The 57671-nt window shown below is 71.9% G+C and carries 49 protein-coding genes (1 of these 49 running past the window's edge); 30 read left to right on the forward strand and 19 right to left on the reverse strand.

What is annotated here, in order from left to right; translation table 11 throughout:
* The first annotated feature begins 201 nt into the window (after positions 1–201).
* The 7 genes from ACFP1K_RS17910 (at position 202) to ACFP1K_RS17940 (ending at position 8785) form a co-directional block, all read left to right on the forward strand.
* The gene (locus tag ACFP1K_RS17910) at positions 202–1713 is read left to right on the forward strand and encodes a sugar ABC transporter ATP-binding protein (RefSeq protein ID WP_380754335.1); all 1512 of its coding nucleotides are present in this window, start codon (positions 202–204) and stop codon (positions 1711–1713) included.
* Positions 1710–2795 carry an ABC transporter permease gene (locus ACFP1K_RS17915; RefSeq protein ID WP_380754338.1) on the forward strand — a complete coding sequence of 362 codons (1086 nt, stop codon included), beginning with the start codon at positions 1710–1712 and terminating at the stop codon, positions 2793–2795. Before ACFP1K_RS17910 ends, ACFP1K_RS17915 begins: the two co-directional genes overlap by 4 nt.
* Positions 2792–3778: a galactofuranose ABC transporter, permease protein YjfF gene (yjfF, locus tag ACFP1K_RS17920; protein WP_380754341.1), complete on the forward strand. Its 987-nt coding sequence runs from the start codon at positions 2792–2794 to the stop codon at positions 3776–3778. The genes ACFP1K_RS17915 and yjfF overlap by 4 nt, the downstream gene beginning before the upstream one ends.
* A 48-nt stretch (positions 3779–3826) precedes the next feature.
* A complete protein-coding gene (gene araB / locus ACFP1K_RS17925) occupies positions 3827–5476 on the forward strand; it encodes a ribulokinase (protein ID WP_380754344.1) in 1650 nt (549 codons plus the stop codon).
* Positions 5473–6132: an L-ribulose-5-phosphate 4-epimerase gene (locus ACFP1K_RS17930; protein WP_380754347.1), complete on the forward strand. Its 660-nt coding sequence runs from the start codon at positions 5473–5475 to the stop codon at positions 6130–6132. The genes araB and ACFP1K_RS17930 overlap by 4 nt, the downstream gene beginning before the upstream one ends.
* Positions 6129–7610 carry an L-arabinose isomerase gene (gene araA / locus ACFP1K_RS17935; RefSeq protein ID WP_380754350.1) on the forward strand — a complete coding sequence of 494 codons (1482 nt, stop codon included), beginning with the start codon at positions 6129–6131 and terminating at the stop codon, positions 7608–7610. The genes ACFP1K_RS17930 and araA overlap by 4 nt, the downstream gene beginning before the upstream one ends.
* A 188-nt stretch (positions 7611–7798) precedes the next feature.
* Complete coding sequence (locus ACFP1K_RS17940) at positions 7799–8785, forward strand: LacI family DNA-binding transcriptional regulator (RefSeq protein WP_380754560.1); 987 nt, start codon at positions 7799–7801, stop codon at positions 8783–8785.
* A gap of 68 nt (positions 8786–8853) precedes the next feature.
* On the opposite strand, the gene ACFP1K_RS17945 is transcribed toward ACFP1K_RS17940, so the two are convergent.
* On the reverse strand, positions 8854–9864 hold the full coding sequence (locus ACFP1K_RS17945) for an arabinan endo-1,5-alpha-L-arabinosidase (protein ID WP_380754353.1): 1011 nt from the start codon (positions 9862–9864) through the stop codon (positions 8854–8856).
* A 928-nt stretch (positions 9865–10792) separates the two neighbouring features.
* On the opposite strand from ACFP1K_RS17945, the gene ACFP1K_RS17950 reads away from it, so the two are divergent.
* The 3 genes from ACFP1K_RS17950 (at position 10793) to ACFP1K_RS17960 (ending at position 13844) form a co-directional block, all read left to right on the forward strand.
* Positions 10793–11659 (forward strand): oxidoreductase, encoded by an 867-nt coding sequence (locus ACFP1K_RS17950; protein WP_380754356.1) that lies wholly within the window; start codon positions 10793–10795, stop codon positions 11657–11659.
* Between the two features lie 244 nt (positions 11660–11903).
* The gene (locus tag ACFP1K_RS17955; protein ID WP_380754359.1) at positions 11904–12926 is read left to right on the forward strand and encodes a maleylpyruvate isomerase N-terminal domain-containing protein; all 1023 of its coding nucleotides are present in this window, start codon (positions 11904–11906) and stop codon (positions 12924–12926) included.
* Between the two features lie 171 nt (positions 12927–13097).
* Positions 13098–13844 (forward strand): class I SAM-dependent methyltransferase, encoded by a 747-nt coding sequence (locus tag ACFP1K_RS17960; protein WP_380754362.1) that lies wholly within the window; start codon positions 13098–13100, stop codon positions 13842–13844.
* Positions 13845–14119: 275 nt separating this feature from the next.
* Here the strand turns inward: ACFP1K_RS17960 and ACFP1K_RS17965 are convergent, their stop codons facing one another.
* Both ACFP1K_RS17965 and ACFP1K_RS17970 read right to left on the reverse strand, forming a co-directional pair.
* Entirely contained in the window at positions 14120–14302 is a 183-nt protein-coding gene (locus ACFP1K_RS17965) for a DUF397 domain-containing protein (RefSeq protein ID WP_380754365.1), read from the reverse strand.
* Positions 14293–15120 carry a helix-turn-helix domain-containing protein gene (locus ACFP1K_RS17970; RefSeq protein ID WP_380754368.1) on the reverse strand — a complete coding sequence of 276 codons (828 nt, stop codon included), beginning with the start codon at positions 15118–15120 and terminating at the stop codon, positions 14293–14295. Before ACFP1K_RS17970 ends, ACFP1K_RS17965 begins: the two co-directional genes overlap by 10 nt.
* Before the next feature lie 188 nt (positions 15121–15308).
* Between ACFP1K_RS17970 and ACFP1K_RS17975 the strand changes: the two genes are divergently transcribed.
* Positions 15309–15695: an ATP-binding protein gene (locus tag ACFP1K_RS17975; RefSeq protein WP_380754371.1), complete on the forward strand. Its 387-nt coding sequence runs from the start codon at positions 15309–15311 to the stop codon at positions 15693–15695.
* Between the two features lie 132 nt (positions 15696–15827).
* Here the strand turns inward: ACFP1K_RS17975 and ACFP1K_RS17980 are convergent, their stop codons facing one another.
* From ACFP1K_RS17980 to ACFP1K_RS18000, 5 genes are all read right to left on the reverse strand, one after another.
* Entirely contained in the window at positions 15828–16628 is an 801-nt protein-coding gene (locus tag ACFP1K_RS17980) for a hypothetical protein (RefSeq protein WP_380754374.1), read from the reverse strand.
* Positions 16629–16725: 97 nt separating this feature from the next.
* Complete coding sequence (locus tag ACFP1K_RS17985) at positions 16726–18084, reverse strand: pyridoxal phosphate-dependent decarboxylase family protein (protein WP_380754377.1); 1359 nt, start codon at positions 18082–18084, stop codon at positions 16726–16728.
* A gap of 56 nt (positions 18085–18140) precedes the next feature.
* Complete coding sequence (locus ACFP1K_RS17990) at positions 18141–18314, reverse strand: hypothetical protein (protein WP_380754380.1); 174 nt, start codon at positions 18312–18314, stop codon at positions 18141–18143.
* A 75-nt stretch (positions 18315–18389) separates the two neighbouring features.
* The gene (locus ACFP1K_RS17995; protein WP_380754383.1) at positions 18390–19046 is read right to left on the reverse strand and encodes a maleylpyruvate isomerase N-terminal domain-containing protein; all 657 of its coding nucleotides are present in this window, start codon (positions 19044–19046) and stop codon (positions 18390–18392) included.
* A gap of 71 nt (positions 19047–19117) precedes the next feature.
* On the reverse strand, positions 19118–19633 hold the full coding sequence (locus tag ACFP1K_RS18000; RefSeq protein ID WP_380754386.1) for an RICIN domain-containing protein: 516 nt from the start codon (positions 19631–19633) through the stop codon (positions 19118–19120).
* Positions 19634–19801: 168 nt separating this feature from the next.
* On the opposite strand from ACFP1K_RS18000, the gene ACFP1K_RS18005 reads away from it, so the two are divergent.
* From ACFP1K_RS18005 to ACFP1K_RS18015, 3 genes are read left to right on the forward strand one after another with little or no spacing between them, the layout of a single operon-like run.
* Entirely contained in the window at positions 19802–20425 is a 624-nt protein-coding gene (locus ACFP1K_RS18005; protein ID WP_380754389.1) for a TetR/AcrR family transcriptional regulator, read from the forward strand.
* The gene (locus tag ACFP1K_RS18010; RefSeq protein WP_380754392.1) at positions 20422–20613 is read left to right on the forward strand and encodes a ferredoxin; all 192 of its coding nucleotides are present in this window, start codon (positions 20422–20424) and stop codon (positions 20611–20613) included. Before ACFP1K_RS18005 ends, ACFP1K_RS18010 begins: the two co-directional genes overlap by 4 nt.
* Before the next feature lie 12 nt (positions 20614–20625).
* On the forward strand, positions 20626–21894 hold the full coding sequence (locus ACFP1K_RS18015) for a cytochrome P450 (protein ID WP_380754395.1): 1269 nt from the start codon (positions 20626–20628) through the stop codon (positions 21892–21894).
* Between the two features lie 145 nt (positions 21895–22039).
* Here the strand turns inward: ACFP1K_RS18015 and ACFP1K_RS18020 are convergent, their stop codons facing one another.
* Positions 22040–22699 carry a formylglycine-generating enzyme family protein gene (locus tag ACFP1K_RS18020; protein WP_380754398.1) on the reverse strand — a complete coding sequence of 220 codons (660 nt, stop codon included), beginning with the start codon at positions 22697–22699 and terminating at the stop codon, positions 22040–22042.
* A 38-nt stretch (positions 22700–22737) separates the two neighbouring features.
* Here ACFP1K_RS18020 and ACFP1K_RS18025 point away from each other — a divergent pair, with 38 nt between their 5' ends.
* The 9 genes from ACFP1K_RS18025 (at position 22738) to ACFP1K_RS18065 (ending at position 31115) form a co-directional block, all read left to right on the forward strand.
* Complete coding sequence (locus tag ACFP1K_RS18025; RefSeq protein ID WP_380754401.1) at positions 22738–23826, forward strand: DNA glycosylase AlkZ-like family protein; 1089 nt, start codon at positions 22738–22740, stop codon at positions 23824–23826.
* Between the two features lie 257 nt (positions 23827–24083).
* The gene (mdcA, locus tag ACFP1K_RS18030) at positions 24084–25730 is read left to right on the forward strand and encodes a malonate decarboxylase subunit alpha (RefSeq protein ID WP_380754403.1); all 1647 of its coding nucleotides are present in this window, start codon (positions 24084–24086) and stop codon (positions 25728–25730) included.
* A 7-nt stretch (positions 25731–25737) separates the two neighbouring features.
* Positions 25738–26637 carry a triphosphoribosyl-dephospho-CoA synthase gene (locus tag ACFP1K_RS18035; protein WP_380754406.1) on the forward strand — a complete coding sequence of 300 codons (900 nt, stop codon included), beginning with the start codon at positions 25738–25740 and terminating at the stop codon, positions 26635–26637.
* Positions 26625–26915 (forward strand): malonate decarboxylase subunit delta, encoded by a 291-nt coding sequence (locus ACFP1K_RS18040; protein ID WP_380754409.1) that lies wholly within the window; start codon positions 26625–26627, stop codon positions 26913–26915. The genes ACFP1K_RS18035 and ACFP1K_RS18040 overlap by 13 nt, the downstream gene beginning before the upstream one ends.
* Positions 26912–27796, forward strand: coding sequence for a biotin-independent malonate decarboxylase subunit beta (locus ACFP1K_RS18045; RefSeq protein WP_380754411.1), 885 nt, complete (start codon positions 26912–26914; stop codon positions 27794–27796). The genes ACFP1K_RS18040 and ACFP1K_RS18045 overlap by 4 nt, the downstream gene beginning before the upstream one ends.
* Positions 27793–28602: a biotin-independent malonate decarboxylase subunit gamma gene (gene mdcE / locus ACFP1K_RS18050; protein ID WP_380754414.1), complete on the forward strand. Its 810-nt coding sequence runs from the start codon at positions 27793–27795 to the stop codon at positions 28600–28602. Before ACFP1K_RS18045 ends, mdcE begins: the two co-directional genes overlap by 4 nt.
* Positions 28593–29207, forward strand: coding sequence for a malonate decarboxylase holo-ACP synthase (locus ACFP1K_RS18055; RefSeq protein ID WP_380754416.1), 615 nt, complete (start codon positions 28593–28595; stop codon positions 29205–29207). The genes mdcE and ACFP1K_RS18055 overlap by 10 nt, the downstream gene beginning before the upstream one ends.
* Positions 29204–30175: an acyltransferase domain-containing protein gene (locus tag ACFP1K_RS18060; RefSeq protein ID WP_380754418.1), complete on the forward strand. Its 972-nt coding sequence runs from the start codon at positions 29204–29206 to the stop codon at positions 30173–30175. Before ACFP1K_RS18055 ends, ACFP1K_RS18060 begins: the two co-directional genes overlap by 4 nt.
* A gap of 55 nt (positions 30176–30230) precedes the next feature.
* The gene (locus ACFP1K_RS18065; protein ID WP_380754421.1) at positions 30231–31115 is read left to right on the forward strand and encodes an alpha/beta hydrolase; all 885 of its coding nucleotides are present in this window, start codon (positions 30231–30233) and stop codon (positions 31113–31115) included.
* Positions 31116–31137: 22 nt separating this feature from the next.
* Here ACFP1K_RS18065 and mmsB read toward each other — a convergent pair whose 3' ends face one another.
* The 3 genes from mmsB to chvE all read right to left on the reverse strand — a co-directional run bounded on the left by mmsB (position 31138) and on the right by chvE (position 35145).
* Positions 31138–32406, reverse strand: coding sequence for a multiple monosaccharide ABC transporter permease (gene mmsB / locus ACFP1K_RS18070; RefSeq protein WP_380754423.1), 1269 nt, complete (start codon positions 32404–32406; stop codon positions 31138–31140).
* 5 nt (positions 32407–32411) lie between these two features.
* On the reverse strand, positions 32412–33941 hold the full coding sequence (mmsA, locus tag ACFP1K_RS18075; RefSeq protein WP_380754426.1) for a multiple monosaccharide ABC transporter ATP-binding protein: 1530 nt from the start codon (positions 33939–33941) through the stop codon (positions 32412–32414).
* A gap of 67 nt (positions 33942–34008) precedes the next feature.
* Positions 34009–35145 carry a multiple monosaccharide ABC transporter substrate-binding protein gene (gene chvE, locus ACFP1K_RS18080; protein WP_380754428.1) on the reverse strand — a complete coding sequence of 379 codons (1137 nt, stop codon included), beginning with the start codon at positions 35143–35145 and terminating at the stop codon, positions 34009–34011.
* 483 nt (positions 35146–35628) lie between these two features.
* Here chvE and ACFP1K_RS18085 point away from each other — a divergent pair, with 483 nt between their 5' ends.
* From ACFP1K_RS18085 to ACFP1K_RS18100, 4 genes are all read left to right on the forward strand, one after another.
* A complete protein-coding gene (locus ACFP1K_RS18085) occupies positions 35629–36366 on the forward strand; it encodes a lytic polysaccharide monooxygenase (RefSeq protein ID WP_380754430.1) in 738 nt (245 codons plus the stop codon).
* A 320-nt stretch (positions 36367–36686) separates the two neighbouring features.
* Positions 36687–37283, forward strand: a complete 597-nt coding sequence (locus ACFP1K_RS18090; protein WP_380754432.1) for a DUF305 domain-containing protein — start codon at positions 36687–36689, stop codon at positions 37281–37283.
* Positions 37284–37394: 111 nt separating this feature from the next.
* Entirely contained in the window at positions 37395–37832 is a 438-nt protein-coding gene (locus ACFP1K_RS18095; protein ID WP_380754434.1) for an ATP-binding protein, read from the forward strand.
* 70 nt (positions 37833–37902) lie between these two features.
* Positions 37903–38355 carry an NUDIX domain-containing protein gene (locus ACFP1K_RS18100; RefSeq protein ID WP_380754436.1) on the forward strand — a complete coding sequence of 151 codons (453 nt, stop codon included), beginning with the start codon at positions 37903–37905 and terminating at the stop codon, positions 38353–38355.
* A 40-nt stretch (positions 38356–38395) separates the two neighbouring features.
* Here the strand turns inward: ACFP1K_RS18100 and ACFP1K_RS18105 are convergent, their stop codons facing one another.
* Both ACFP1K_RS18105 and ACFP1K_RS18110 read right to left on the reverse strand, forming a co-directional pair.
* Entirely contained in the window at positions 38396–39472 is a 1077-nt protein-coding gene (locus ACFP1K_RS18105; RefSeq protein WP_380754439.1) for a hypothetical protein, read from the reverse strand.
* Between the two features lie 1377 nt (positions 39473–40849).
* Positions 40850–42034: an erythromycin esterase family protein gene (locus ACFP1K_RS18110; protein WP_380754441.1), complete on the reverse strand. Its 1185-nt coding sequence runs from the start codon at positions 42032–42034 to the stop codon at positions 40850–40852.
* 76 nt (positions 42035–42110) lie between these two features.
* Here ACFP1K_RS18110 and ACFP1K_RS18115 point away from each other — a divergent pair, with 76 nt between their 5' ends.
* Positions 42111–42797 carry a MerR family transcriptional regulator gene (locus ACFP1K_RS18115; protein ID WP_380754444.1) on the forward strand — a complete coding sequence of 229 codons (687 nt, stop codon included), beginning with the start codon at positions 42111–42113 and terminating at the stop codon, positions 42795–42797.
* A gap of 428 nt (positions 42798–43225) precedes the next feature.
* Here the strand turns inward: ACFP1K_RS18115 and ACFP1K_RS18120 are convergent, their stop codons facing one another.
* Together ACFP1K_RS18120 and ACFP1K_RS18125 are read right to left on the reverse strand one after the other, a co-directional pair.
* A complete protein-coding gene (locus ACFP1K_RS18120) occupies positions 43226–43792 on the reverse strand; it encodes a hypothetical protein (protein ID WP_380754446.1) in 567 nt (188 codons plus the stop codon).
* A gap of 685 nt (positions 43793–44477) precedes the next feature.
* Complete coding sequence (locus tag ACFP1K_RS18125) at positions 44478–45821, reverse strand: lysine N(6)-hydroxylase/L-ornithine N(5)-oxygenase family protein (RefSeq protein ID WP_380754449.1); 1344 nt, start codon at positions 45819–45821, stop codon at positions 44478–44480.
* Positions 45822–45917: 96 nt separating this feature from the next.
* Here ACFP1K_RS18125 and ACFP1K_RS18130 point away from each other — a divergent pair, with 96 nt between their 5' ends.
* Positions 45918–46865: a methionyl-tRNA formyltransferase gene (locus tag ACFP1K_RS18130; RefSeq protein ID WP_380754452.1), complete on the forward strand. Its 948-nt coding sequence runs from the start codon at positions 45918–45920 to the stop codon at positions 46863–46865.
* A gap of 29 nt (positions 46866–46894) precedes the next feature.
* Here the strand turns inward: ACFP1K_RS18130 and ACFP1K_RS18135 are convergent, their stop codons facing one another.
* The 3 genes from ACFP1K_RS18135 to ACFP1K_RS18145 are packed head-to-tail and all read right to left on the reverse strand — an operon-like array spanning position 46895 to position 49870.
* Positions 46895–47758, reverse strand: a complete 864-nt coding sequence (locus ACFP1K_RS18135; RefSeq protein WP_380754455.1) for an ABC transporter ATP-binding protein — start codon at positions 47756–47758, stop codon at positions 46895–46897.
* Between the two features lie 4 nt (positions 47759–47762).
* Entirely contained in the window at positions 47763–48833 is a 1071-nt protein-coding gene (locus ACFP1K_RS18140) for a FecCD family ABC transporter permease (protein WP_380754458.1), read from the reverse strand.
* Between the two features lie 2 nt (positions 48834–48835).
* Positions 48836–49870, reverse strand: a complete 1035-nt coding sequence (locus tag ACFP1K_RS18145) for a FecCD family ABC transporter permease (protein ID WP_380754461.1) — start codon at positions 49868–49870, stop codon at positions 48836–48838.
* A 177-nt stretch (positions 49871–50047) separates the two neighbouring features.
* Between ACFP1K_RS18145 and ACFP1K_RS18150 the strand changes: the two genes are divergently transcribed.
* Positions 50048–57671 carry the 5' portion of a non-ribosomal peptide synthase/polyketide synthase gene (locus ACFP1K_RS18150; RefSeq protein WP_380754464.1) on the forward strand. The gene runs 14705 nt beyond the window's last position, so 7624 of the gene's 22329 nt are visible here — the first part of the coding sequence; its start codon is at positions 50048–50050; its stop codon lies beyond the right edge, outside the window.

The following is a 57671-nucleotide window of genomic DNA, read 5'->3' on the forward strand; positions in this document are numbered from 1 at the left end:
CGTCGGTGGCCAGGAGGTCCCGGCGCGCGTGGTCACCGAGGAGACCACCTTCACCCAGGACCAGGCCAAGGAAGCACTCCCCAACCGCCAGTACTGACCAGAGACCGACCTGACGGAGACCGCGCCACCGCGGGCCGCCCCCCGGGGCGGCCCGCGCCCGCCGGACACCGTCGCCGGCCGACGAGGAGGATAGGACGCCACATGGCCGAACCAGCGCCGATCCTGCGCATGCGGGGCATCGGCAAGTACTTCCCCGGCGTCACGGCCCTGGACGGGGTCGACTTCCGGTTGCTGCCGGGCGAGATCCACGCACTGATGGGAGAGAACGGCGCCGGCAAGTCGACGCTCATCAAGGTGCTGACCGGTGTGTACGGCATCGACGCCGGGGAGATCGAGCTGGCGGGCCGCCCGGTCGCCTTCTCCGGCCCGCTCGCCGCCCAGCAGGCCGGGATCAGCACCGTCTACCAGGAGCTCAACCTCTGCGCCAACCTGTCGGTGGCCGAGAACATCTTCATCGGCCGCGAGCCGCGCCGCCTCGGCCGCATCCAGTGGGGCCGCGTGCGCCGCGACGCCGCCGCGCTGCTGGCCCGCCTGGAGATCGACGTCGACGTCGCCGAGCCGCTGTCGTCGTACTCCCCGGCGATCCGCCAGATGGTCGCCATCGCCCGCGCGGTGGACATCGAGGCCCGGGTGCTGGTGCTCGACGAGCCCACCTCCAGCCTCGACGCCGGCGAGGTCGCCCAGCTGTTCCGGGTGATGCGCCGCCTCAAGGAACAGGGCATCGCCATCCTGTTCGTCACCCACTTCCTGGAGCAGGTCTACGAGGCCTCCGACCGGGTGACGGTGCTGCGCAACGGGCGGCTGGTGGGGGAGTACCGCACCGCCGAGCTGCCCCGGGTGGACCTGGTCGCCAAGATGATCGGCCATGAGCTGGCCGAGCTGGAACGGCTGGAGGGCAGGCCGCTGGCCCGCACCTCCGCCCCGCTGGTGGAGGCCACCGACCTCGGCCGCACGGGCAGCGTCGAGCCGTTCACGCTGACCATCCGCGAGGGCGAGGTGGTGGGCCTGGCCGGGCTGCTCGGCTCGGGCCGCACCGAGGTCGCCCGGCTGCTCGCCGGCGCCGACCACGCCACCAGCGGCTCGGTGCGCGTCGGCGGCGCCCCCGCCGCCCTGCGCACCCCCCGGGCCGCCGTGCGCCGCGGCATCGCGTTCTGCCCCGAGGACCGCCGCGGCCAGGGGCTCATCCCCGACCTCACCGTCCGGGAGAACCTCGTGCTGGCGCTCCAGGCGGCCCGCGGCTGGACCCGCCCCCTGTCCCGGCGCAGGCAGGAGGAGCTGGCCGGCAGGTACATCGCCGCGCTGAACATCCGCCCGGCCGACCCCGACCAGCAGATCAAGTACCTGAGCGGCGGCAACCAGCAGAAGGTCATGCTGGCCCGCTGGCTGATACTAGAACCGCGCCTGCTCATCCTGGACGAGCCCACCCGCGGCATCGACGTGGGGGCCAAGGCCGAGATCCAGCGCCTGGTCGCCGAGCTGTCCGACGGCGGCATGGCGGTGCTGTTCATCTCCGCCGAGCTGGAGGAGGTGCTGCGCCTCAGCCACAGGGTCGGTGTGCTGCGCGACCGCAGGCTCGTCGCCCAGCTCGACAACGACGAGGCCCTCACCACCGGAGCACTGATGGAGACGATCGCGAGCGGAGCCGGGGCATGAGCATGAACGCGCTCCTGCGCCACCGGCTGTTCTGGCCGGTGGCCGTGCTGGCCGCCCTGTTACTGGTCAACCTGCTGCTGACCCGCGGCTTCTACAACATCGAGATCAAGGACGGCCACCTCTACGGCAGCCTCATCGACATCCTCAGGTTCGGTGCCCCGCTGATCATGGTGTCGCTCGGCATGACGCTCGTCATCGCCACGGGCGGCATCGACCTGTCGGTCGGCTCGGTGGTCGCCATCAGCGGCGCGCTCGCCTGCCTGATGATCAGCGACCTCGGGAACCAGAACGACACCGGCGGGGTGCTCACCGCGGTGGCGGTCGCGCTCGTCCTCTGCCTGGTGCTCGGCGCGTGGAACGGCCTGCTGGTCGCGGGCTTCGGCATCCAGCCGATCGTGGCCACCCTGATCCTCATGGTCGCCGGGCGCGGGCTGGCGCAGCTCATCACCGACGGCCAGATCACCACGATCAACAGTTCGCCCTACAAGCTGATCGGCGGTGGCTACTGGCTCACCCTGCCGTTCGGCATCATCGTGGTGGCGGCGCTGCTGGGGCTCACCGCGTTCCTCACCCGGCGCCTCGCCCTCGGCCTGCTCATCGAGTCGGTCGGCGGCAACGCCGAGGCGGGCCGCCTGTCGGGCATCCGGTCACGCGGCCTCATGATCACGGTGTACGCGTTCTGCGGGTTGTGCGCGGGCATCGCCGGGCTGATGGTCAGCTCCAACGTGTCCAGCGCCGACGGCAACAACGCGGGCCTGTGGATCGAGCTGGACGCCATCCTCGCCGTCGTCATCGGCGGCACCCCGCTCACCGGCGGCCGGTTCTCCCTCAGCGGCACCGTGCTCGGCGCCCTCATCATCCAGACGCTGACCACCACCATCTACTCGGTCGGCGTGCCGCCTGAGACGACGCTGCTGGTCAAGGCCCTGGTGGTCACCATCGTGTGCCTGGTGCAGTCCCCGGCCTTCCGCGCCAAGGTGTTCGGCCGCCGCCGCATGCCCCATCGCGCGGCGCCACCCGGGCCGCCACAGGACGTGCGCGCCGAGACCGGCCTGGTGACCAGGGACGGGGTGGGCGCGTGACCACCACGACCCTTCCGTTCCGGCGCCCCCAGGTGCCGCGCAAGTACGTCCCGGTGCTGGTCACCGCGGTCCTGTTCGCGGCGATGTTCGTCGTGGGCGGCATCCGGTACGAGGGCTTCGGCACCGGCCAGGTCATCTTGAACGTCCTGGTGGACAACCCGTTCCTGCTGGTGATCGCGGTCGGCATGACGTTCGTGATCCTCGCCGGCGGGATCGACCTGTCGGTCGGCTCGGTGGCGGCGCTGTCCACCATGATCGCCGCGAGCCTGCTGTCCGGCCCCGGCTGGCCCGCGCCGCTGGTGATCGTGCTGGTGCTGGCCATCGGCACCGTGCTGGGGCTCGGCATGGGCGCGATCATCCACTACTTCGAGATCCAGCCGTTCATCGTGACCCTCGCCGGCATGTTCCTCGCGCGCGGCCTGTGCTACACGATCAGCACCGACTCCATCCCGATCACCGACCCGCTGTTCAAGTCGATCGCGGAGCCGCAGATCTACCTCACGTCCGAGCTGTGGATCACGCCCAGCGTGCTGATCGGGCTGGTCGTGGTGCTGATCGCGGCGTACGTCCTGCACTACACCCGGCTCGGCCGCAACGTCTACGCGGTGGGCGGCAGCGAGCAGTCGGCACTGCTGATGGGTCTCCCGGTGGCCCGCACCAAGATCGCGGTCTACACCATCAGTGGATTCTGCTCCGCTCTCGGCGGCCTGCTGTTCTCGCTCTACACCCTCTCCGGCTACGGCCTGCACGCCGTCGGCTGGGAGCTGGACGCCATCGCCGCGGTGGTGATCGGCGGCACGCTGCTCACCGGCGGCTCCGGATATCTGCTCGGCACCGTGCTCGGCGTGCTCATGCTCGGCCTCATCCAGACCATCATCAGCTTCGAGGGCACCCTCAGCTCGTGGTGGACCCGGATGTTCATCGGCTTGCTTCTCTTCGTCTTCATCCTCCTGCAACGCCTGCTCGCGGGGCGCAAGAGGTAGAGGCGATAGTCATATGTCCCGTATTTCAGTTGTCATCTGGAGTCTGCTGTGAGCGTTAACACCGATGCGTACGTCGTGGGCGTCGATTTCGGCACACTGTCGGGCCGTGCCGTCGTGGTGCGGGTCAGTGACGGTGCCGAGCTGGGGAGCGCCGTGCACGAGTACGCCCATCGGGTGATCGAGGACACGCTGCCGGGCACCGGCGTGCGCCTCGGGCCCGACTGGGCGTTGCAGTCCGCCGAGGACTGGCGCGACGTGCTGCGCAACGCCGTGCCGAAGGCCCTGGCCGTGGCAGGCGTGCAGGCGTCCCAGGTGATCGGGGTCGGCACCGACTTCACCGCGTGCACCGTGCTGCCCACCACCGCGGACGGCACCCCCCTGGCTGAGATCCACCCCGACCGGCCGCACGCCTGGCCCAAGCTGTGGAAGCACCACGCCGCCCAGCCGCACGCCGACCGCATCAACGCCCTGGCCGCCGAGCGCGGCGAGCCGTGGCTGCCCCGCTACGGCGGCAAGATCTCCTCCGAGTGGGAGTTCGCCAAGGGCCTGCAGGTCCTGGAGGAGGACCCCGAGATCTACCACCTCGCGGACCGCTGGATCGAGGCCGCCGACTGGATCATCTGGCAGCTCACCGGCGTCGAGACCCGCAACGTCTGCACCGCCGGGTACAAGGGCATCCACCAGGACGGCCACTACCCGACGGCGGAGTTCCTCGCCGCGCTCAACCCCGGCTTCGCGGACTTCACCGGCAAGCTCGGCCACGAGCTCGCCCCCCTCGGCGGCCTCGCCGGGCGGCTCACCGCACAGGCCGCCGAGTGGACCCGCCTGCCCGAGGGCACGCCGGTCGCCGTCGGCAACGTCGACGCCCACGTCACCGCCGCCGCGGCCGACGCCGTCCGCCCCGGCCAGATGGTCGCCATCATGGGCACGTCCACCTGCCACATCATGCCGTCCGGCGAGCTCGCCGAGGTCCCCGGCATGTGCGGCGTGGTCCGCGACGGCATCGTGCCGGGCCTTTGGGGCTACGAGGCCGGGCAGTCCGGCGTCGGCGACATCTTCGGCTGGTTCGTCGACACCTCCGTCCCGCCGGCCTACACCGAACGCGCCGCCGAGCTCGGCCTGGGCGTGCACGAGTACCTCACCTCCCTCGCCGAGCGGCAGCCGGTCGGCGCGCACGGCCTGGTCGCCCTGGACTGGCACAACGGCAACCGCTCGGTGCTCGTCGACCACAACCTGTCCGGCGTGATCGTCGGCCAGACCCTCGCCACCAAGCCCGAGGACGTCTACCGCGCCCTCATCGAGGCCACCGCGTTCGGCGCCCGCGTCATCGTCGAGGCGTTCGAGGGCTCCGGCGTGCCGGTCGAGGAGTTCGTCGTCGCGGGCGGCCTGCTGAAGAACCGCTTCCTCATGCAGGTGTACGCCGACGTGCTGCGCCGCCCGCTGTCCGCGATCGGCTCCGAGCAGGGCCCCGCCCTCGGCTCCGCCATCCACGCCGCGGTCGCCGCCGGCGCCTACCCCGACATCACCGCGGCCGCCGCCGCGATGGGCAAGCGCACCCCCGCCGTCTACCAGCCCGACCCGGGCCGGGCGGACGCCTACGACCGGCTGTACGCCGAGTACCGCCGGCTGCACGACCACTTCGCGGACGGCGGCATGCTCCACCGCCTCCGCGCCATCAGAAACGAGGCCACCAAATGATCGAGGAGACCCGGGAGACGGTCTGCCGCCTGCACGCCGAGCTGGTGCGCTACAACCTGGTCGCCTGGACGGCCGGGAACGTGTCCGCCCGCGTCCCCGGCGCCGACCTGTTCGTCATCAAGCCCAGCGGCGTCTCCTACGACGAGCTGACCCCGGCCTCCATGGTGGTGTGCGACCTGTCCGGCGACCTGGTGGAGGGCTCCCACGCCCCCTCCAGCGACACCGCGGCGCACGCCTACGTGTACCGGCACATGCCCGACGTGCACGGCGTGGTGCACACCCACTCCACCTACGCCTCGGCCTGGGCCGCACGCGGCGAGTCCATCCCGTGCGTGCTCACCGCCATGGCCGACGAGTTCGGCGGAGACATCCCCGTCGGCCCGTTCGCGCTGATCGGCGGGGACGACATCGGCAAGGGCATCGTGGAGACCCTGGCCGGGCACCGCTCGCCGGCCGTGCTCATGCAGAACCACGGGGTGTTCACCATCGGCGACTCGGCCAAGGCCGCCGTCAAGGCCGCCGTGATGTGCGAGGACGTCGCCCGCACCGTCCACGTCGCCCGGCAGCTCGGCACCCCGCTGCCCATCGAGCAGCACCACATCGACCACTTGTACGACCGCTACCAGAACGTCTACGGACAGAGGAGTCACCTGTGAAGCTCTGGTTTCTGACCGGCAGCCAAGGACTGTACGGGGAGGACACGCTGCGGCAGGTGGCCGAGCAGTCCCAGCGCATCGCCGCCAAGCTCGACGAGGCGCTGCCGTTCACCGTGGAGTGGCTCCCCGTGCTCACCGACGCCGCGGCGATCCGCCGCGTGTGCCTGGAGGCCACCGCGGACGACGACTGCGGCGGCGTGATCGCGTGGATGCACACGTTCTCGCCCGCGAAGATGTGGATCGCCGGGCTGGACGCGCTCGGCAAGCCGCTGCTCCACCTGCACACCCAGGCCAACCTGGAGCTGCCGTGGAGCACCATCGACATGGACTTCATGAACCTCAACCAGGCCGCGCACGGCGACCGCGAGTTCGGGTACGTCCAGTCCCGGCTTGGCGTGCCGCGCAAGACGGTGGCCGGGCACGTCAGCGACCCGGCGGTCGCCGAGAGGATCGGCGCCTGGGCCCGCGCCGCCGCCGGCCGCGCCGAGGTGCGCTCGCTGCGCCTCGCCAGGTTCGGCGACAACATGCGCGACGTCGCGGTGACCGAGGGCGACAAGGTCGAGGCGCAGCTGCGCTTCGGCGTCTCGGTGAACACCTACGGCGTCAACGACCTGGTCGAGGTGGTCGACGCCGCCGCCGACGCGGACGTCACCACGCTGGTGAAGGAGTACGAGGACTCCTACCGCGTGGCACCCGAGCTGCGCATCGGCGGCGACCGGCACGACTCGCTGCGGTACGCCGCCCGGATCGAGCTCGGGCTGCGCACCTTCCTGCGCGAGGGCGGCTTCGGCGCGTTCACCACCAACTTCGAGGACCTCGGCGGGCTGCGTCAGCTGCCCGGCCTCGCCGTGCAGCGCCTCATGGCCGACGGGTACGGCTTCGGCGGCGAGGGCGACTGGAAGACCTCGGTGCTGCTGCGCACGCTCAAGGTGATGGCCTCCGGGCAGCCCGGCGGCACCTCGTTCATGGAGGACTACACCTACGACTTCACCCCCGGCCAGGAGCTCATCCTCGGCGCGCACATGCTGGAGGTCTGCCCCTCCATCGCGTCGGGCACCCCGTCGTGCGAGATCCACCCGCTGAGCATCGGCGGGCGCGAGGACCCGGTGCGGCTGGTGTTCGACGCCGACCCCGGCCCCGCCGTCGTGGTGGGCCTGTCCGACATGGGGGAGCGGTTCCGCCTGGTCGCCAACGAGATCGACGTGGTCGCGCCGCCCGAGCCGCTGCCCCGCCTGCCCGTGGCCCGCGCCGTGTGGCGGCCCAAGCCCGACCTGCGCACCTCCGCCGAGTCGTGGCTCACCGCCGGGGCGCCGCACCACACCGTGCTGTCCAAGGCGGTCGGCGCCGAGGAACTGACCGACTTCGCCGACATGCTCGGCGTGGAGCTGCTGTTCATCGACGCCGGCACCACCTCGCGGGCGTTCGTCAAGGAGCTTCGGCTCAACCAGGCGTACTACCGTCTCGCGCAGGGATTCTGATCCGTCGCGGCCCTCTTCCGTATCCTTTGCGGGGGAGGGCCGAAACGTTTCTTCTCCCCGTTGAAACGCAATCGGCGGTCTGGCTGCGCACGAGGTCGTACCCCAGGTCAAAATAGAGCCGGTGGGTTCGACGCACGTTTTGCGAATGAGGTAGACACGTGGAGAAGAAGGTCGTACGCGGCCCGGCGATGACCGATGTCGCCCGACTGGCGGGGGTCTCCCACCAGACGGTGTCACGGGTGCTCAACGACCATCCGAACGTCCGCGAACAGACCCGGCTCCGGGTGCGGGCCGCGATCACCGAGCTCGGCTACCGCCCCAACCAGGCGGCCAGGGCCCTCGCCACCGGCCGTTCGCGGTTGCTCGGCGTGGTGACGCAGAACTCCACGCTGTACGGCCCCGCGTCCCTGCTCACCGCGTTCGGCCAGGCCGCGACCGACGCCGGCTTCGCGGTGAGCGTCGGCAGCGTCCGCACCCTGGACCGCCGCTCCATCGCCGAGGCCGTGGAACGTCACCTGGACCAGCGGGTCGCCGGCATCGTCGTCATCGCCCCCGTGGTGTCCGCCGGCGAGGCCCTGGAACACCTGCGCACCGACGTCCCCCTGGTCACCATCGACGGCGACCCCGCCCGCCGCGGCGCCCTGGTCACCGTCGACCAGCAGGAGGGCGCGGCCATCGCCACCCGCCACCTGCTGGACGCCGGCCACGCCACCGTCTGGCACGTCTCCGGGCCCGCCGAGTGGGTCGACAGCGCGGGCCGCATCGAGGGCTGGCAGCGCGCCCTGCGCGAGGCGGGCGCCGAGATCCCGCCGCTGGTCCCCGGCGACTGGACCGCCGCCGCGGGCTGCCGCACCGGCCAGATGCTCGCCCGTATGCCCGAGGTGACCGCCATCTTCGCCGCCAACGACCACCTGGCGCTCGGCATCCTGCACGCCATGCACCAGCGGGGCCGCCGCGTGCCCCAGGACGTGAGCGTGGTCGGCTTCGACGACGTGCCCGAGGCCGCGTTCCTCATCCCGCCGCTGACCACGGTGCGCCCCGACTTCGCCGCGGTGGCCCGCCGCAGCCTCGACGTCCTGCTCGACGAGATCGAGTCCGGCCGCCCCAGCACCGAGCGCCACACCATCGCGCCCACCCTGATCGAGCGCAAGAGCGTGGGACCGCCCCGCGGCTGAATCAAAGTGACCGTACGGCCGCCGCCCCGGAACGACGGCCGTACGGAGCTCATACCTTCGGGAGCCTGTCAGTAGACGTAGGGCCAGCCCGCGGAGTCGTAGGCGATGAGGTTGATGCCGAGCCGCGCCGAGCCGTTGTCGGCGTAGTAGTGGTAGACCAGCACGTCCGCGTCCGTGTCGGTGAACACCGCCTGGTGCCCCGGTCCGTGGATGCTCCCGTGCCCGGCCAGGATCTCCGTGCCGCCGCCCGAGGTCATCGCGACGCCGTTGCGGTCGGCGTACGGTCCCGTGATGTTCGACGACCGGCCGACCATCACGCGGTAGGTGCTGGACGCGCCCCGGCAGCACAGGTCGAACGAGACGTACTGGTAGTAGTACGAGCCGTGCCGCACGATGTACGGCGCCTCGATCGCGCCGCCGTTGCGTCCGGAGATGGAGTACAGCGTGGTTCCCGACCGCTTACCGGTGGACGCGTCCAGCGGGATCATCTTGATGCCCGACCAGAACGACCCGAAGCTCAGCCACCACCGGCCCTGGGCGTCCACGATCAGGTTGGGGTCGATGGCGTTGTAGTTGTCCGACGTCCTGGTCTCGATGACCAGCCCCTGGTTGGTCCAGCTCCCCGACGCGCCCGTGGTGCTGGTCGCCAGGAAGATCGCCGAGCGGTTGGAGCCGAAGGTGGACGCCGAGTAGTACAGGTAGTAGCGGCCGTTGCGGTAGGAGATGTCGGGAGCCCAGAGGTTGCGGCTCCCGCCGGTGTAGGCGGTGGTCCACGACGCGCCGTTCGGGAACACCGTGCCCGCGTTCCGGAAGGCGATCCGATCGGCCGACGTCTTGATGGAGATGTTGTCGCCCGTGTGCACCAGCAGGTAGGTCCCCGCGGGGGTCTTCACCACGGCGGGGTCGTGCACGTTGACGTCTCCGGTGACCCGCCCCGGGTTCGGGTAGGCGAGCGCGGTCATCGCTTTCGGCGGGGGAGCGGCGGCGTCGGCCGGGAGGGCCGCCGGTACGGCGGCCAGGAGGGTCATGGCGAACGCGGCGGCGGCCGTGCGGCACCGCTCAAGGCTTGGGGACGGCATGTCGTGGCTCCCTGGTGGAAGGTTGCGCGTACGGGCACGGATGAGCCGGATGCGCGCTCTCGGCGGGCCGGCCCCGGGCCGCCGCGCCTCGACGATCACCGTCCTGGCACACGCCGGGGGGTGACGTCATCGGCCCGCCGCAGGGTGCTCACGATGCCCCTGGGCCTTCGGCCGATCTTCATGACTAGGGTCGAGGTGGTGGCGAGAGTACGTCGCCCCCCGGACCCACGCAACGCCCGCCTCCATCCGGGAGCGGCCCTCCGCCCTCGTTTCTCCGCCTGACGATGGCCCGATGACCGGCCCGTTCGCCGCCCTTTCCCGGGCCGCCGCTTTGCCGAAGAGAGCTGAAACTTTCAACTTCCGGCGTGGCTGTGAGCGCCAACATTCATAGTTGTGAACAGCGCCCAATGGTCAGCGACACGCCGTCCATAAAATCGTTCCTCCACGTGTCGGCCAGCCCGGACGCCGCTATTGACACTCCACTCGCGGCCAGGTTACGAAGATGCCTCAACGGTATGACCGATGCGCGACATGGGGTCGAGTCTGTGTTAGCGCTCACACACCATCCGAACTTTTCCGTCGTAAAGGGGTATCCGCTTATGCGTCCCCGTCCCCCTCCGCTCCGGCCCGTCCAGACATGGGCGGTGTCGAACCGCTTCGACGGCCCTCCATAGCCGCTGGGCCGCCGTCCCGGCCTCCGCGTGAGCACCTCCAGGCCGGCCGGCCACGCCCCGGCGGCCGGCCGTCTCCTACCGCACGCGTAGCCTGTTCTTCCTGCTCACGGTGCGAGTGCGCCGGGTCGCCCAGGCTGGGACCGCCGGTCCCAGGACAAGGAGGGCGTCCCCGGCTCACCCGGCCATCGACGAGACTCGGACGGTGAGCCCGCCGGACCCGCGTCCGGTGGGCACGGATCCGACAGGGAGAACCGATGACCACGACCCACCCCGGCGGCACGCTGACCCTCGCCGACGACCTCACCCTGAGCCGCATGGGCTACGGCGCCATGCAACTCGCCGGCCCCGGCGTCTTCGGCCCCCCCAAGGACCGCGACCAGGCCATAGCCGTCCTTCGCGAGGCCGTCCGCCTGGGCGTCACCCACATCGACACCAGCGACTACTACGGCCCCGTCGTGGTCAACGAGCTGATCAAAGAGGCCCTCCACCCCTACCCCCACGACCTGCGCATCATCACCAAGGTAGGCGCCACCCGGGGCCCCGACGCCTCCTGGAACCCCGCCCTCTCCCGCCAGGACCTCATCACCGCCGTCCACGACAACCTCACCCACCTCGGCGTCGAAGCCCTGGACGTCGTCAACCTCCGCGTAGGCGGCCTCCTCGCCCCCACCGACGACTCCCTGGCCGAGCCCTTCGCCGTCCTGGCCGAACTCCGCCGGCAGGGCCTGATCCGCCACCTCGGCCTGAGCCACATAACCGGCACCCAGCTGACCGAAGCCCAGCAGATCGCCCCCGTGGTCACCGTCCAGAACTTCTACAACATCGCCAACCGCCAGGACGAGCCCCTCCTGACCCGCTGCGCCGATGAGGGAATCTCCTTCGCCCCCTTCTTCCCCCTGGGCGGCTTCACCCCCCTCCAGTCGGACACCCTCACCAAGGTGGCCCACAGCCTGAACGCCACCCCCCAGCAAACCGCCCTGGCCTGGCTCCTCCACCATTCCCCGGCAATCCTCCTGATCCCCGGCACCTCCACCTTGTCCCACCTTCGCGAAAACATCGCCGCCGCCGACCTGACCCTCCCCGCCGACGCGCTGGCGGAACTCGACGGCATCGCCGAATAACCGCGTAAAGAAGCAAGGAATGCAAGCCGCCTCGTAAACGGTGCCCTCGGCGCAGCCGTATTTCTGCGACCCTGGCCTCACATCCCGGCGTCCGCTGCGCCTGATCGGTGCCGGCGGGATTGAACGACTCGGGGTGACGTGCCACGTCGGCCAATTAACAGAGCCGCTCACGCGTGAGCTCCGCCCCGCCGATCGGCGGGGAAGGACTCCCTGAAGCCGAGGACGGCAGGCCACGGGCGGCGCCGTGATCGCCGGGCACTATCGTGGCAACACCTGTCAGGCCGAGTTCGCACACTCGTGGGGAGTCACCGATGGACGCATCAGCGAGCCGCACCCGTACACCGGCACCCCGCGCCGGCACGAGTCGCGCCGCCACGCCGTCCCCGCCCATGGTGACCGGCGGCCCCACGACCACCACCACCACGGCACGATGACGACGATCTTCGGTGACGTCGTCGACGTCCGTCCCCTCTTCCCCCGCGAGCGGCACGCTATGCTGGGCCTGCTCACCACGCTGACCCCGGACGACTGGTCGAAGCCGACCGTCTGCCCAGGCTGGGACGTTCACGACGTCGTCGCGCACGTGCTCAACGACTACACACGGCGCCTCTCGGGAACCCGCGACGGCTACGGCGGCGCCGTCTTCGCCGACGACGAGACCCTGCCCCGCTACCTGGCCCGCGTCAACGACCAGTTCGTCCAGGCGGCCCGCCAGATCGGCCCCAAGGTGATGATCGACCTGCTGGACCACCTCGGCCCGCAACTGGATGCCATGTGGGCGGCCCAGGATCTGGAGGCCCCCGCCCACCTAGACGTCTCCTGGGCCGCGACGAACGTCCCCAGCCCCACCTGGCTCGACATCGCCCGCGAGTACACCGAATTCTGGGTACACCAGCAGCAGATCCGCGACGCCGTCTCCACCCCCGGCGCCGACGACCCCACCCTCATCTCCCCCGTCCTGGACACCTTCGCCCGCGCCCTCCCGCACGCCCTCAGACACGAACACCCCCCAGAAGGCACAACGGTCACCCTGGAAGCCACCGGCCCCGCCGGCGGCACCTGGTCCGCCACCAGACACTCCACCCACTGGGCACTGTCCTCGCCGTCCGCCGCGACCCCCGCCGCCCACATCTCAATGAACCAGGACACCCTCTGGCGCCTCGCGACCAGAGGCATAACCGTCGCCGAGGCCCGCGCCCGCACCGAATCCACGGGCGACCACGCACTCACCGCAGCGGCGACCACATTGCTGGCGATCGTCGCGTAACTCTCGCGGGCCCTATTCCTCCATTAGACCTTGGTGTCGCGGGTCATCACCGCGGCGAAGCGGAGGTCGGCGCGGATGACGGTAAAGCTGTTGTCGCGGCCGTGCCGCACACGCTTGAATCAGCAGGCCACCACGGCCGACCGCGGATGAGCCGGAAGGAGGAGGCGCTTCATGAGTGAAGCGTTCTACTCGCACGCGAGGCTGTACGACCTCATGTTCCCGGGCGGCGGGCCCGCAGTCGACTTCTACCGGTCATACGCCAATCGGCAAGGCGGGCGCGTACTGGAACTCGGGTGCGGCACCGGGCACAAACTGATCCCCATCGCGTCCGACGGGCACCCGTGCGTCGGCATGGACCTCTCGCCAGAAATGCTGACTGAGGCCCGCCGTAAGGCGAACGAGCGCGGTGTGGCGGTGGAATGGCTGCGGGGCGACATGCGGGCCTTCGATCTGGACCGCACATTCGACTTCGTGTTCATCACCGCCAATTCCCTACTCCATCTGCATGACGCTGAGGATCTGGTGAGCTGCTTCCAGTCGGTCCGACGCCACCTGGCCCCTGGAGCACGTTTCGTCTTCGATGTGTTCAACCCGAGCGTGCGCATCCTCGCCAAAGCTGACGGCGTGCGCCGCACCCGAGAGTCGTTCATAGACCCTGACCGTGGCAACATCAGCGTCGACGTCACTGAGCTCTACGATGCGCCCGCACAAGTCACCCGCGGGACATGGCACCTCTCAACTGACTCCGAACCCGACTTCGTCGTCGCACCGCTCGAAATCAGAAGCATCTTCCCCCAGGAACTACCGCTCCTCGTCTCCCTCGGCGGCCTCCGCCTCATCGAACGCCTCGGCGACTGGTCCGGCCGGCCATTCGCCGTAGATACGCCACTCCAACTCTGCATCTGCGAGTCCACGTAACCGAAGGCGAACACAGTCCCGCTCAAGCAAAACCCACCCCAGCCAACGACACACATCCCACACCGCCGACAGGCACCCAGCCCCACATGTTGTGGCAGAGCCCCGACTCACCTCACCGAGCATCTAGACGAACAAGTCAAGCCCACGGGCCACCTCGGAAGAGGTGCCTTCGGCGCAGTCTTATTCCAGCGACCCTCGCCTCAGATCCCAACGCCCGATCCGCTCGATCGGCGTCAGCGTGCTGAATGGATTCGAACCGGCAACGCTCAGCCGAGTCACCGGGCGAACCTCAGAAATCGGCGCCAAGCCTCCGAACCAACCACCAGCACCGGCCCACCCGGATCCTTGCTGTCCCGCACCGCCACCACATCAGGCAGATTCACCGCCACTTCAACGCACTGCCCCCCACTCGACCCGGAACGGGAAGACTTCCGCCACTCGGCGCCGATCAAGTCCATCTCTCCATCGCCTCTTCCACCATCAGGAGCGAAACGTGTTTCGGGTGGGCGTCGGCGCGAATGGCGTCGTACCTGTTGGTGATCAACTCAACGATGCTCGGACTGCCCGAGATCTGCCCCAACGCCGAGGACTCCACGTGCACGATAGTCCTCGGCCCCGGGAGCTCCGCAACCGTGAAAGGGCTCATCAGTCCACAGGTCGAGTGTGCGCTGTAAGGCACGATCTGGATCTTTACGTGGGAGTGACGCGCCACATCGGCCAGGTAACAGAGTTGTTCACGCATGAGCTCCGAGTCGCCGATCGGCCGGTGAAGAACTCCTTCGTCGATCAGTGCCCATACCAACGGCGGTTTCTCTCGGGAGAGAACCCCCCGTCGCTGTGTACGGGCGGCCAGCCTTTGCTCGACCAACTCGGAGGTGGCCCCCGGTTCTCCTGAAAGAACGAGACGCGCGTACGCCTCGGTCTGGAGGATCCCCGGAATGAGGAGTGGATCCCAGCTGCGGAGCACAATCGCTTCCTGCTCTACCTGAAGCCATTCCCGAAACCACCACGGGGCCCACCGGCGTTCACGATCGACCATCGCCCACATCTCGGTGAGGACACCGTCGAGCCGTAGCACCTCATCACACCGCTCTGCGAAAGCTCTCTCTGGCTTGCGAGCCGCTCGCTCCACCATGCCGACCATGCTGGTCGAAAAATGGATCTTCCCCGCGAGCTGTGCCTGTGTGAGCTGCGCCGCCATGCGATGGCGGCGCAACTCGAATCCGAACTTGGCCAGCGGCGATTCCTCGGGCTTCAACTCGACCGGCTGAGGCATCCCTCTCCCTGGCGTCGCACGTCTCCGCACCCAGCGGTGCGCTCGCTGTGTGACCAATCGACTCCACACTGTAGCGCCGATTGCTCAGGCTGTTAGCCGAAAGCCGTCTATGGATGGTCACTCCTACGGCATCGATTGCACTCCACAGATGATCTTGAGTGTCATCGGGCCACGAGACGAGGCTGAGCATGACGACAAGCAAGGTGCTGGGGTCGCTGGACCTCATAGGTGCGGTGGCCTCGGTCCCAGTCGCCCGTGCATTCGTACGAGAGACGCTAGGCGCGACACACCCCGCCCTGGACGACGTGACGCTCCTCGCCTCAGAACTGACGACCAACGCCGTACTCCACTCCGACTCACGCGACGGCGGCCCAGTACGCCTCACGCTCGCGGAACACGACCACGCAGTCCGGCTGACCGTGACCGACACCGGCTCGGCCACCCACCCCCGCCCTAACCATGACCCGTGCGGAGAGCACGGCCGCGGCCTGCTCCTGGTCGAGGGAATCTCCCAAGCCTGGGGCGTCACCAACGAGGCAACCAGTCGAAGCGTGTGGTGCGAGGTGAAGTTCTGACCGAAGCCGAAGGCTCCGTTCGTCTTAACTCCCGGTCGAGTTCCGGTCTGCCGGACCCCGGGTCAGGGGCGGGGTGGGGGTGGTGGCTCAGGACGGTCAGGTGGGTGGTGAGGGTGTCGGCGAGGCGGCCGATCAGGCCGCCTGGTTGGAGACGGTGATGAGGGCTGGGGTGGTTAGGCCGGTGGTGCGTAGGGCGTCGGTGAAGATTTCTGTGGTCCAGGAGGCTACGTTCAGGGACCATTCGTGGGGGCGGCAGTGGAAGGTGTGGGTGTGGTTGAGGCCGTTGAGGTGGATGCCGCCGGTTGGTGGGGGCGATGGGGCGGGGGGAAGTGAGGTGGGGGTGACGGTCATTTGGGCGAAGGTGCGGTCGCGGGCGGCGGTGATGATCGCGGAGGGGTCCGTGGGGGTGGTGGTGCGGATCGTCACGGTCAGGTCGGTGTGGGAGGTGGGGTCGGTCAGGGCGAACCAGGCGGCGGCTTGGGAGAGGTCGGCGCGGGCGTCGGGGGCGGTGGAGAGGGGGATGAGGGTGTGCAGGGCGGTGAGTCGTGTGTCGCCGACCAGGGCGAGGGTGTCGGCGAGGACGGTGGCCATGGGGGTGATCGGGGGGCGGTGTCCGAGGGGGCCCGCGGCGACGGAGATGTCGGCCTGGAGCCAGGCCAACTCGCGGACGCGGCCGTCCTGGCGCCAGTCGCCTCCGGCGTCGTTGTGGCCCCAGCGGATGGCGGAGGGGCCGCGGGACGGGTTGAAGGAGCTCCAGCCGTAGGCGACGGAGCGTTTGACGACCAGGCTGAAGACGTCCTCCTCCAGGTCGCCGCGGTCGTGGGCCTGGAGGATCCAGGGCTTGAGGCGGAGGACTCCGTGCACACCCATGATCATTACGGCGGCCGGGGTGCTTCCGGGGTGGCGGCCGGGGGAGGGGGCGAGGTCTGCCATGCCCGAATCGTGGCACGGCCGCCGCGAGCGCTGGGCGTACTCGGGGCGGGGGGATCCGGCCCGTGGAATATGTTCCCTTGAGACCTTTGGCTTGATGTCAGGTGGCGAGGCGGATGATCGCGGCGAGCGACCGGTCCACGTCCGCCTCGGTCGTGGTGGCGTTCGACACCGAGATGCGCATGAGGCGGCGGCCACGCCAGGTCGTGCCGCCCGCCCAGCAGGTGCCGTCGGCCTGGACCGCGGCGACCACCCGGTCGGTGCGGGCGTCGTCGCCGAAGCCGACCAGGACCTGGTTGAGGACCACCTCGTTGGCCACGTCGAAGCCCGCCGAGGTCAGGCCTTCGGCGAAACGGCGCGCCAGGGCGCAGCAGCGGTCGACCAGGTCCGCGACGCCGTCGCGGCCCAGTTCCCGCAGGCCGGCCCAGACGGCGAAGCCGCGGGCGCGGCGGGACGATTCGGCGGTGAGGGCCGCTCCTTCCGGGCTGCCGCCCGAACCGACCAGGTAGGCGGCGGCGTACGACATCGCCGCGGCGTGCACGTCGGGGCGGGCGCAGAACGCGAAGGCCGAGTCGTAGGGGAGGTTCAGCCACTTGTGGCCGTCCGTGGCCCAGGAGTCGGCCAGTTCCAGGCCGTCCACCAGATGCCGGGTCGCGGGGCTGGCGGCGGCCCACAGCCCGAACGCGCCGTCCACGTGCACCCAGCCGCCGTGGCGGTGGACCAGTTCGCACGTTTCCCGGAGCTCGTCGCAGGCGCCGGTGTTCACGTTGCCGGCCTGCAGGCACACGATCGTGGGACCGGGGGGACCGGCTCGCAGCACCTCCCGCAGCGAACCGGGGTCGATGGCGCCGTCCGGGCCGGCGGGCACCGGCTCCACCGCGTCCGTCCCCAGGCCGAGCAGGCGCAGGGACCGGTCGATGGTCGCGTGCCGCTCCGCACCGGCGATCACCCGGATCGGCGGCGCTCCGAGCAGGCCGCGCCGTTCGACGTCCCAGCCCGCGTCCGCCAGCACCTGGTGCCGGGCGGCGGCGAGCCCGGCGGTGTTGGCGGCCTGGCAGCCGGTGACGAAACCGGCCGACGCCGACGGTGGGATGCCCAGCAGATCCTTCAGCCAGGTACCGGCCGCGGCCTCGGCCGCGATGGCCGCCGGGGACGAGACGGCGTTGGTCGCCATCTGGTCCCAGCCGGCGGCGAGGATGTCGGCCGCGGTCGCCGCGGGCAGCGCGCCGCCGACCACGAAACCGAAGTATCGCGGGCCGGCGCTCGCGACCAGGCCGGGCTCGGCCGCGGCGAGCAGGTCCGCCAGCACCTGCTCCGGTGCGGTGGGTGCGGAGGGCAACGGGCCGGAGAACGCGCCGGTCAGCGCCCCCTGGTCGACCGGCACTCCGACCGGCCGGTCGGGCAACGACCGCCGGTAATCGGCCGCGGCGTCGGCGGCCGAGCGGAACAAACGACTCATATCCTCCACCGGCGCACCCTATCGCCCGCCCCCCGCGAGCTCGACGGCCGGGCGGTTCAGCAGGCGAACGGCAGTTGCTCCTCAGGTTGGCCTCCTGCCGCGGGCTCGTGCCGCGGGCTCGTGCCGCGGGCTCGTGCCGCGGGCTCGTGCCGCGGGCTCGTGCCGCGGGTGGCGGACGCGGAGGTCGCCGGCAGCATGACGGCCATCGCCGCCTTCAGGAAGGTGAGCATGAACTCGAAGTGCGCCTTGGCGGAGGCCGAGCGCCTGAGTGCCCCCTTGCTCGATGTGCGTGGGGGTGCGGGGAATCAGCCGAGGACGAAGGGGAGTCTCGCCCCCAGCTCACCCAGTTCGGTCTTCTCCGCGCCGGTCGGGGCGCGCCGTCCGGTGCCGATCAGCAGTGCGTCCTTGTCGGAGAGCGACGCGGGGAACGTGGCCCCGGCGATGCTCTCCAGCATCTCGCGGGAGCGCGCGAGCCCTTCCGCGGGTGGTCCCGGCGCGCGCGGGAGGTGCGCGACCAGGTCGAGGTGGTGCAGCGTCCACTCCAGGACGTACGCGGAGAGGTAGTCGCCCGCGGTGAGGACCTCGCCGCGGGTGCCGACCCGCAGGCCCGGGTCGGCGAGTCCGGCGGCGCGGCCGGCGGCGGAGCCGACGTCGTCGAGGTGGAACTTGAGCAGCCACGGCTCCTGGTACGCGGCGGCCAGCCGGACGGTCAGCGCGTCGAGCGGGTCGTCCCCGGCCGGCGGCGTCCCGGAGACCTCCCAGTAGGTCACCGCGTCGCGGGTCGGCTCCGTCTCGGCGGGGGTCACGAGGGTGATGAGGACGTCCTGGGCGTCGATGACCAGATGGCACACCAGGTCCCGCACGAGCCAGCCGGTACAGCCGGACGGCCGGGCGAAGTCGTCGTCCGGGAGCCCGGCGACCGCCGCGCGCAACGCCGTCCAGGAGGATGAGAAGAGATCCACATCGTCACGGTAGTACGCCGGATCTCACCGGCCGTGCGCGGCGGTGAGATCCGGTCTCCGGGTGCGGGGCGTCAGGACAGGGTGTCCTTGACCTTGATCTGGCCGTCGTCGACGACGAACTTCTGGTTGGGGTGGTTCAGGCACTGCCAGAGGCGGACCTTGTCGTTGTCGTTACGGGTGTTGCCGGTGTCCAGGCACACGGGGGTGGAGGCGAGGGTGTCCTTGACGATGATCTGGCCTCTGCTGACGACCCAGACCTGGTTGGGGTGGTCCAGGCACTGCCACAGGCGTACCAGGGTGTTGTTGGCGCGGGAGTTGGTGGCGTCGAGGCACACCTCCCGGCTGGTGCCTATGGTGTCCTCCACCTTGATGTGGCCGTCGTCGACGACGAACCTCTGGTTGGGGTGGTCCAGGCACTTCCACAGGCGGATCTGGGTGTTGTCGGCGCGGGAGTTGGTGGTGTCGACGCACACCGGCGAGGCGGCCAGAGCGGCCTGCTGGGCGGAGGCCGCGGCGGGCGGGGCGGCGGCCGTGGTCACGGCGAGGGCGGCGACGGCGCCGGCCAGCAGGAGGCGAACGGGGGGCATGGTGTCTCCTAGGGAGTTTTCGGTTGGTTCCCTCCACCGTGCCATAACCGAGAGTCACGGTGCAATCACTCTAAGTGTCCGCAACCGGCCCTGGTGGGGCGGACGAAGAGTGAGATGAGAGAGATGCCCCTCTTGACATAGAAAATGAACGAATTTTTAATTTGTCCCATGGGGCGGATCGCGGGCGTCACCGCCGCCGAGACACGGGAACGGCTGCTGCGCGCCGCCGCCGAAGTGTTCGCCGAGCGCGGGTACGACGGTACCCGGGTGGCGGACATCGCCGCGGCGGCCGGGGTGAGCAACGGCGCCCTCTACGCGCACTTCGGCTCGAAGGCCGAGCTGCTGGTGGCCGCGCTGCGGACGTACGGGCCGCGGTTGCTGGCCACGCTGTTCGCGGCCGACCCCGACCGGTCCGTCAAGGAGCTGCTGCTCGTCATCGGGCGCTGGCTGCCGCGGCGTCGCGACACCCGCGGCTACCTCATCGTCGAGGCGCTGGTCGCGGCCCGCCGGGACGAGGACGTGGCGGGGCCGATGCGGGACTACGTCGGTGAACGCGCCGACTGGCTCGCCGACCTGGTGCGCGCGGCCCAGGGCGGCGGCGAACTGGATCCGGTGGTGTCGCCGGGCGCGCTGGCCCACCTCTGCCTGCTGCTGGCGATGGGCAGCGCGCTCGTCACGCCGGACCTGCACACCGTCGACGACGCGGAGTGGTCCGCGTTGCTCGCCCGTCTCGTCGGCGCCCTCGTCCCGCCGGCGACATCACCGCACACAGAAGCGGAGCACCCGAAGTGAAGGTACGCATCGATCCTGAGCGCTGTCAGGGGCACGGCCGTTGCTACGAACTCGCCCCTGGCCTGTTCACCGAGGACGACGAAGGCTACGGGCTGGTCGCCGGGGAGGGCGTCGTGCCCCCGGGCGAGGAGCGGACGGCGCGCCTCGCGGTGGCCAACTGCCCGGAACGCGCCATCGAGATCATTTAGGAAGTGTGTGACATGACCGTGGACGACCGCTTCAGCCAGCCGGTGGACATCCTGAAAGACCCCGCCCTGGGCACGCGCAACGAGATCATCACCGGTCCGGTGGCGGACTGGACGACCGACTTCTCCCACACCGAGCCCGAGTGGGCGGCCGACCCGTACCCCATCCAGGACGAGCTGCGCCGGACGTGCCCGATCGCGCACACCGAACGGTTCGGCGGCGCGTGGCTGCCCACCCGCTACGAGGACGTCGCGGGCATCGCCTACGACACCGAGCGCTTCTCGTCACGGTCGATCATCGTGGGCAACTTCCGGCCGCCCCGCGACTCGGCGCCCGTGGGCGGCACACCTCCGATCTCCTCCGACCCGCCGTTCCACTACGACGCGCGCAAGCTGCTGCTGCCGGCGTTCACCAAGACCGCCATCGCCAGGCACGAGGAGGCGACGCGGGCGTACTGCCACTCGCTCATCGACGCGCTGGAGGGACGGGACGTCGTCGACGCGGCGCACGACTACGCCCAGTACATCCCGACACGGGTCATCTCCGACATGCTCGGGTTCCCCCCGGAGGACGAGCCGCGGTTCCGCGGGTTCGTCGAGAGCGCCCTGGAAGGCGTCAACCTGCCGCCGGACGACCGCAGGGCGCGGATGTCGGAGCTGTTCGACTACCTGGTCGCGCAGGTCCGCGACCACGTCGCCCACCCGCGCGACGACCTCACCAGCTACCTCATCGACGTCGAGCTCTACGGCAGCAAACTGCAACCGGCGCACGTCGCGGGCACGATGGCTCTGCTGCTCGTCGCCGGCATCGACACCACGTGGAGCGCGATCGGCGCGTCGCTGTGGCACCTGGCCAGGACCCCCGCCGACCGCGAGCGGCTGGTCGCCGAGCCCGCGCTGCTGCCGACCGCGATGGAGGAGCTGCTGCGGGCGTACGCGCCGGTCACGATGGCGCGGCTGGTCAAGGAGGACATGAGCTGGAACGGCGTCGACATGAAGGCCGACGACTGGGTCCTGCTGTCGTTCCCCGCGGCCAACCGCGACCCCGCGCAGTTCGACCGGGCCGGCGAGGTCGTCCTCGACCGCCAGGTGAACAGGCACGCCGCGTTCGGCCTCGGCATCCACCGCTGCGTGGGTTCGCACCTGGCGCGCATGGAGCTGCGGGTCGCCCTGGAGGTCTGGCTGCAGCGATACCCGGTCTTCACACTCGCCGACCCCTCGGCGGTGACCTGGGCCACCGGCCAGGTCCGCGGGCCGCGCACGCTTCCCATCCGCGTCGGGTGACACAGCCGGCGGCGGCCCCGTGGACCGGTTCCTGGCGGCGGACGAGCTGGGGAACGCGCTGACGGCGTTCCCGCTGGACGATACGGACGGCGGACCGCGCTCTCCGCGTCGTCACCGCCGGAGAGCGCCGAGCCGCGCCACCCGCTCACGGGACGGTCCGGGCGAGCCGGAAGCCGAGGTCGTCGATCGCGAACGTGGGGTGGCTGCGGCGGCGCACGGTGGCCCCGCAGCCCCGCTCCCGCTCGGCCCAGCTCCCGCCGCGGAAGATGCGGTAGGACCCGTAGACCTCCTCGTCGTAGAGGTCCCAGCACCACTCCCACACGTTGCCCAGCATGTCGTGCAGACCCCACGCGTTGGGCGCCTTGCCGCCCACGTCATGCGCACGGTCGCCGGAGTTCCCGGCGTACCACGCGATGTCGTCGATCTCCCCGTACCGGTATCCGGTGCTCCCCGCCTTGCACGCGTACTGCCACTCCGCCTCGGTGGGCAGGCGATACCCACCGGCGGCCCGGTCGCAGGCCACCTCCCCGCTGCGCGCGTCCCGCGAATAGACCGCTTCCAGCCCCGACAGCTCCGACAGCCGGTTGCACACGTCGACCGCGTCAAGCCAGCTGACGTTCGTCACAGGCACGGCGTCCCCCGTGGAGCCCCCGGACGGATCCCGCGCGACGGCCCGATGGAGACCCACCGTGACCGGATACCGCCCGAGCAGAAAGGGCGCGACCTCCACCCGCCACCGCGCCCCGCGCCGGTCGTCCCGCAGATCCACGACACCACCGGGAACGCGGACCATCGAGATGTCCACCGCTGTTTACCTCCGCTCCCGGAGGTCAGGGTAACGCCATGGCCGGTGTGATCGACGTGGGCAGGGCGAGCTGGCTGGGGTTCCGGTGGCAGGGCCACGGGCTGGGCGGGAGCTGTGCGGACGATGTGCTCGAACGGCTTCTGCTGCTGGGATTCCAGGACAGCAGGCAGGTCGGTGCGGCGCAGTCGATGATCCAGCGCACCCGCGGCGTCCGGTCGAAGCGCGTCGGTGAGGCGATCTCCCCTGACGGGCCGCTGGTGAGCATGTGGTCGTGGCGGGTGGCGCCGCACGCGCATCCGGTGGAGCGGCTGGACTTCGTGCGGGACGTGCTCGCTCCCCGGGAGCCGGACCAGGGCGGGGCGGCTCGGGTCGAGGCGGTGGGGGAGGTGGCGGCCGCCCTCGGGGCAGTAGTGACGGGGCCGATGTCGAAGGGCGAGGCCAGTGGTGAGGTGACCGAGCGGGTGCGGGGGGAGTTGGTGGAGTGGTGCTCGCGGTGCGAGGCGCGGCACGTTCCCGACACGCTGTTCCGGGTGGCGGGGCGGCAGGCGCAGATCGTGCTCGGCGGCGGGGAACAGCGGGCGGCCATGCTGTACCCGCGCCCGGAGCATCGGCAGGAGAAGGCGGAGAACCCACGTCTGGAGACCCTGAACACGTATCTCCAGGTGAACGGGCCCACCACCAGGACGTTGTTCCGTGACTGGCTGGACGGCGGCACCACGTCCACCTCCGGCTTGTGGAAGGAACTGGACGATCTGGTCCGCGTCCAGATCGGCCCCCGGCGCTACGACCTGCCCGAGGCCATGCTGGACGCGGTACGGAACGCCCCGGAGCCCGCCGGGGTCGTCCTCGTCCCGGCCAACGATCCCTACCTGCGCCAGGTCGACCGTGCCTTGCTCGTCCCCGACGCCAAGCGACGCGGGCAGGTGTGGCGCCCCCTCTCCGGCCCAGGCGCCCTGCTGGTCGACGGCGAGGTGGCCGGTACCTGGCGCTACCGCCGCAGCGACCGCGAACTGACCGTCTCCGCCTTCGACCGGGTGCCACCCGCACGGCGTGAGGAGGCCGAGAAGAGCGCCGCTCTGGCCGCGGAAGCCGTCGGCGACGACCACCCGAAGGTCGTCTGGGCCTGACCGCCCCGGACGCGGCCGCGCACCGACCTTACTTCGTAAAGGAGCCCGCTCCGCTGCCGCATCGTGCCGGGCGGCCGGGATGCGCTCCACCGGCCCGTGCGGCTCCGGACACCCCTGCTGGGCGAAGGGTCCCATCGCGCCGGCCGGGGCACGGCGGTGGCGAGGCACTAGATATGCCCCTTTTTATCCTTGTTTGGGTTACTTTCATTGGTTTCGAGGCATCAGACCCTGGTCAGCGTCAGCACTGGGGGCGGCCGATGGCACGGGCGGAAACCCGGGATCGGGCACGGCGGCGGACCGCGAAGCGCGAGCGGATGGAAGCGGTCCGGGCCTTCGCCACGGGTCGGGTGCTGGACGCCGGGCGGACGCGCGACGCCCTGCAGGCGTTGCTGCGGCCGGGGGACCGGGTGGCTCTGGAAGGGGACAACCAGAAGCAGGCGGACTTTCTCGCCGGAGAACTGGCCGGTTGCGACCCGGAGGCGGTGCACGATCTGCATCTGCTGATCTCCTCGATCAGCTTGCGCGAGCACCTGGACGTGTTCGAGCGCGGCGTCGCCCGCCGTCTCGACTTCGCCTACGCCGGGCCGCAGAGCGTGCGCATGGCGCAACTGCTCGCCGACGGCGGGATCGAGATCGGGGCGATCCACACCTATGTCGAGTTGTACGCGCGCATGTTCGTCGACCTCATCCCGGACGTCGCGCTGCTCTGCGCCGAGCAGGCCGACCGCGAAGGGAACCTGTACACCGGTCCGAGCACCGAGGACACCCCCGTAATCGCCGAGGCGGCCGCCTTCTCCCAGGGGGTGACGCTGGTCCAGGTGAACGAGATCGTGGACAAGGTCCCCCGGGTCGACATCCCGGGCGACTGGGTGGACCTGATCGTGCGGAGCCCCAGGCCGTTCGCGCTGGAACCGCTGTTCACCCGGGATCCGCGCCACATCGGCCAGGTGGAGATCCTGATGGCCATGATGGCGTTGCGCGGCGTCTACGAGCGGCACGGCGTGACCACGCTGAACCACGGAATCGGCTTCGACACCGCGGCGATCGAGCTGATCCTGCCGACCTACGGCGAGGAACTGGGCCTGCGGGGAAAGATCTGCAGACACTGGACGCTCAACCCGCATCCGACGCTCATCCCCGCCATCGAGACCGGCTGGGTCGAATCGGTGCACTGCTTCGGCGGGGAACCCGGCACCGAGCGCTACGTCGCCGCCCGCCCGGACGTGTTCTTCACCGGCCCCGACGGCTCGCTCCGCTCCAACCGGGTGCTGTGCCAGCTCGCCGGCCAGTACGCCGTGGACCTGTTCATCGGGTCGTCGCTGCAGATCGACGCGAACGCGAACTCCTCGACGGTCACCGAGGGTCGGCTGACCGGTTTCGGGGGAGCGCCCAACATGGGACACGACCCGCACGGCCGCAGGCACCCCTCGCCCGCGTGGCTGGGTCTCGTGGCCGGCGAGCCCCCCGTCCTGCGGGGACGCAAGCTCGTCGTGCAGATCACGCAGACCTTCCGCTCCGGCGGCGTCCCCGCGTTCGTCGAGTCGCTCGACGCGGTGCGGGTCGGTGAGGACGCCGGCATGCCCATCCCGCCCGTCATGATCTACGGTGACGACGTCAGCCACGTGGTGACGGAGGAGGGCGTGGCCTACCTCTACCGGGCCGCGGGGCCGGCCGAACGGCGTGACGCGGTCGCGGCGGTCGCGGGCGCGACCCCGGTCGGCCGCCGCATCGGCCATCGGCGCGTCGAGGAGCTGCGCCGTGACGGCCTGGTGGCGCTCCCCGAGGATCTCGGGGTCGACGTCCGCAGGGCGAAGCGCTCCCTGCTGGCGGCCCGCAGCATGGAGGACCTTGTGGCCTGGTCCGGAGGACTGTACGACCCGCCGGCCCGGTTCCGGAGCTGGTGATCCGCCGATGCTCACCACGAAACGGGAGCCTGTGACGGGAGGGCGGGCGCCGTCCGCGGACACGCTGGCCGGCGCGGCGGTGCGGGCACTGCGCGACGAGGCGTGGCTGAGCCCCAAGCCCGGCCTGGTCGACCGCCGGGGGACCGGCGCGCACGACGACATGGACCTGCCGCTCCTGCTGGCCTCCGCCGAGGCACTGCGTCCCGCCTTCCGGTCCGCCGCCGCGGTGGCGGACCGGATGGCCGCAGGGGGCGGGCTGCGTGCGGAGCTCGGCCGGATCGGACGCGCGGGCGAGCGAGCGATGCTGCGGGCCACCCGGGGGGCCAACACGCATCGCGGGGCCCTGTGGGCGCTCGGGCTCCTGGTCGCCGGTGTCGCGGGCGGCGCCCGCGACGAGCGGGAGGCCGCCCTCGGCGCGGCCCGGCTGGCCGCCTTTCCCGACCGGCGGAATCCGGCGGGAACGGCCTCCCACGGTGAGAGGGTCCGGCGACGGCACGGCGCGCGAGGTGCCCGCGGCGAGGCCGAGGACGCGTTCCCCCACGTCATGGAGGTCGCGCTGCCGAGGCTACGCCGGGCCAGGGCGGCCGGCCTGGCCGAGGAGACGGCCCGGCTGGACGCGTTGCTGGAGGTGATGAGCCTCCTGGACGACACCTGCGTCCTGCACCGCGGCGGCCTTGAGGGCCTGCGTGTCGTGCGGCTCGGCGCCGAGCGGGTCCTCGCCGAGGGAGGCGCGGGCACGGCACGCGGTCACGCCGCCCTCCTGGAACTGGACGAGCGGCTCCGCGCACGACGGCTGTCGCCGGGCGGGAGCGGCGACCTGCTGGCCGCCGCGCTCTTCCTCGACCTGGTGCCCTGGCCCGGGCGCCCGGCCCCCGGCGGACGGGAGGGGCCGGCGTGCGGACACTGACCTACGAGTTCCCCGCCGACCGGCCACCCGGCCGGCGGGCCCACGTCGGGGTGGCCGGATCGGGGGATCTGGAGGTCCTGATGACCCCGGCGTCCGGCGCCGCCCGCGTGCGCGTGCGCACCAGCGTCGACGGGTTCGACACGGTGTGGCGGATCGTGCTGGAGCGGTTCTTCGCCCGCCACCGCGTCGCCGCGGACTTCGACCTGAACGACGCGGGCGCCACGCCCGGCGTGGTCACCCTGCGCCTGCGGCAGGCCGTCGAGGAGGGCGAGGCATGACGGCCGCCGTCCCGCCGCCCGACTGGGCCGCGATGCTCGGCCGCACCAGCTTCATCGAGCTGGACGCCCGGGAGCGGGCCACGGCGCTGCTCGACGACGGCACGGCCCGCGAGCTGTGCGGTCCCTTCGACCGCATCGAGTCGCCCTGGCTGGAGCCCCAGGGAGTCGTCCCGGCGTCCGACGACGGCGTCGCCGTGGTGAAGGGAAGGCTCGGCGGGCGGCCCTCGGTCGTGATCGCCATCGAGCAGGCCTTCCAAGGGGGCGGCATCGGCGAGGTCTCCGGCGCGAAGACGGCGGCCGCGCTGTCCCTGGCCGCCAGGGACAACCGTGACGGCATCCCGACCAGCGCCGTCCTGCTGCTGGAGACCGGCGGCGTGCGCCTGCAGGAGGCCAACCTGGGCCTGGCCACGATCGCCGAGGTGTGCTCGGCGATTCTGGAGCTGCGCGCGCTTCAGCCCGTCGTCGGCGTCATCGCCGGAGCGCTGGGCTGTTTCGGCGGCATGAGCATCGCCGCCGGACTGTGCACCAGGCTGATCATGACCGAGGAGGGCCGTCTCGGGCTCGACGGCCCCGAGGTGATCGAGTCCGAGGCCGGGGTCGCCGAGTTCGACGCCTCCGATCACCCGCTGATCTGGTCGATCGACGGCGGCAGGCAGCGCACCCGGACCGCCCTGGCGGACGTGCTGGTCCCCGACGACGTCGCCGCGCTGCGATCCGCCGTGATCGACGCCGTCGGGCGAGGGATTCCCGGCGAGCACCGCTCCCGGCGCCTCGGCGAGTGGCAGGCCCGCGTCCGGGCCGTCGACCCGGCCGATCCGCCCGATCCTCCCGGCCTCGCGGCCGTGTGGGCGAAGGCCGTGCCACCGCGGGGGGACCGGTGACGAGCCGCGGGCTGAACTGGACACGGGCGCTCGCCGAGGGCGCCGTGCGGCACACCGTCCCGTCCGTGCTCACGGCGGACGTCACGCTGGGCGGCGACGTCGCCCGGCTGGTCGCCGTCGTGCCGGACCCCCGCAGCCCCTACCCCCGCGCGCGGAACGGGGAGGTCGGCCTGCGCGAAGGGCTCGCCCTCGCCGAGGCGGTGACCCAGGTCGTCACCGGGGACGCGCACCGGCCCGAGCACCGCCGCCGCCCGATCGTCGCCGTCGTCGACGTCCCCAGCCAGGCCTACGGACGCCTTGAGGAACTGCTCGGCATCCACCACGCGCTGGCCGCCGCCGTGGACGCCTACGTCACCGCCCGCACGACCGGGCACCCGGTGATCGCTCTGATCGTCGGAACGGCCCTGTCCGGCGGGTTCCTGGCACACGGCTCGCAGGCCAACCAGATCGTGGCGCTCGACGACCCCGGCGTGACGATCCACGCCATGCACCGGCGCGCCGCGGCGGAGGTGACCCGCCGGACCGTGGAGGAACTCGGCGAGCTGGCCAGGCGCATCCCTCCGCTGTCCTACGACGTCAAGGACTGGGCGACGCTCGGCCTGTGCGACGAGCTCATGGACGTCGCGAACGCCGACGACCCGGCCGGGGAGGACACGCGCAAGGTGAAGGACGCGCTCACCGCCGCCGTCGCACGGGCCCGCCGGGGTCCCCGCGACCTGAGCGACCGGCTCACCTCGCCCGGCGCCCGCCGGACCCGGGAGGCCTCCCGCCGTGTCCACGAGGCGCTCGCCGCCCAATGGCCGTGACCGCGCGCCCGCACGACCTGCTGCGACTCACCGGGGCCGCGGCGCTGGACGCCGGGCTCCCCGGCTGGGCCGCCACGTCGCTCGCCGCCTGCCCCTGGGGCGTCGTACGGCGGGCACCGCATCCGCCCGGCCTGATCCCGGTCGGCGTACGCGGGGCCGGGCGGGGACGGCGCCACGCCGCGCTCGTCCCCGCCGGCGCGGTGACCCGCCGCCTCCCTCCCGAGGAGCTGAGCCGGCGGCGCCCCCGCATTCCCCGGCTGGCCGCCACCCTGGCCGGCGTCGCCCCGCGGGTGGCGGCGGAGCTGGGCGGCGACGTCGTCTTCGGCCCGATCGGCGGCGTGGGCTTCGAGCTCGCCACCGGGCGGCCGGTCACCCACCCCGGAAGCGACCTGGACCTGCTGATCCGGGCACCCCGCCGGGTGGAGCAGGCCGACGCCGCGCGGCTGGTGGCCGCCTTCGCCGCTCTTCCCGGCACGGTCGACTGCCAGATGGAGACCCCGTGCGGCGGAGTCGGCCTCGTCGAGTGGGCCCGTACAGGCGGTCCCGTCCTGGCCCGTACCGGCCACGGCCCGGAACTGGTGGACGACCCGTGGGCCCTCGCGTGAGAGTCGCCTTCCTCTACCCCGGCCAGGGCACCCAGCGGCCCGGGATGCTGCACGACCTGCCCGGCCACCGGGCCGTCGCGGCGACCCTCGCCGAGGCCGAGCGCGTCCTGCCCGGCTCGTCCCGGCGGGACGGCGCGCGGGAGCTGCGGTCGACCGTCACCGCGCAGGTCGCGCTCTGCGTCGCCGGGGTCGCCGCGACCAGCGCCCTCACCGCCGTGGGCGCCACCCCCGACGCCGTGGCCGGGCACTCCGCCGGGGCGTTCCCCGCCGCCGTCGCCGCCGGGGCACTGACCTTCGCCGAAGCCCTCACCGCCGTGCGGCGCCGCGCCGAGCTGATGCGTGACGCCTATCCGTCCGGGTACGGCATGGCGGCCGTCCTCGGGCTCGGCGTGGCGCAGGCCCGGCGCGTGGTCGAGTCGATCACGACCGCGGGCGACCCGGCCTACCTGGCCGTCGTCGACACCGGCCGGCAGGTCGTGGTCGCGGGCGGCGCCCGCGCGCTGGACCGCCTCACCGCGGCCGCCGCCGAGGCCGGCGCCCGATGCGTGCGGCGCCTGGACATCGGCGTCCCCTCGCACTGCCCGCTCCTGGACGGCGTCGCCGGCGCCATGACGGACCACCTCGCCGTGATCCCCCGGCGCGACATCACCGTCCCCTATCTCGCCGGTTCGGCCGCCCGTCTCCTCCACGACGCCGACGCGGTCCTCGACGACCTCGCCCGCGGCGTCGCCACCACGGTGAGATGGCGGGACGCCACCGCTCTGCTCGCCGAACTCGGCACGACCCTGTTCGTCCAGACGCCGCCCGGACGAGTGCTCGCCCGGATGGCCCGGGAGGCTCACCCGCACGCCCGCGCCGTCGCTCTGGCCGACACCGGCCTCACCGACACGGCGGTGTTCATCCGCCGTGCCCGGGCGGGACCGGAGGGCCGGTCACAGGGGTGCGGGAGCGACGGGAACCCACCGTGAGGGACTGGTCCGCCGGTGTCCCGGGAAGATCACCTGTCGAACTGAGGGGGAGAAGATGACACGTCCGGCCGGGGAGAAGCCGATCACGATGACGCTGGCGTTCGCTGTGGCCGCCGCGGCGGCGTGGGCGTCGCCGGCGCTCGCCGGGGAGCGGGACGCCGTCCCGCGCGCGCCGTCCGCCCTCACGAGCCCGGCGCCGTCGCCCTGCCGGTCGCCGGGGCGGTCCGAGCCGACGGTCGTCCTGGTTCACGGAGCCTGGGCCGACACCTCCAGCTGGAACGGCGAGTTGGACGCGCTGCGGCGAGCGGGCCACGTCGCGCGGGCCGTGGCGAATCCGCTCCGCGGCCTGACCGGGGACGCCAGGACCGTCGCCGACTTCCTGAAGACCGTCTCCGGCCCGATCGTGCTCGTCGGGCACTCCTACGGGGGCTCGGTGATCACCGACGCCGCCGCGGGGGTTCCGGGTGTCAAGGCCCTGGTGTACGTCGACGCCGCGGCGCCCGACACAGGGGAGACCACCGGCGGCCTCAGCGGGTCCGGCTCCGCCCTCGAGGCGAACCCGGACTCCCTCTACGACAAGGTGCCCTACCCGGGAGCGCCCCAGGGGGCGGCCGACCTGTACCTGAAGCGGAACGTCTTCATCCGCTCGTTCGCCTCGGATCTGCCCGAGGACACCGCCGTACGCCTGTGGGCCTCCCAGCGAGCCGCCTCGACCAGCGCGTTCACGACCCCGTCGAAGGCGGCGGCGTGGAAGACGATCCCGTCCTGGTACTTCATCAGCACCGGCGACCGCATCATCACCGCGGGCTCGCAACTGTCGATGGCCCGCCGGGCGCACTCGAAGGTCACCCGGTTCCAAGGCGGGTCCCACCTGACCCTGATCTCCCACCCGGACGCGGTGACGTCGGTGATCGAATCGGCGATCTGCTCCGTCCGCTAGCTCGCCGGGTGGGTGGCAGGGGTCAGCGGGCGGCGGTGCCGGCGCGGCGTTTGGTCCAGACGTCGAAGGCCACGGCGGCCAGGAGGACGATGCCCTTGACGAGCATCACTCGTTCGCTGGGGGAGCCGATGAGGCTCATGCCGTTGTTGATGACGCCCATGATCAGGCCGCCGGTGATGGCGCCCACCACCTTGCCGACGCCGCCCTGGACGGCGGCGCCGCCGATGAAGGCGGCGGCGATGGCGTCCAGTTCGAAGGAGCCGCCCGCCGTAGGGCCGGCCTGGTTGAGGCGGCCGGCGAAGATGATGCCGGCCATGCCCGCCAGGACACCCATGTTGACGAAGATCCAGAAGACGACCGACTTGACGCGGACGCCGGACAGGACGGCGGCCTGGAGGTTGCCGCCGACGGCGTAGATGCGGCGGCCGAAGACCGAGCGGGTGGACAGCAGCGAGTAGCCGAGCACCAGGACGGCCAGCAGGACCAGGACCCAGGGGAGGTTCTTGAAGCGGGCCAGCTGGATCACGAGGAACATGATCAGGACGGCGCCGGCGGCCAGCTTCAGGACGAAGGCGGGGAACGGGTCGACGTGCTGGCCGTAGCTGACGCGGGCCGAGCGGGTGCGCCACTGGGCGGCGGACATGCCGGCGACGGCGATGAGGCCGACCAGCAGGCTGAACAGGTCGGCGCCGCCGAGGGGGCCGAGGCCGATGTTGCCGAAGTAGCCGTCGGTGAAGCCGTTGGACAGCGTGCGGACGGCGTCGGGGAACGGGCCGATGCCCTGGTTGCCGAGGACGGTGAGGGTCAGCGCGCGGAACAGGAGCATGCCGGCCAGAGTGACGATGAACGACGGGATGCCGAAGTAGGCGATCCAGAAGCCCTGCCAGGCGCCGATCAGGCCGCCGGTCACCAGGGTGATGAGCAGCGCGGCGGGCCACGGCACGCCGTAGTTGACCATCAGGACGGCCGACACCGCGCCGGTGACGGCCACCACCGAGCCGACCGACAGGTCGATGTGCCCGGCGATGATGATCAGGATCATCCCGACCGCGAGGATCAGGATGTAGGAGTTCTGCACGATGATGTTGGAGATGTTCTGCGGCTGTAGCAGGGCGCCGTCGGTGAGCACCGAGAACAGCACCACGATCAGCGCGAAGGCGATGTAGATGCCGCTCTGCCGGATGTTGATCGAGAAGCCGCCGAGCGACATCCGGCCCGGCGGCCGTACCTCGCCTGGTCCGCCGCCGTCCTGCGGACCCACCGCGACACCCGTTGGCGAGACGCTGCTCATCGGGGTTACTCCTGTCCCATTGTCATGTAGTGCATGAGCCGTTCCTGGGTGGCCTCCGAGCGGGGGACCTCACCGGTGACCCGGCCCTGTGAGAGCGTATAGATCCGGTCGCACAGGCCGAGCAGCTCGGGCAGCTCGGAGGAGATGACCAGCACCGCCTTGCCCTCGTCGGCGAGCCGGTTGATGATCGTGTAGATCTCGTACTTGGCGCCGACGTCGATGCCGCGGGTCGGCTCGTCCAGGATCAGCACGTCGGGGTCGGTGTAGATCCACTTGGACAGCACGACCTTCTGCTGGTTGCCGCCGCTGAGCTGCCCCACCACGCTCGCCACGCTGGGCGCCTTGATGTTCATGCTCTTGCGGTACTCCTCGGCGACCCGGTACTCCTCGTGCTCGTTGACCCAGCCGCGACGGCCGAGCCGGGGGAGACCCGCGGCGGAGACGTTGCGCTTGATGTCCTCGATGAGGTTGAGACCGTACCGTTTGCGGTCCTCGGTGGCGTACGCGATGCCGTGCCTGATGGCGTCCTGGACGCTGCGCAGCTCGATCTGGCGGCCGTCCTTGAAGATGCGGCCGGAGATGTTCACGCCGTACGCGCGGCCGAACACGCTCATCGCGAGCTCGGTGCGCCCGGCGCCCATCAGCCCGGCGAGGCCGACGATCTCGCCGCGGCGCAGCGTGAGCCCGGCGCCGGAGACGACCTTGCGGCCGGGCTGGGCGGGACTGTGCACCGTCCAGTCCTCGATGCGCAGGATCTCCTCGCCGATGTGCGGCTCGTGCGGGGGGAAGCGGTTCTCCAGGTCACGGCCGACCATGCCGGAGATGATGCGGTCCTCGGTGACGGCGCCGGACGCCGTGTCCAGGGTCTCGATGGTCCGGCCGTCGCGCAGCACGGTGATCGAGTCGGCGATCGCGATGATCTCGTTCAGCTTGTGCGAGATGATCACGCAGGTGATGCCCTGGTCGCGCAGCCCGCGCAGCAGGTCGAGCAGGTGCGCCGAGTCGTCGTCGTTGAGCGCGGCGGTCGGCTCGTCCAGGATGAGCAGCCGCACCTCCTTGGACAGCGCCTTGGCGATCTCGACGAGCTGCTGCTTGCCGACGCCGATGTCGGAGATCTGCGTCGTCGGGCTCTCCCGCAGGCCGACCCGGGCCATCAGCTCGGCGGCGTCGCGGTTGGTGCGGTTCCAGTCGATGAACCCGCGGCTGGCCCGCTCGTTGCCGAGGAAGATGTTCTCGGCGACGGACAGCTGCGGGCACAGCGCCAGTTCCTGATGGATGATGACGATGCCGGCGTGCTCGCTGTTCCTGATCCCGCCGAACTCGCTGACCTGGCCGTCGAACTCGATCTCGCCCTCGTAGGTGCCGTGGGGGTACACCCCGGACAGCACCTTCATCAGCGTCGACTTGCCGGCGCCGTTCTCGCCGCAGATGGCGTGGATCTCACCGCGGCGAACCGAGAGGTTCACGTCCTGCAGTGCCTTGACCCCCGGGAAGGTCTTGGTGATCCCGCGCATGCGCAAGATGTCATCGGTCATGTCTCATGTCCCCTCACGCGGGACCCGGGGGCGTGGCTCGCCCGCCCCCGGGACCCGAAGCGGATTATCAGCCGCCGAGCTGCGCCGCAGTGTAGTAGCCGGTGTCGACGAGGGCCTTCTGGAGGTTGTCCTTGTAGACGATCACCGGTTCGAGCAGGTAGGACGGGACGACCTTGGAGCCGTTGTCGTAGTCGGTGGTGTTGTTCACCTCGGGCTTGCCGCCCTTCAGGACGGTGTCGGCCATCTTGACCGTCACCTCGGCGAGGTCGCGGGTGTCCTTGAAGATGGTGGCGTACTGCTCGCCCGCCATGATCGACTTCGCCGACGCCAGCTCGGCGTCCTGGCCGGTGACGATCGGGTACGGCTGGCCGGAGGTGCCGTAGCCGTTGCTCTTCAGCGCCGAGAGGATGCCGATGGACAGGCCGTCGTAGGGGGACAGCACGCCGTCGACCTTGTCACCGCCGGTGTAGGTCTTGGTGAGGATGTCCTCCATGCGCTTCTGCGCGGTGGCGGGGTCCCAGCGCAGGATGGCGACCGTCTTGAAGTCGGTCTGGTCGCTCTTGACCTTCAGCACGCCCTTGTCGATGTAGGGCTTGAGCACCGACATGGCGCCGTTGAAGAAGAACGTGGCGTTGTTGTCGTCCGGCGAGCCGGCGAACAGCTCGACGTTGAACGGGCCCTGCTCGGTGCCCTCGGTGCCGTCGGCGTTCTTGACCTTCAGGCCGACCAGCAGGGAGGTGGCCTGCTGCACGCCGACCTTGAAGTTGTCGAACGTGGTGTAGTAGTCGACGTTCGGGCTGTTGCGGATCAGCCGGTCGTAGGCGATGACCGGGATCTTGTTGTCCGCGGCCTGCTGAAGCTGCGTGGTGATCGCGGTGCCGTCGATGGAGGCCACGATCAGCAGGCGGGCGCCCTTGGTGATCTGGTTCTCGATCTGGTTGACCTGGGTGGGGATGTCGTTCTCCGCGTACTGCAGGTCGACCTTGTAGCCGAGCTTCTCCAGCTGCGACTTGACGTTCTCCCCGTCGTGGATCCAGCGTTCGGAGGATTTGGTCGGCATGGTCACGCCGACCAGGGCGCCGCTGGTACCGGTGGACGCGACGTCACCGCCGCCACCGCCGGTCTTCTGGCTTGATCCGCACGCGGACATGGTGGCGACGAGCGCGATGGCGGACACCATCGTCGCGATCCGTCCGAGCCTCATGGTTGGTCTCCTAGCGAAGGGGATGGTACGCGGCGCCTCACGGGAGCCGGATCGTTCGCGGGGACACCTCCGCGCCGAACTGCGACGGTCGTGCGGCTTCGCACCTTGGACCTGAAGTGTTATCGCTAACAATTGGCATGTCAACGCCAAGCGATAACGTCTCGGAAACAGTGCCTTAACCTCGCACTGACATGGGGGTCCTGGAGCGGCGGGAGGCCCTGGCCTGCTGGGATCGGTCCGGTTGAGCGCTCTCATGGCGTGGGCGAGATCACATCTCCCGGGGCCTCGTCCCGGTGGTGACGGCACGTAGGAGCCGCCTCGCTCGCCGTGTCCGGCCCGGAGGTGGAGCGGGGCGCGGCCGGGCCGGCCGGAAAGTTTCACAGCCATCTTGACAGATCCGCCGACGGTCTTCCAACGGCCTATTTACTCTTAGGAAACTTTCTTTTATGTTGGCGGCATCCCCCCAGCAAGAAGGAGTACGGTATGCGAAGAACGATCATGGTGGTGGCGACGGCCTTGCTCACCGCGGGGGTAACGGTGCTGTCGGCCGCGCCCGCCCTCGCCCACGGGTACATCTCCTCCCCGCCGAGCAGGCAGGCGCTGTGCGCCCAGGGCCGGGTCGCCAACTGCGGCGACATCATCTACGAGCCGCAGAGCGTCGAGGGACCGAAGGGCCAGCGCAACTGCCACGGCGGCGTCGCCCGGTTCGCGCAGCTCAGCGACGAGAGCAAGAACTGGCCCGCCACCTCGGTCGGCACCACGGTCAACTTCAACTGGATCCTCACCGCCCGCCACGCCACCAGCACCTGGGAGTACTACATCGGCAACACCCGGGTCGCCCTGTTCAACGACGGGGGACGCCAGCCCGGGGCCACCGTGCAGCACACCGTGAACCTGTCCGGCTTCGGCGGACGGCAGAAGCTGCTGGCCATCTGGAACATCGCCGACACCGTCAACGCGTTCTACGCCTGCGTCGACCTGCAGATCGGCGGCGGCGGCCCCGGCCCGACGCCGACCCCGACGCCGACCGTCACCCCGACCAGGACCCCCACCCCCACACCCACCGTGACCGCCCCGGGCGGCACCTGGGCCGCCGGCACCTACTACGCCGTCGGCGCCCAGGTCACCTACGGCGGGCTCCGCTACCGCTGCCTCCAGGCCCACACCGCCCTGACCGGCTGGGAGCCGCCGAACGTCCCGGCCCTCTGGCAGCGCATCTGACCTGACCCCTCTTCCCGTGGGCGCCGCCGGGGGGCGCGGCGCCCACACCCATCGGCGGCCCGGCGGCGACCTGGCCCCGTCGGCCGTCCGGCCCGTCCGGCCCACCGACCATCCCGACCATCCGTTCCCATGACGGCCCGTTCCCGTGACGTCCCGGCCCCATGACGGCCCGGTCCCATCGGTCCGGCTCCATCGGTCCGGCCCCATCCGTCCGGCCTGGCCCATGACGGCCTGGCCCCATCCGTCCGGCCTGGCCCATGACTGCCCGGCCGCGTGCCACCCCCGCCGTACGCCACCCCCGAGGACGAGAGGCGGAGCCCATGAGACGCATCGCCCCGCTGGCCGCCGCCGCGGTCCTGGCGGCCGCGGCCGGATGCGGGACGGCCACCGCCTCGCCCGGCGCGGCGCCGCCCGGCCGCCCCACCCCCGGAGCCTTCGCGCGGGAGGCCTCCGCCGCGTTCAACGACGCCGACGTCGCCTTCCTGCAGATGATGATCCCGCACCACCGCCAGGGCATGCGGATGGCCGGCCTCGCCGCCGAGCGCGCCACCCGGCCCGACGTGCGGGCCCTCGGCGCGGCCGTCGCCGCCACCCAGGGCGACGAGGTGCGCGACATGACGATGTGGCTGCTCGGCTGGCGCCGCCCCCTGGACGCCGCCCCGCACGCGCACGACGAGCACGCGCGGCTGCACGCCACCGACCCCGCGGGCATCGACGCGCTCGGGAGGCTCACCGGCGCCCGCTTCGAGCAGACGTTCCTCAACATGCTGATCGCCCACCAGCACAACGCCGTCGAGATGGCGCGCACCGAGACGCGGACGGGAGTGAGTCCTGAGGCCAAGGATCTGGCCCGGCGCATCGACCTTTCGCGCACAGCGCAGATCCGGCAGATGCTCGGCCAGCTGGGCACCGGGTGAACCCCCCTCAACTGGTCCCCTTAGGCGGGTTCCCCGCGTCGGCATAACGTTGCATAATGCAAGTCCGATAACAGGGCGACCGATGCCGCCAAGACGCGGGGGGCGCGCGGAGTGCTACTGAACGAACGTGTCACGCGCCGCTCCGGCGGAAGAGGCGCCGAGACTCTCACGCTGACCAGCCCGCCGTTGCCGTCCGCGCCCCAGCAGGCCAGGGACATGGCCCTGTCCGCCGTGCTGGCCTGGTCGCTGCCGGTGGACCCCGACGAGCTGTGCCTGGTCACCGGGGAACTGGTCGCCAACGCCGTCACTCACGCGGGCACCATGATCAGCGTACGCATCCGCACCCGCGGCGCCGCCGTCCGGGTCGAGGTGACCGACCGCGACGGCCGCCCGCCCCTGCTGTTCGCCCCCGGCCGCTCCGACGAGACCCATTGGGGTCTGGTCGTGGTGGCCGCCCTGGCGTCCCGCTGGGGCTACGAGCGCCTCCCCACCGGCAAGGTGGTCTGGGCCGAGGTCGACTTCGCGCCCGACCCGGTCCCGGTAGGCTGACCGCCTCGCCCCGGCGAGCCCGGCGGGTGTCCCGTGCCCGCACGGCGGTCCGGCGTCCGGGAGGCACCAGGTGAGGCGACTCGTGGCCCGGCTCTGGCACGCGCTGTCCGGCCCGCTGCAATGGCGGGTCGTCTACCTGCGCAACGCCAGGTTCGTGGCCGGCGTCACCGGCGTCGTCCGCGACGCGGACGGCAACGTGCTGCTGCTCAGGCACCGCCTGTGGCCGCCGTCGCGCCCCTGGGGTCTGCCGAGCGGATACGCCGAGCGGGGCGAGACCTTCGAGGACACCGTCGCGCGCGAGGTCCGCGAGGAGACCGGCCTGGAGGTGAAGGTCGGCCGCCTCGCCTACCTCGGCACCGGCTACCGCATGCGCGTGGAGGCCGCCTACGAGGCCCGCCTCGTCGGCGGCACCCTCCGCGTGGACCCCAAGGAGATCCTGGAGGCCCGCTGGTTCACCCCGGCCGCCCTGCCCGAGGGCCTGCAGGACCTCCACCGCCGCCTGATCCTCGGCGAACCGGACTAGCCGCACGCGGGGACGAGGGCGCCGTCCCGGGTGCGTCGAGTCACCAGCCCCAGGCTTTCCGCGCCTGCTGCTCGTCGAAGCCGACCAGCGAGGCCAGGAGCAGGTAGAGAGCCCTGTCGTCGCGCTCCCTGGCCTTCTCCGCCGTGCGGCCCGCAGTGCTCTCGAGTTCGGGCTGCTTGTCGGCGGTGCTCAGCGCGCCGGCGAGAATGCCCCGGATGTTCTGCTCGCCACGCGCCCTGTAGCGGTCCATCAGGTAGGTCAGGTAGTCCCACGAGGCGAGGAGCACCTTGGGCTGCTCGTCCGCCGAGACCACGATGGCGTCGTCGGGACCTGCGATGTGGCACTTGGCCGCCGTGTAGACGGCCCGGGTGTGCGCGGCGGTGAGGCGGTCCAGCGCGTCGACGGTCCTGCGGATCGAGCCGACCCAGCCGCTCAGGGAGTCCTGTGCGGTGAACAGGACGACGCTCAGCTCGCCGTTCGCGGTGAGGTCGGCCCCGGCCAAGGTCGCCCGCGTGAGGAAGTCCGTCATGTGCGCCGCGATCGTCTCCGATGACGTGCCCGCATCGGCGTGCGACAGGTAGGAGATCCGCGCCGTGCGGCTCCACATGGCCAGCGCGGTACAGGTGTGGATACGCGTCGTCCACGCCGTCCCGCCTCCGACGTGGTAGTACTGCTGGTCCGGCGCGTCACCGGTCTTGTCGTCGATGTCCTGCTCGATCGATACGCCGATCTCCGACAACCGGAGGGGGGCGCTTCGCGCCGGGTCCACGAGGTCGACCCGGCGATTCTGGTCGCCGATGACGAGTTTGAGCCCGTCCACGCCACCCACCTCGTCGAGGGTGCCGTAGAGCCAGAGCCGCGTGCCCTCCGGGTAGGCGCCGCGCAGCTCGGCGGAGAAGGGGATGACCTGCCCTGTCTCGTCGACGCCGCACCCCTTGACGACCGAGCCCGCCACACCGGGAGTGATGCTGCCGACCTCCCTCGCCGAGGCGAGCGTGTAGGTCACGATCGTGTTCACGGGGGAGACCCCCCGCAGCCCGGCCGGGATGTCGTAGGTGTTCCCGGTCTTGAGATCGCGCAGGACGCCGGGAGTCATGAAGATCTTGCCGTTGGGCATTGCAACGCTCCAAGTGAGGGGGATGGCCCGTTTCCGGGCAGCCGAATAACCAGGATGAGGAAATGGCCGCGGGCTCTCACGCGAATCACACCCCGGGCGTGAGCGGCCCGAAATCACGAATATGGGCCGGACTGACCATTGATCGCCCCGGCGCCTTCCGAACCATAACATTCACCCCGACCCTCAACCAGCAAATGACGACAAGCCCCAAAAATTCAGAATAAAAGTCCCCGCAACCCGCCCCCACCTGCCCCTGAACACCAGCCAAGCCACCCACGCCTCTGATCTCCTCCATAATGCCAAGCCGGTAAATCGCATTAATCACCTCTGATTAAATACACCCCCCGCTCGCCTCCGTTCTTGTACGGGGGATACCCCCGCGCCCCCCGGGGCCTGCGCGCCCCCCCGGGGCCTGCGCGTCACCTCGGCGCCATCGTGGGATCCGGGGGCCCACCGCTTCACGCGGCGAGCATGAGCCCGCGTCCGTCCCGGCGCCGACGCGACGCGACGAACCCGATGATCAGGCCCGCGATCACCGGGCAGCCCTCCGGCGCCGGTCGGCGGGACGCGGCACGGCGAATCCGGCGCCGCCTTACGGCGGGCAACCCGGCGTGTGCGAGCGTCGGGGGAAAGGTCCTCGCGGAGGGCGCGCTCCGCGCGAAAGGCGCAAGGGCTGTTCTCCCGCGGGGGACACCCCCGCACCCCCGGCCCTGCCGGGCTCATGGTGCTCCACCGCGACGCGTTCCGTCGGGCCGGTGTCCCGCCGTATGACGGCGCCGTGTTCGCCGTACCACTTCCCGCCGACCCGGCGCCGATAAGGCGAACCCAACGAGGCGACGGGACTCCGGCGCCGCCTTACGGCGGACAACCCGGCGTGTGCGAGCGTCGGGGAAAAGGTCCTCACGGAGGACGCGCTCCGCGCGAAAGGCGCGAGGGCTGTTCTCCTGCGGGGGACACCCCCGCACCCCCGGCCCTGCCGGGCTCCTATCGCTTCACCGCGATCGATTCCGTTGGGCCGGTGTCTCGCCGTACGACGGCGCCGTGTTCGCCGTACAACTTCCCGCCGACCCGGCGCCGGTAAGGCGACCCCGGCAGGGCGATGGGCTTCGGCGAGACCGAGGAGGCGACGGGGCCTCGGCGGCGCCGCTGGGGGCGCGATCGTGTGCGCCTAGGTGGTGTCGCGATGCCACACGGTGGGTCAGGGCGCCGGTGGCCGTGCCGGGTGGCGCTTGTGAGTCGAGCGGCCTGCTCGGGCTCAGCGGCCGCGTCCCGCCTGGATAGCGTGACCGGCGGGATCACCGGGCGGGGGCGCCGAGGGCCGGGCTGGATCGTCGCCGCTGGTGACGTTCCGCCGGCCACGTGGCCGGTGGGGGTGGCTCAGATCTCCTGGACGAAGACGATGGCGTCGGTCCGGCCGATGGTGTCCGGGTCGAGGGAGAAGTACGTGTGGTCGGCCGGGACGCGGCGGGCCGGCTTTTGGTGCAGGGTGTCGGCGAGGCGGACGGGATCGAGGACGGCGCGGGGGTGGGGGAGGGCCGACAGGAGGCCTTCGAGGGTGTCGGGTGGGGGGATGTCGGAGCCGCGGGCGCCGAAGGTGGTGGCGGCGAAGGCGTACTGGTCGCCGAGGTGGGTGCTGATGATGGCGCCCGCGCTCCACCACTGGCGCGGCTGGCCGGCGAACCGCATGTGGCTCATGTCACGCTGCAGGTGAGCGTTGTGGGCGAAGGCGAGGGCCGGGCCGCGGCGGGCCTCGCGGCGGAGGATGGCGTCGAGGTTGTCGGCCATTATCGCGGCGCGCAGGGATATGAGGTCGCCGATGCGGGTGGGCGAGGTGTCGGCCATGCCGGCGTGGTAGCGCAGCAGCCCGGCCGCGGTACGGGCGTGCAGGTCGGCGCGCCACCAGTCGTCGGCGGAGGTGGCGGCGATGAGGTGGGGAGTGTGCGCGGTGAGCAGCACACGCAGGTCGCCGGCGATGAGGCGCAGTTCCTTGGCCTCCGGGCTGCGGCCGATGGACTGGGTGGGATCCATGAGCGCGGCGGGGTCGGTCCAGCGTTCGTCGGGGCCGAGCAGTTCGTCGAGAGCCTCGCGACTCCAGGGCAGGTCGACATGTCCGGCGAGGTAGTCGTGCAGCGCGGTCAGGGCCGGGCGGGGACCGGCGGGGCCGGCTGTCTCCAGCGGGCCGTCGAAGCCGTAGAAGTGGAGCCGCTCGTGCGGGGCACGCGGCTCGTTGTAGGCGCGCATCCAGCTCAGGAGCTCGCGGTTGGCGGACGAGGCGCCGAAGCCGTGGCTGAAGCCGCGGCTCATCACGTCGTCGAGGGTCCCGGTGCCGTCGTTGACGTACGCGTCGGCGACCAGCGCCGCCAAGCAGTCGCTCTCGATGGTGATCGAGCGGTAGCCCTCGTGCTCGGCGAGGTGGCGGAAGAGCTCGTTGCGCAGTTCGGGGAAGGCTTCGACGCCGTGGGTGGGCTCGCCGAGGCCGAGCAGGCGGATGGCGGGGGACAGGAGCGCGGTGAGGGCGCCGCCGCTGAAGGGGCGGGCGGCGTCCCGAATCGATTCCGTCATACCTTCAACGGTATCGTTGAACCTCCGTTGTAAACTTTGGCGCCGTTTCCGGCCGCCTGCGAGGAAAAGCTTCAAAATGCGGTTGCGACCCATCGACCTGGCGCGCGAGCACGGCCTGTCCACGCAGGCGGTACGCAACTACGAGGAGGCGGGGATCCTCCCGCCGGCCGGGCGCTCGCCGCACGGCTACCGCGTCTACGCTCCGTGCCACGCGGCGGCGTTGCGCACGTTCCTGGCGCTGATCCCCGCGCACGGCCACGCGACCGCGGGCGCGATTATGCGGGCCGTGAACGACCGCGCCCTCGACGAGGTGCTGCGGCTGATCGACGAGAGCCACGCGCAACTGGCCGCCGACCGGCACACACTGGAAGCCGTCGAACTGGCACTGCGCGACCTGGCCCCCCCACGTGAGCCCGAATTGGGCATGACGTTCATCGGCCCCCTGGCCCGCAGGCTCCGCCTCCGCCCCGCGACGCTACGCAAATGGGAGCGAGCCGGCCTCGTCGTCCCCCGCCGCGACCCCCGCACCGGCTACCGTCTCTACACCCCCGCCGACGTACGCGACGTACTCCTGGCCCACCAGCTGCGTCGAGGCGGCCACGGCCTGACACACATCGCCCAGGTACTGGACCAGGTCCGGACCGCCGGCGGCCCGGAGCCGCTCCAGGCGACCCTGCGCGAGTGGCACACCCGCCTGACGGCCCGCGGTCGCGCGATGCTCGCGGCCGCGGCCGCCCTCGACATCTACCTTGGAACGCCATAGCGCCTGACGGCGAGTCACAGGCGACGCGCGCAGGCGGTGTGCGCAGGCGGTGTGCCGCAGGAGTGGTTTCGTCGGACTGTGGAAGCACTCTGAGCTCGATGTCCGGCGCGCCGGAGCGTGGCCAATCCTATGGAAGCGGTACGGCCGAGATGGCCTCGCGATACGGCGACGACCCGATGCGCGGAGGCGCCTGCTGAAGCGGTCTTGCGGTGGCGCGCTCCGCGCGACATGCGCCTGCTCGCACTCCCGTCAGCGAAGGCGTCTTTCTGCAAGGCGTCGCGAGCCGTGGCGGGATCAAGTCCCAGGGGAAATGGGTTGACAGTAGGCGCTGTCTGACTACGATGGGTGGTGCATGGCTCGCTCGGAGTCATGAAGTGGGGCCGGGTTAACCTCCGCAGGAGGTGGCCCGGCTTTCGCGTTTCATCAGGTCAACCGGGTTCGCAGCCGACGTACGTCAGCACTCTCTCCAGCTCGCGAGTCGTGGGGTCATCGTCGCGGGCGAGTGCCTTGGCCGTGCTGCTGACGATCACATCGGCCGCCCAGAGGAGCGGCTCTTTTGCGAACGGTGCGTGGCTGTATTCGAAAGCCGCGGGTCGGCCCGCCAGGCCGCCGAGAACCCGGCGATCATGCCGATCTTGACTTGCCTCGCGTTCCGCCAGTATCAGGTGACGGACCGAGCTCGGTAGCTCCTGCACCGACCATGTCAGGGCGCGGGCGCGGGCCGCCTCTTTGCGCTTGGGTCTTTCGAAGCGGCAGCCGTACACCCGTGCTGAGATCGGTAGAGACGCCACCTCACGGATCAGTGCCGCGCGGGTCTGCTGGTCCTCTTTTGACCAGTGCGGTGAACGAGCCGCCGGAATGACCGCGCACAGAAGTTTTCGCACCTCCTCCGCGACGCCGGGATCGGCCAGCACGAGGCCTACCGCGTACAGACGGGCGTCCGTGTGTATCGACTCGTCGATGAAGCCGGCCAACAGCGATGCGGGGGAATGCACGGGATCATCATGCCGTAACTCACACGAGTTGAATGGCTACTTAACGTGAAGTGGTGCTGGAGGTACCTCACCGCCACCCCTGCGCTCGCCGACCAGCCTGTCCGGTTTCCTGCCTACGGGATGACTGACCGCCCCATCGGCGGAGTGTGATGAGCCCGGCAGGGCCGGGGGCGCGGGGGTGTCCCCCGCAGGAGAACAGCCCTCGCGCCTTTCGCGCGGAGCGCGCCCTCCGCGGGGACCTTTCCTCCGGCGCCCGCACACGCCGGGTTGTCCGCCGTAAAGGTGGCGCCGGAGTCCCATCGCCTCGTGGGGTTCGTCTTACCGGCGCCGGGTCGGCGGGATGTGGTACGGCGAACACGGCGCCGTCATACGGCGGGACACCGGCCCAACGGGACACATCGCGGTGGAGCACTATGAGCCCGGCAGGGCCGGGGGTGCGGGGGTGTCCCCCGCAGGAGAACAGCCCTTGCGCCTTCCGCGCGAAGCGCGCCCTCCGCAAGGACCATTTCAATCGGCGTCGCACACACCACGGGTTATCCGCCGTCCGGCGGCGTCGCGTTCGCCGTATGGCGTTCCGCCGCGTCGGCGCGGGAAGACCGGGCGCTCGTGTTCGCCGGGGGAGGGAGGCCGGGGTCTCATGGCGACTCAGGGTGTTGCCGCACGATGGGAGGTGAGGGGTTCGGGGTCAGTGGGTGGGGTGGCCGGCTAGGGCTGAGGGGGTGCGGTGGGTTAGGAGGGAGGTGTGGATTTCGGCGGCTCGGATGGCGGTGGTGGACAACAAGGTGGAGGTGAGGCCGTGGGTGTGTTCGGTGGCGCCTTGGAGGTAGATGCCGGCGGTCACCTCGGGGGGGAGGGTCACGCGGTGGTCGCGGTCCACGCGGATGGCGTCCTCGTCGTCGCGCAGGCAGAGTTTGGCGGTCCTGCCGAGGAGGGTGCTGATGTCCTGGGGGCGGTAGCCGGTGGCGTGGACCAGGAGGTCGGCGGTGAGGACGGTGCGTTCGCCGGTGGGGAGGAACTCGACGGTGACCTCCAGGTGGTCGTCGAGGCTCCGGACGTCGCGGATGCGGGAGACGTTGAGCATGCGCAGGCGCTCGCGGCCGTGCACCTTCTCGCGGTACGTGGTGGCGTACAGGGCCTCGATGAGGTCCATGTCGACGACCGAGTAGTTGGTGCCGCGGTGGTAGTCGTACAGGGAGCGCTTCACCTCGGGCGGTGCGGTGAAGTACAGGTCGACGGCCTCGGGGTCGAAGATGCGGTTGGCGAACGGGCTGTCGTCGGCGGGCGTGTAGCCGTACTTGGCGAACACCGCGCACACCTCGGCGCCGGTGAACGTGCGGTGCAGGTAGTCCACGGCCTCGGCGGCGCTCTGCCCGGCGCCGAGCACGAGCGCGCGGCCCACCCTGGCGCCCGAGGCGGTCAGCCCGGCGACGCGGGGGACCAGTTCGCTGTTGTGCCACACCCGGTCCGACAGCACCGTGCCGGGTGGCAGGTGCGGCTCCATCCCGACGGCCACACATATGTTCCGCGCCCTGCGTACCACCGTCCGGGACGGGTCGCGCGGGTCGCGGCTGACCACGTCGAACCACCGCGTCTCGCCGCCGGGGACCGTCACCGGGTCCACGGAGACCACCTCGGCGGAGTACTGCGCCAGGTGCCGCACCCGCGCGGCGGCCCACTCGAAGTAGTCGTGGAACTCGGCGCGCAGCGGGAACAGCGTCTTCTGGTTCAGGAAGTCCACCAGCCGGCCCCGGTCGCGCAGGTAGCACAGGAAGCTGTAGTCGCTCGACGGGTCCCGCATGGTGACCAGGTCTTTCAGGAACGACACCTGCATCGTCGCGTCGTCGATGAGCATGCCCCGGTGCCAGCCGAACGTCGGCTGCCTTTCCAGGAACCCGGCCCTCAGTCGTTCTCCCGGGGTCGCCTTGGCGTTGTGCTCATCGATGGCGATGGCCAGCGCAAGGTTGGACGGCCCGAAGCCGATTCCCAGGATGTCGTAAATGATGTCGGGCCCACTGTCCAGTGTGTCCACCGCGGCATCGCCTCCCTCTGCGGCCCACATGTTAGATAAGGTTAGCCTTACCTGACAAGCTCCCCAAGATCGCCCCCCAAGGAAGAGGAACCACACATGCGGGTCGCCATGTTCGGCTACCAGACCTGGGGCCACCGCACGCTGCGGGCCCTGCTGGACTCCGGTCACGAGGTGGTCCTGGTGGTGACCCATCCCGCCAGCGACCACGCGTACGAGCGCATCTGGGACGACTCGGTGGCCGAGCTCGCCGCCAAGCACGACGTGCCCGTGCTGCTGCGGCAGCGGCCGGACGACGACGAGCTGCTCGCCGCGCTGCGGGACGCGGCGCCGGACATCATCGTCGCCAACAACTGGCGCACCTGGCTGCCCCCGGAGATCTTCGACCTGCCGCCGCACGGCACGCTCAACGTGCACGACTCGCTGCTGCCCGCCTACGCGGGCTTCTCGCCGCTCATCTGGGCCCTCATCAACGGCGAGCCCGAGGTGGGCGTCACCGCGCACCGCATGGACGCTGAGCTGGACGCGGGTGACATCGTGCTGCAGCGCGCGGTGCCGGTGGGCCCGGACGACACCGCGACCGACCTGTTCCACCGTACGGTCGACCTCATCGAGCCGATCGTGCGCGAGTCGCTCGACCTGATCGCCTCCGGCCGCGCCCGCTGGGTGAAGCAGGACCGCAGCCGCGCCAGCTTCTTCCACAAGCGGTCCGTCGAGGACAGCCGCATCGACTGGAACTGGGCCGCCGAGGACCTGGAGCGCCTGGTGCGGGCCCAGTCCGACCCGTACCCGAACGCCTTCACCTACCACCGCGGGCAGCGCATCCGCGTCGTGTCGGCCGCGCTGTCGCGGGCGCACTACGGCGGCACGCCCGGCCGCGTCTTCATCCGCGAGGGCGACGGCGTGGTCGTCGTCGCCGGCGCCGACGCCCGCAGCGGCAGGCGGCACGGGCTGCTGGTGCGCCGCGTGCGCACCGACGACGGCGCCGAGCACGCCGCCACCGACTACTTCCGCGCCATGGGCGACTACCTCACGGCTCACCCCTGACGCGCGGGAGCGACTCGCTCCCGGGGACGCTATCCGGCCGCCGCCGTGTCGTGGTGGCGGCCGACGGGGATGACCAGCGGGGTGCCGCTGACCGGATCGGTGGTCACGTGGCAGCGCAGGCCGAAGATGTCCTCCACCGTCGCGGCGGTGACGACCTCGGCGGGCGGGCCCTCGGTGACGATCCGGCCCTCCTTCATCGCGATGACGTGGTCGGCGTACCGGCAGGCGTGGTTGAGGTCGTGCAGCACCATCACGATGGTGCGCCCCTCCCGCCGGTTGAGGTCGGTCACGAGGTCCAGCACGTCGATCTGGTGGGCCAGGTCGAGGTACGTCGTCGGCTCGTCCAGCAGCAGCACCGGCGTGCCCTGCGCGACGGCCATCGCGATCCAGGCGCGCTGGCGCTGCCCGCCGGACAGCTCGTCCACCGCGCGGCCGGCCAGCTCGGTGAGGCCGGTGGCGGCCAGGGCGCCGTGCACGGCCTGCTCGTCCGCCTTGGACCACTGCCGCCACCAGGTCTGGTGCGGCGACCGGCCCCGGGTCACCAGGTCCACCACGGTGAGCCCCTCGGGCGCCACCGGGCCCTGCGGCAGGATGCCGAGCCGCTGCGCCAGGTCCCTGGTGGGGATGGCGTGCACCGCCCGCCCGTCCAGCCGTACCGCGCCCGCGCGCGGCGTGAGCAGCCGGGCCAGGGCCCGCAGCAGCGTCGACTTGCCGCAGGCGTTGGCGCCGACGATGGCCGTCACCCGCCCGGGCGGCACCACCAGATCCAGGTCCCGCACGACCACCCGGTCGTCGTACGCCAGCCTCAGGCCCTCCGCCCGCAGGTCGGGCCCGTCGGACGGATGACCGGCGTCCTGTACCGGGGCGTCCGCGGCCGGTGTGGTGGTGGTCATGCGTTCAGCCTCCTGAGCCCGCGCGGTTGGCGCGGATGAGCAGCCAGAGCAGCACCGGCGCGCCGAGCACGCCGGTGACGATCCCGACCGGCACCTCGGTGCCGGGGATGAGCGTGCGGGTGGCGAGGTCGGCGGCCAGCACCACCAGGCCGCCGGTCAGCCCGGCGGCCAGCGGGGGCGGCCAGGCGGTCCCGGCGAGGCGCTGGGCGATCTGCGGGGCCGCCAGCGCCACGAACGCGACCGGCCCGGCGGCGGCCACGCCGAACCCGACCAGCCCGACCCCGGCGAGCAGCAGCGCCAGCCGCGTCGGCTGGACGGAGGTGCCGAGGCCGGTGGCGACGTCGTCGCCGAGCTGGAGCGTGCGCAGGTGGCGGGTCAGCACCAGCGTCACCGGCAGCAGCACGGCCAGCGCGACGGCCAGCGGCACGGCCTCGTCGAAGTCGCGGCCGTTGAGGTTGCCCACCAGCCAGCCGAGCGCGGCCTGCGCCTGGAACTTGCCGCCCCGGGCCACCAGGTAGTCGGTGACGCTGGTGCAGATCCACGACACCCCGATGCCGACCAGGATGATGCGGTACCCGGTGGCGCCGCCCTTCCACGCCAGCGCGTACACCAGCAGCGCGGTGAGCAGCGTGCCGAGCAGCCCGAGCGCCTGGAGGCCGAGGCCGTCGTCCCAGCCGAGCACGATGCTCGCCACCACGGCGGTGCCCGCGCCCTGGGTGAGGCCGATCATGTCCGGGCTGGCCAGCGGGTTGCGGGTCATCGTCTGGAAGACCGCGCCGGACACGCCGAACGCGACGCCCACCAGCAGCCCGACCAGCGTGCGCGGCAGCCGCAGCTCCCGCACCACCAGCAGGGTGCCCGGGTCGCCGATCCCGGCCAGCGCCTTGACGACCCCGGTGAGCGCGATCGGGTAGTCGCCCACCGCCACGCTCCAGCAGAACACCGCGAACGTGACGACGGCCAGCGCCGTGCACACCGCGATCAGCCGGGGCCGCAGCACGCCCGACACGGGCGGCGTGGCGATACGGAACGGCCGCCTGGCCAGCGTCGCGGCCGGTCCCTTCGAGTCGGCCATGGTCACACCTCCGCCAGCCGGCGCCTGCGCACCATCGCGATGAAGAACGGGCCGCCGATGAAGGCGACGAGGACGCCGGCCTGGATCTCGACGGGGCGCGCGATGAGCCGTCCGGCGATGTCGGCGGCCAGCAGCAGGCACGGCGCCAGCACGGCCGACAGGGGCAGCAGCCACCGCTGGTCGGGGCCGATGCCGGCGCGCTGGGCGAGCACGCGGGCGACGTGCGGCACCACCAGGCCGATGAAGACGACCGGGCCGATGACCGCGACCGCGCCGCCGGTGAGCAGCATGACGGCGGTCACGCCCTGGAGCCGCACCAGGCCGAGTCGCCGCCCGAGCGCGGTGGCGACGTCCTCGCCGAGGGCGAGGCTGTTCAGCGCCGGCGCGCAGGCCAGCGCGAGCACCACGCCCACCGCGATGAACGGCAGGATGTGCCGCACCACCTCGGCGTTCTGCCCGGCGAGCGACCCGGCCGACCAGAAGCGGTAGCGGTTCAGCGGCTCGGGGTCGGTGAGCACGATGGCGCCGGTCAGCGAGGACAGCAGCGACGTGACCGCGACCCCGGCCAGCGCGAGCTTCACGGGCGTCAGCCCGGAGCGGCCGAGGCGGCCGAGCATGTACACGAGGACGCTCGCGGCGAGCGCCCCGGCGAAGCCGAACCAGATGTAGCCGAACAGCGAGCCGACGCCGAGCAGCGCGATCGACAGCACGATGGCGAACGCCGCGCCCGCGGTGACGCCGAGCACGCCGGGGTCGGCCAGCGGGTTGCGGGTGAGCGCCTGCATGAGCGCGCCGGACAGCCCCAGCGCGACGCCGGCGGTAAGGCCGAGCGCGGTGCGCGGCACGCGCACCGTCCAGACGACGTTCTCGGCGGCCTGTCCGCCGGGACCCGGTACGTGGCCGGTGAGCGCCTGGACGACCTGGTCGAGCGGGATGGCCCGGGCCCCGAGGGCGATCGACAACAGGCACAGGGCGCCGAGGGCGGCGCACAGCAGCACCACCAGGACGGCAGGGCGGGACCGTCGGACCGCGGTCACCGGGCTGTCTCCACGTTCCGATTTCCTTAGGTTAGGCAGGCCTTAACTGTAACGTCTGCCGGTGGTGCGGTCCCAGGGGTGGGGAGGGCCTGTTACTTAGGTAAACCTTACCTTAGTATGTAGGGCGATCACGGCTTAAGTGAGCCGTTTTGTCCAGCTTGGGAGGCGGGGTCACCTGTGTCGGCACTCGAAGACGCGATGACGTACTGGCGGCACAAGATGGCGCCGTCGCCGCGTGAGACGCCCCTCCCGGCCGACCGCCCCTACCCGCCGTCGCCCACCGTGAAGGTGGAGACCCGCACGCGCCCGCTCACGGTCACCGCGCCGGAGTCCGCGCTGCTCGCCGGGTACGTCGCGCTGCTGTACAGGTACGCGGGCACGCCGGACGTCACCGTGGGGTACGAGGGCCTGCCGCTGCGCGTCGAGGTGCGCGGCGACGCCACCTTCGCCGGCCTGCGCGCCCTGGTGGAGACCGCGCTCGCCGAGGCCCGCGCCCACCGGGTGCCGCCGGCAGCGCTCGCCGCCGAGCTGGCGCCCGAGCCCACCCGGGGCGGGGGGTTGTTCTTCAACACGGCGTTCCGCGTCGCCGCGCCGGGCGACGGCGCGGACGGTGAGGGGTCGCTCGACCTGGTGGTGAGCGCCGGGGCGGGGGAGGCGCGGGCGGTGTACCGGGCCGACCTGTTCGACGCGGCGACCGTGGACCGGCTGCTCGGGCACTACGCGGCGCTGCTGCGCGACGGGCTGGCCCGGCCGTCGGTGCCGGTGGGCGAGCTGGAGCCGCTGGACGCCGCGGAACGCGACCGGATCCTGCGCGAGTGGAACGACACCGGGCACGACGTGCCGCGGCTCACCTGGCCGGAGATGTTCGCCGGGCAGGTGCGGCGGCGGCCGGACGCCGTCGCGCTGGTCTTCGAGGACACCCGGCTCACCTACGCCGAGCTGGACGAACGGGCCAACCGGCTGGCGCACGCCCTGATCGCGCGCGGCGCCCGGCCCGGACAGGTGGTGGCGCTCGCCGTCCCCAGGTCCGCCGAGATGATCGTCGCGCAGGTGGCCGTGCTGAAGTCCGGCGCCGCGTACCTGCCGATCGACACCGACTACCCGCGCGACCGCGTCGCGTACATGCTGGGCGACGCCTCGCCCGTGTGCGCCGTCACCACCGCGGAGACCGCCGCCGACGTGCCCGACGGCACACCGGTGCTGGTGCTGGACGCGCCGCCGGCCGCGCGCGAGCTGCTCGACCGGCCCGCGCACGACCCGGGGGAGGCCGAGCGCGGGCCGCTGTCGGTGCTCGACGCCGCGTACGTCATCTACACCTCCGGCTCCACCGGGCGCCCCAAGGGCGTGGTGCTGTCGCACACCGGCGTGGCCAAGCTCGTCGCCACGCAGAGCGAGCGCTTCGGGATCGGGCCGCACAGCCGGGTGCTGCAGTTCGCGTCGCCCGGGTTCGACGTCGCGTTCTGGGAGCTGTGCCTCGGGCTGCTGTCCGGCGGCCGGCTGGTCGTGGTGCCGGCCGAGCTGCGGGTGCCCGGCGCGCCGCTCGCCGACTACGCCGGCGCCAACGGCATCACGTTCATGATCCTCCCGCCTGCGCTGCTGGCGGCCATGCCCGAGGACGTGCGGCTGCCCGCCACCGCCACGCTGCTGGCCGGGACCGAGCGGGTGTCGCCCGAGCTGGTCGCCCGGTACGCCCGCGGGCGGATGATGTTCAACGCCTACGGCCCCACCGAGGCCACCACCAACTCCACCCTCGGATTGTGCGACCCGGACATCGCGCCGGGGTCCATCGTGCCCATCGGGGTGCCCGACCCCGGGACCCGCGCGTACGTGCTGGACGCGCGGCTCAAGCCGGTGCCCGCCGGGGTCACCGGGGAGCTGTACCTCGGGGGTGAGGGGCTGGCCCGCGGGTACCTCGGGCGGCCCGGCCTGACCGCGGAGCGGTTCGTCGCCGACCCGTTCGGGGAGCCGGGGGAGCGGCTGTACCGGACCGGGGACCTGGTGCGGTGGAGGGCCGACGGGCGGCTGGAGTTCCTCGGGCGCGCCGACGCGCAGGTGAAGATCCGGGGGTTCCGCATCGAGCCCGGGGAGATCGAGTCGGTGCTGCGGGGGCATCCCGCCGTGGACCAGGTGGCGGTCGTCGTGCGGGAGGACCGGCCGGGTGACCGGCGGCTCGCCGCGTACGTGGTGCCCGCCGCGGCGGCGCCCGCGCAGGAGCCCGGGGAGCGGGTGGCGGCGTGGAAGGACCTGCACGAGCTGCTGTACACCGCGTCCGCCGAGGAGTTCGCGGGCTGGAACAGCATGTACGACGGGCGTCCCATCCCGCTGGCGGAGATGCGGGAGTGGCGGGACGCGACGGTGGCCCGGATCCGGGAGCTGCGGCCCCGGCGGGTGCTGGAGATCGGGGTGGGCAGCGGGCTCATCCTGACCCGGCTCGCCGGTGACTGCGAGGCGTACTGGGGGACCGACCTCTCCGAGGAGGCGATCCGTGCGCTGCGCGCGCGGGTGGCCGGGATGCCGGGGCTCGGCGGCGTCGAGCTGCGCGCCCGTCCGGCGCACGACCTCGCCGGGCTGCCCGGCGGGTTCTTCGACACCGTCGTCATCAACTCCGTCGCCCAGTACTTCCCCGGCGTCGAGTACCTGACCGAGGTGCTGCGCGGCGCCGCCGCTCTCCTCGCCCCCGGCGGTCGCGTCTTCGTCGGCGACGTCCGCAACCTCCGCCTGCTCAGGACCCTGCGCACCGCCGTCGAGATCCGCCGGGGTACCTCCGACGTCGAGGCCGCCGTCGCCCGCGCCGAGCGCTGGGAGGGCGAGCTCCTCCTGGACCCCGGCTACTTCACCACCCTGGGCCTCACCCCCGACATCCGCCTCAAGCGCGGCACCCACCACAACGAGCTGACCCGCTACCGCTACGACGTCGTCCTCCACACCACCCCCCCGCCTCCCGTGGCGGACACCCCCGAAACTCCCTGGACCGGACCTGACGACCTCGACGCCCTGCTGGCCGCCCGGCCGCGGCGCCTCCGCGTCACCGGCGTCCCCAACGCGCGCCTCACCGAGGACCTCGCCGCGGGTGCCGCCCCGTCGGCGGCCGACCCCGAGGAACTGCACGGGCTGGGGGAGAGGCACGGCTACCAGGTGGCGGTCACCTGGGACGGCGGCGCGGACGACGGCCGGATGGACGTGGTCTTCGCCGCGGAAGGTGAAGCGGTCGGCGAGGTCTACCGGGAGGCCGGCGGGTTCGCCCACGCGAACCGGCCGGCGCCGTTCCGGGACGTCTCGGCGTTGATGCGGAACCTGCGGGTGTTCGCCGGGGAGTGGCTGCCGGAGTACATGGTGCCCGCCGCGATGGTGGCCGTGGACAGGCTCCCGGTCACCCCCAGCGGAAAGCTGGACGTCGCCGCCCTGCCGGTCCCCGACCGGGCCGCGCTCAGCTCCGGCCGCGCGCCGCGAGGCGACAGGGAGGAGACCCTGGCCGGGCTCTACGCCGAGGTGCTGGGCCTGGAGACCGTGACCGCCGAGGACGACTTCTTCGTGCTCGGCGGCGACAGCATCGTCGCCATCCGCCTGCTCGTGCGAGCCCGCGAGGCGGGCCTCTGCCTGACCTCCCGAGACGTCTTCCGCCACCGCACGGTCGCCGCCCTGGCGGAGGCCGTCACCGAGGAGGGCTCCGCCCGGGAGAAGCCCCTGATCGAGCTGACCCCCGGCGAACTGGCCGAGGTACTGGACGGCGACCCGCTGCCCGTGGCCGACGTCCTCCCCCTCAGCCCACTCCAGGAGGGTTTCCTCTTCCACGCCGAACTGGACGGCTCCGACGCCGACGCCTACGTCGTCCAGCAGGTGATCGAACTGTCCGGCCCGGTACACGGCCCCACCCTGCGCCGCGCCGCCCAGCACCTCCTGACCCGGCACGCCCCGCTACGCGCCTCCTTCCGCCGCCTCCCCGACGGCCGCCCCGTCCAGCTCATCGCCTCCCACCTCGACCTCCCCTGGCGCGAGGTGGACGCCACCACCGACCCCGGCACCGAGGACGCGGTGGCCGCGGAGGAGCGGGGGCGGGGGTTCGATCTGGGGCGGGGGCCGCTTTTGCGGGGTGCGCTGGTGCGGGTGGGGGTGGAGGAGTACCGGCTTGTTCTGACGTTTCATCACATTGTGGCGGACGGGTGGTCGCTGCCTGTGCTGCATCGGGAGCTCATGGGGTTTTACGGGGCGGAGGGGGAGGACATCCCTGGCGGGGTGCCGTCGTACCGGGAGTTTCTGCGGGGGGTCGGGGCGGCCGATCGGGACGCGGCGCTGGAGGCGTGGCGGGAGGCGCTCGGGGGGGTGGAGGAGCCTACGCGGCTGGTCGGGACGGCGGGGGACGGGGGGCCGATCCGGGGGGCGCAGGTGCGGGCCGAGCTGTCGGAGACGGTGACGGCGCGGCTCGGGGCGCACGCGCGGGTGCTCGGGGTGACGTTCGGGACCGTGGTGCAGACCGCTTGGGGGCTGCTGCTCGGGCGGCTCACCGGGCGGCGGGACGTGGTGTTCGGCACCACGGTGTCGGGGCGGGACGTGGCGGTGCCCGGGATCGAGGACATGGTCGGGCTGTGCATCAACACGTTGCCCACCCGGTTCCGTTGGGCGCCGTCGGACACCTTCTCCGACTTGCTCGGGCGGGTTCAGGAGGAGCAGTCGCGGCTGCTCGGGCACCACCACCTCGGGCTCGCCGAGGTGCAGCGGCTCGCGGGGCCGGCGGGGTCGGGCGGGCTGTTCGACACCCTCGTGGTCGTGGAGAACTACCCCGGGGGCACCGGTCTGGCGGATCCCAGCGGGACGGTGCGGATCACCGGGCACGAGTTCCACGACGCCGTGCACTACCCCCTCGCGCTCATCGTCAAGCCGGGACGGCGGCTCGACCTGCGCCTGAAGTACCACGCCCAGCGGCTGGACGCCGCCGCCGCGCGGCTGCTCGCCGACCGGCTGACCCGCGTCCTGCACGCCCTGGCCGACGATCCCGGCCTCCCCGTGGCGCGGCTGGACGTGCTGGCCGCCGGGGAGGCGGCCCTCGCGCTGCCGCACGGCGAGACCCGGGACGTCCCCGCGACGACCCTGGTCGCCGCGTTCGCCGCCCAGGCGGCCCGCACCCCGGACGCCACCGCCGTCGTGTACGAGGACGAGACCCTCACCTACCGCGAGCTGGACGCCCGCGCCGAGTCCCTCGCCCGCCGCCTGCGCGCCCGCGGCGCGGGCCCCGAGCGGGTCGTCGCGGTCGCCGTGCCCCGTTCGGCCGAGCTGATGGTCGCGCTGCTCGGCGTGCTCAAGTCGGGCGCCGCCTACCTGCCGCTCGACCTGGACTACCCGGCCGACCGGGTGGCCCACATGCTCGCCGACTCCGGCGCCGCCGTCGTCGTGACCACGACGGCCACCGCCCCCCGCCTCCCCGGCGCCGGCGCGCCGCTGCTGATGGACGAGCCCGGCGAGGCCCCGGAGACCGCCGCGGCCGTGGCCGCCGGACCGGACGACCCGGCGTACCTGATCTACACCTCCGGCTCCACCGGCCGGCCCAAGGGCGTCGTCGTCACCCACCGGGCCATCGTCAACCGGCTGGCCTGGATGCAGGGCGAGTACGGCCTGCGCGCGGACGACCGGGTGCTGCAGAAGACGCCGTCCAGCTTCGACGTGAGCGTCTGGGAGTTCTTCTGGGCGCTGTGCGAGGGCGCGGCCGTGGTGTTGGCCCGGCCGGACGGCCACCGGGACCCGGCGTACCTGGCGGGCCTGATCCGCGAGCGGGCCGTCACCACCATGCACTTCGTGCCGTCCATGCTGGAGGCGTTCCTCCAGGTGGACGAGATCACCGCCGACCCCTCCTGGGCGGCGCCGCTGCGCCGCGTGTTCAGCAGCGGCGAGGCGCTGCCCGGGAGCGCCGCCGCGCGCTGGCTGGACCTCACCGGCGTGCCGCTGCACAACCTGTACGGCCCCACCGAGGCCGCCGTCGACGTCACCTACCACCCGTGCGACGGCACCCCCGGCGCCGCCGTGCCCATCGGCCGCCCCGTCTGGAACACCGGCCTGCGGGTGCTGGACTCCTGCCTGCGCCCGGTGCCCCCCGGCACGCCCGGCGAGCTGTACCTGACCGGTGTCCAGCTCGCCCGCGGCTACCACGCCCGCACCGGCCTCACCGCCGAGCGGTTCGTCGCCGACCCGTTCGGCGCGCCGGGCGAGCGCATGTACCGCACCGGCGACCTGGTGCGCACCCGCCCCGGCGGCGCCGTCGAGTACCTCGGCCGCACCGACCGCCAGGTCAAGCTGCGCGGCAACCGCATCGAGCTCGGCGAGATCGAGGCGGCCCTCACCGCCGTCCCGTCCGTCGCCCGCGCCGCGGTGACCGTACGCGGCTCCCGGCTGGTCGCCTACGTCGTCCCGGCCGCCGCGGACGCCGCCCTGGAGGAGACCCTGCGGGCCGCCCTCGCCGAGGCGCTGCCCGCGGCCATGGTGCCCGGCGCGTACGTCGTGCTGGACGCGCTGCCGCTCACGCCGAGCGGCAAGCTGGACCGGGACGCGCTCCCGGCGCCGGAGGCCGCGAGGGCCCCGGCGCGGGCGCCGCGCACCGACGGGGAGCGGGAGTTCGCCGGCATCTTCGCGGCCGTGCTGAAGCTCGGCGAGGTGGGGGCCGACGACGACTTCTTCATGCTCGGCGGGGACAGCATCACCTCCATCGGCATCTCCAGCCGCGCCCGCCGCGCCGGGCTGGACGTGACGCCGAGGGACGTCTTCACCCACCGCACCCCGGCCGCCCTCGCGGCGGCCACCCGCCCGCTCCCCGCCCCCGGCCACGCCGCCGCGGCGGCGGACGAGGCATTCGGCGCGTCGTTCGCGCTGACCGGCGCCGAGAAGGACCGGGTGCGCCGCCTCGGCGGGGGAGCGGTGCCCGACGTGTGGCCGCTGGCGCCGCTCCAGGAAGGCCTGTACTTCCACTCGACCTACGACGACACCTCCCTGGACGTCTACACCGTCCACGAGACCTTCGACTTCCCCGCCGGGCTGGACGCCGCCCGCCTGCGCACGGCGGCGGAGGCCCTGCTGGCCCGCAACCCGGGCCTGCGCGCCGGGTTCACCAGCGACGGCCTGCGCCGCCCTGTGCAGTTCGTCGTCCAGGACGCCGCCGTGCCGCTGGAGGTGGCGGACCTCTCCGCCCTCCCGGCGGACGACCGCGAGGCCCGGCTCCTTGAGCTGAGCGGCGCCGAGCGCACCCGGGCGTTCGCCCTGGACCGGCCGCCGCTGTTCCGCATGCTGCTGATCCGCCTCGGCGAGGGCCGCGGCGACCGCCTGATCGTCGGCCGTCACCTGCTGCTGTGGGACGGCTGGTCGGCCTGGGTGTTCCTGGACCAGCTGTTCGCCCTGTACGCCTCCGGCGGCGACGACCGCGGCCTGCCCGCCCCCGGCTCCTACCGCGACTACCTGGCGTGGCTGGCCGCCCAGGACCTCACGACCGCCACAGGCGCCTGGCGCGACGCCCTGTCCGGACTGGACGAGCCCACCCTGCTCGCCGGCGCCGCCGACGAGGGCGGGGCACTGTCGGCGACGGTGGACCTCCTGCTGCCCGAGGAGCTCGGGAACCGCCTGCGGGACGTCACCCGGCGGCACGGCCTGACGCTGAACACCGTGTTCACCACCGTCTGGGGTCTGGTGCTGGCGGGTGCCACCGGCCGCACCGACGTCGTGTTCGGCACGACCGTCGCCGGGCGGCCCGCCGAGGTGCCCGGCGTGGAGAACGTCATCGGTATGTTCCTCAACACCGTGCCCGCCCGCATCGCCTTCGACCCCG

This window comes from Sphaerisporangium aureirubrum, assembly GCF_042658925.1.
In the GTDB taxonomy this organism is placed as follows: Bacteria; Actinomycetota; Actinomycetes; order Streptosporangiales; family Streptosporangiaceae; genus Sphaerisporangium; species Sphaerisporangium aureirubrum.

Coding starts and splice junctions, on each gene's coding strand:
- ACFP1K_RS17910 (WP_380754335.1), top strand. CDS start 202: ATGGCCGAACCAGCGCCGATCCTGCGCATGCGGGGCATCGGCAAGTAC.
- ACFP1K_RS17915 (WP_380754338.1), top strand. CDS start 1,710: ATGAGCATGAACGCGCTCCTGCGCCACCGGCTGTTCTGGCCGGTGGCC.
- ACFP1K_RS17930 (WP_380754347.1), top strand. CDS start 5,473: ATGATCGAGGAGACCCGGGAGACGGTCTGCCGCCTGCACGCCGAGCTG.
- ACFP1K_RS17940 (WP_380754560.1), top strand. CDS start 7,799: ATGACCGATGTCGCCCGACTGGCGGGGGTCTCCCACCAGACGGTGTCA.
- ACFP1K_RS17945 (WP_380754353.1), bottom strand. CDS start 9,864: ATGCCGTCCCCAAGCCTTGAGCGGTGCCGCACGGCCGCCGCCGCGTTC.
- ACFP1K_RS17950 (WP_380754356.1), top strand. CDS start 10,793: ATGACCACGACCCACCCCGGCGGCACGCTGACCCTCGCCGACGACCTC.
- ACFP1K_RS17960 (WP_380754362.1), top strand. CDS start 13,098: ATGAGTGAAGCGTTCTACTCGCACGCGAGGCTGTACGACCTCATGTTC.
- ACFP1K_RS17965 (WP_380754365.1), bottom strand. CDS start 14,302: ATGGACTTGATCGGCGCCGAGTGGCGGAAGTCTTCCCGTTCCGGGTCG.
- ACFP1K_RS17970 (WP_380754368.1), bottom strand. CDS start 15,120: ATGCCTCAGCCGGTCGAGTTGAAGCCCGAGGAATCGCCGCTGGCCAAG.
- ACFP1K_RS17975 (WP_380754371.1), top strand. CDS start 15,309: ATGACGACAAGCAAGGTGCTGGGGTCGCTGGACCTCATAGGTGCGGTG.
- ACFP1K_RS17980 (WP_380754374.1), bottom strand. CDS start 16,628: ATGGCAGACCTCGCCCCCTCCCCCGGCCGCCACCCCGGAAGCACCCCG.
- ACFP1K_RS17985 (WP_380754377.1), bottom strand. CDS start 18,084: ATGAGTCGTTTGTTCCGCTCGGCCGCCGACGCCGCGGCCGATTACCGG.
- ACFP1K_RS17990 (WP_380754380.1), bottom strand. CDS start 18,314: ATGCTCACCTTCCTGAAGGCGGCGATGGCCGTCATGCTGCCGGCGACC.
- ACFP1K_RS18000 (WP_380754386.1), bottom strand. CDS start 19,633: ATGCCCCCCGTTCGCCTCCTGCTGGCCGGCGCCGTCGCCGCCCTCGCC.
- ACFP1K_RS18005 (WP_380754389.1), top strand. CDS start 19,802: ATGGGGCGGATCGCGGGCGTCACCGCCGCCGAGACACGGGAACGGCTG.
- ACFP1K_RS18015 (WP_380754395.1), top strand. CDS start 20,626: ATGACCGTGGACGACCGCTTCAGCCAGCCGGTGGACATCCTGAAAGAC.
- ACFP1K_RS18025 (WP_380754401.1), top strand. CDS start 22,738: ATGGCCGGTGTGATCGACGTGGGCAGGGCGAGCTGGCTGGGGTTCCGG.
- mdcA (WP_380754403.1), top strand. CDS start 24,084: ATGGCACGGGCGGAAACCCGGGATCGGGCACGGCGGCGGACCGCGAAG.
- ACFP1K_RS18035 (WP_380754406.1), top strand. CDS start 25,738: ATGCTCACCACGAAACGGGAGCCTGTGACGGGAGGGCGGGCGCCGTCC.
- ACFP1K_RS18045 (WP_380754411.1), top strand. CDS start 26,912: ATGACGGCCGCCGTCCCGCCGCCCGACTGGGCCGCGATGCTCGGCCGC.
- ACFP1K_RS18055 (WP_380754416.1), top strand. CDS start 28,593: ATGGCCGTGACCGCGCGCCCGCACGACCTGCTGCGACTCACCGGGGCC.
- ACFP1K_RS18065 (WP_380754421.1), top strand. CDS start 30,231: ATGACACGTCCGGCCGGGGAGAAGCCGATCACGATGACGCTGGCGTTC.
- mmsB (WP_380754423.1), bottom strand. CDS start 32,406: ATGAGCAGCGTCTCGCCAACGGGTGTCGCGGTGGGTCCGCAGGACGGC.
- mmsA (WP_380754426.1), bottom strand. CDS start 33,941: ATGACCGATGACATCTTGCGCATGCGCGGGATCACCAAGACCTTCCCG.
- chvE (WP_380754428.1), bottom strand. CDS start 35,145: ATGAGGCTCGGACGGATCGCGACGATGGTGTCCGCCATCGCGCTCGTC.
- ACFP1K_RS18085 (WP_380754430.1), top strand. CDS start 35,629: ATGCGAAGAACGATCATGGTGGTGGCGACGGCCTTGCTCACCGCGGGG.
- ACFP1K_RS18090 (WP_380754432.1), top strand. CDS start 36,687: ATGAGACGCATCGCCCCGCTGGCCGCCGCCGCGGTCCTGGCGGCCGCG.
- ACFP1K_RS18105 (WP_380754439.1), bottom strand. CDS start 39,472: ATGCCCAACGGCAAGATCTTCATGACTCCCGGCGTCCTGCGCGATCTC.
- ACFP1K_RS18110 (WP_380754441.1), bottom strand. CDS start 42,034: ATGACGGAATCGATTCGGGACGCCGCCCGCCCCTTCAGCGGCGGCGCC.
- ACFP1K_RS18115 (WP_380754444.1), top strand. CDS start 42,111: ATGCGGTTGCGACCCATCGACCTGGCGCGCGAGCACGGCCTGTCCACG.
- ACFP1K_RS18130 (WP_380754452.1), top strand. CDS start 45,918: ATGCGGGTCGCCATGTTCGGCTACCAGACCTGGGGCCACCGCACGCTG.
- ACFP1K_RS18135 (WP_380754455.1), bottom strand. CDS start 47,758: ATGACCACCACCACACCGGCCGCGGACGCCCCGGTACAGGACGCCGGT.
- ACFP1K_RS18140 (WP_380754458.1), bottom strand. CDS start 48,833: ATGGCCGACTCGAAGGGACCGGCCGCGACGCTGGCCAGGCGGCCGTTC.